This is a genomic window from Paenibacillus naphthalenovorans (assembly GCF_900099895.1).
Taxonomy (GTDB): Bacteria; Bacillota; Bacilli; order Paenibacillales; family NBRC-103111; genus Paenibacillus_G; species Paenibacillus_G naphthalenovorans.
Genome location: NZ_FNDY01000008.1, coordinates 113,032 through 169,260, shown reverse-complemented (window position 1 = coordinate 169,260; position 56,229 = coordinate 113,032). Strand labels below are relative to the sequence as shown.

The following is a 56,229-nucleotide window of genomic DNA, read 5'->3' as shown; positions in this document are numbered from 1 at the left end:
TATACACCATCTTATGTTCAAAAGTTGTCAGGGAACATATATTCTGATTAGATTCGACTCAGCGCGGGATCAGCCAGCATTATAAAGATACCTTGTCACTCAGTCCAAACCAAGGTCCGCGCAGCACAGTAAATTTATTTTTGGATAAGGAATGAAAAAAATAAGGCCGGCCCATAAGTCATGAAAATGACTGAGGGCTAGCCGATTATTGTTTAAGGCTACACGCAGAAATGGTACCCCTCCCGCAAAATCGCCAAGGCATTACAGTAAAACCTCCATTCCCGCGAAAAGAGAAGAAGGCGGATAACTACTTAGCTTTACTTCATTTCGCCTGTGAAGCAGGAAAATTTCTCCTCTTATCCTTCCTCGCTTTGTAATACATTTTTGCCTTTCATCTTTAAAACAACCGGGATGATAAGCCATAAGGCCGCAGCCAGCAAAAAGACGGCCGAAACCGGCTTTTGTACGAAAATGATAAAATCTCCATTCGAAATCGTTAGCGCCCGGCGCAAATTATTTTCGATCATCGGTCCCAGAACAAGGCCAAGAACCAGAGGCGCCAGCGGATAATCATTGCGCGTCCAGTAAATCCCCGCAACGCCGCACAACATCAGCAGCATTAAATCGAAAATACTCGCCTGTACCGCATAAACACCGAATATGGAAATGACCACGATCATGGGCAGCAAAAACTTTTTTGGCGTCTGAATAATTTTGGCAAACACTCTAACCATAGGCATATTCAAAATGAGCAGCATCACGTTTCCGATAAACATACTTGCGATCAAACCCCATACCACTTGGGGATGCTCCTTGAACAAAAGCGGACCCGGTTGAATGTTGTACATGATGAGCGCCCCCATCAAGATGGCCGTTGTACCCGATCCAGGGATACCCATGGTCAGCATCGGGATTAACGCTCCTCCCGAGGCCGCATTGTTGGCCGATTCAGGGGAGGCTACGCCCGCAATCGCTCCTTGTCCGAACTTCTCGGGATGTTTACTGAGCTTCTTTTCCATGATGTAAGCAAAAAAAGAAGCAATCGTTGCTCCGGCGCCCGGCAGTACGCCAATGAAAAATCCCAGCAACGAACCGCGGAGAATCGGTGCCGCACTCTCCTTAAGATCCTGTTTAGTCGGTATCACTCGATTAATTTTGGAGATCGGACCGTCATCCGTATCTTTTTCCAAAATGGTTTTAAACACTTCACCCAGAGCAAATAAACCGACCGCCACCGTCAAAAATTCAAATCCCTGATAAAGAGAAGGGTTATCAAAAGTAAAGCGGGCCACACCGGAAACCGCATCCATTCCTACGGTTGCCAGCAGCAGTCCGAGAATGGTCATAATCAGCGCTTTGGTAACCGATTTGCCGGCAAGCCCGCTCACCGCACACAGCCCTAAAGCCATAAGCGAAAAATATTCAGCGGGTCCGAAGGTCAGCGCTAAATCCGACAGGGGCCCCGCAAGACAGACCAGAAATAAAAGGGAAACGATGCCTGCGACAAAGGAGCCGATCGCCGCTATAGATAAAGCAGAGCCGGCCCGGCCTTGCTTGGCCATTTGATGACCGTCGAGCGTAGTCACTACCGAGGACGCCTCACCGGGGGTATTCAGCAAAATGGACGTCGTAGAACCGCCGTACATTGCGCCGTAATAGACTCCCGCCAACAAAATAATCGAGCTTGTGGCCGCTTCTGCGGGACTTAAACCCGATGTCATGGAAGCCGTAATCGGAATTAATAAGGCCACGCCGCTGATAGGACCAATGCCCGGCAGAACGCCTACCGCGGTTCCGATCAACACACCGAAAAATGCAAACACAAGATTATGCCACTGCAAAGCCGTAATAAAACCGCTGCCTAAAAACTGAAGAACTTCCACGGTTAAACCCCCTTATTCCCATCCGAGCCAAACAGGAAAGCCTGGTAAAGATCCCTGCAAGATTTCAACGAATACATAATAAATGCCGATCGATAAAAGAGCCGATACGGCAATGGAAATCAGCCACTTCCCTTTTTCCAACGTTTGAAAGCCGATCAACAAAAACAAAAACGTTCCGATGACATATCCGAGGTCTTCCAGGAAATAGGCATAAAGTACAGCCGACACAAACAGAATGCCGAACTTTTTATAATCCAGAGATTTTTTTACTTTTGCAGCATCAGGGTAGCGGAACGTTTCATATAACAAACGCAAGCTTAAAAGAACAAGGATCAAGCCCAGTCCAAACGGGAAAATATTGGGCCCCACCTCGCTTCCATAAGCGCTTGTGGAAATATTTTGGCTTAACAGCATGAACGCCGCGCCTGTAACCAAATAAACGATACTGGAACATCTGTCAAATGATTTATTCAAATCTGCCCTCTCCCCGATTCCGGTTCCACTAAAAAGCAGGCGAAGGACAAGGGCTTCTCCTGCTTTTTACGGATGGATCCCGATTAATTCTTCGACATGCCAAGCACGTCTAAAATCTCTTTAATCAGCTTTTCCTGCTCATCCAGGAACGGTTTGAAATCTGCAGCGCTTTTATATTCGCTTTCTACGCCGTCTTCTGCCAGCAGCTTTTTCCATTCTTCTTTTTCACTGAGCTCTTTGAACACTTTATCCCAGTAAGCGATTTCATCTTTGCCCATTTCCTTAGGGCCTAACACGCCTCTCCAAATGGTAAAGTCTGCGTCTAATCCAAGCTCTCTTAAGGTTGGGACATCTTTAAGCAGGTCGGTATGAATTCTTTCCGGAGAAGTGACGGCCAGTACACGCACATGTCCGGATTTCACGTAAGGAAGAATCAGCGACACCGGCTTAGCGGCAGCGGTCGCATGGTTACCGAGCAGCGCCGTGATCGCTTCTCCTCCGCCGTCGTAAGCGACATATTTGATGGCTTTCGGATCGAGACCGTATTTATACACCGGGAGCATGGCAAACAAGTGATCCATACCGCCCGGCGAAGAGCCGCCGGCAATAATCACTTTGGCAGGATCCGCTTTGATATCCTCCAACAGCGCTTTCAAATCCTTGTACTTCGAATCGGCAGGAACCGTAATCGCACCGTAATCCTTGGTCAATTGAGCTAATGGCGTCGTATCCTTATAGCCGAAGGGACTATTTCCTTCTTTCTTTAAGTTGTTGATGATCACAGGCGGTGAATTGACCAGAAGCTTGTAAGGGTTTTTGGTTTCTTTTGTTGCATACTCAGCCATATAGACCGATCCGCCGCCGCCCGGTTTGTTTTCGACGGTCATCGTCTCGGTGACCAGCTTGGTCTCGGAAAGCCCTTTGACAATCAGTCTCGCTGTTTTGTCCAAACCGCCTCCCGCACCGTTAGGAGCCACGAAAGTGATAGGCTTCACCGGATAATTTGATTTGGCCGCCGTTTTGGTTGCGGTTTCATTTGCATTCGCAGTACCTGCTTCTTTGGCCGTTCCGCATCCCGTTAAGCTGATTAACAATACGGCAGACAGAGCCCCTAACTTCCAATTTGATTTTCTCATCATCTGTACCTCCAAGCTATTCATTTTTAGCCAAACGGAGGAAAGTGCGAAAAGATCCCCTGTATCTCATCGCCTCTTCCTGTTTGTCGGCTCTCTTCTGACTGCATCAGATAGTAAGCTTAGTGTAATTCAGATTTTGAGATAAATTAAATACCGTTTTTCTATTATTATTAATAGATTTCTTTTATGTCTATTTCAATTGGCCGAATTCCATGTTCCTTACAAAATCAACAAACACTTTGATCAGCTGAAGATCCAACGACTCCTTCTTATAAATCATCCACGATTTTCGGTTGATAGGTTCCCCATATTTAGAGGTCAGCTTGATTTTATGCAGATCCTCCTGCTCTCCCAGCACAATCGTAGGCAGAATAGCATAGCCCAGTCCATTCAGAACCATTTCTTTTCCCGTCTCCATTTTATCCACTTCCATAGCAATGCTCGGAGGCTGGGAAAAGCGTTCCTTCCACCAATGATCTACGGTATTTCTTAAGGACTGGTCTGTTTTGTAGTTGATTCGGGGAAGATTGGGAAGATCGCTCAGCTCGATTTTCTTTTTGGAAACGACGCAAATGCTTTCCTCCAGCAATAAATGCTTTTCATCGGGCCAATCATAATCCCCACGAATCATGCCGATATGAACGTTTTGCTTATATACGGAATGAACGAGCTCAGAGCTCCAGTCCGTCACCACCCTTACTTCCACGTCGGGGTACTGCTCCAGAAACTGTTTCAAAATCGATGGAAGCCTGTAGGATGCAATGCTGCTGGAAGCCCCCAAACGCAGAATGCCGGTTACCTTGCTGTCCAGATTCCATAAATATTCTTTGGTTTTGCGCAGCTCAAGAAGCATTTCACGGGCATACTTCACCAGATACTCGCCTTGTGCGGTAAATTGAATGCCTCTTCTTCCCCGATTGACGATCTTGATTCCGAACTCCTTCTCAAGCTGCTGTAATCGATAGGTCAAAGCAGGCTGTGAAATATACAGCTGCTCCGCCGTCTTTGTGATGTTTTGCTCCCGATGCAGCGTTTCCAGGATCAGCCAGTCTTTATCTTCCATCATTACAAACCTCCGTTAGAAATCAACTTTTTCTATTATAATATATAGAATTTTAATATTATATTTATTTCTTCTCGTAAGTTACATTTAAAAATACAAAAACTAACTTTCTCCAATAAATCAAGGAGTGACGCGCATGTTCGATTTCGGAAAATTAGTAAAAGTACCGACAACTATCATGCGGGGAGGAACCAGCAAAGGGCTTATATTGCGCAAGGTTGACCTTCCTTCCGATCCGCAATTGCGGGATCACATGATACTCCGGTTGTTCGGCAGCCCGGACAGCAATCAAATCGACGGCCTGGGAGGCGGCACCAGCTTGACCAGCAAGCTGGCATTGGTAGGCCCGCCTTCAAGATCAGGCGCCCATATCGATTATACCTTCGGTCAAGTCAGTCTGGAGAAAAACGTCATCGATTATAAGGTAACCTGCGGTAATCTGATCACCGCCGTAGGACTTTATGCGGCAGAAGAAGGCTATGTGGCATTAACGGAGCCCGTTACCGAGGTCCGCATTTATAACACCAACATCAATAAGATCATCGTAGCTGAAATTCCGGTTGAGAATGGACAAATAAAGTATGAAGGGGATTTTTCCATTGCAGGCGTACCGGGCGTCGCTTCGAAAATCATGCTGAATTTTCTTGATTCCGGGGGAACGTTCACGGGAAAGACTTTGCCAACCGGTTCTCCGGTCGATACAGTTTGGCTTCAGGATGGACGACGATTTGAAATCAGTTTCGTCGACTGCTCCAATCCGGTGGTATTCGTCAGAGCGCACGATGTAGGGGCAAAAGGGACTGAACTTCACCAAGAAATCAACGGCAACAAGGAATTGCTGGATACATTGGAGCAAATTCGGGTACAGGCAGGAATCAAGACAGGTTTAATTCGACCGGATGAAATCGTCCATCCATCGACACACGCCTTGCCCAAGATAGCCATGGTCGCTGCCCCTGCAGATTATATCACTTCATCGAACCAAATGGTTCCGGCTGGAGATACGGATATTCTTTCCCGGTATCTTGCCATGGGTACGCTTCATAAAGCCCATGCGGTAAGCGGCGCCATGGCTTTGGCAGCGGCTTGTCAAATCCCGGGGAGTATTCCTAATCAATTAACGACTTCCAGCGGCGCCGGAGTACGGGTAGGTCATCCCTCCGGAATCCTGTATGTAGAAGCCAGAGTTGAACAACATAAATCCTCCTGGAGCGTAGAACGGGCGGCATGCGGAAGAACCGCGAGAAGATTAATGGACGGATATGCCTATATCCCTTATTCCGTGCTTGCAGCGCATGATAGATGAGTCCACGAGCAATATATTTCTTATTACAGGGCTTCCAGGCCCCGTTATTTCATGCAAAAAAATCAAGGGCTTGAACCCCAGAGGCTCAAACCCTTGATTATTCGTTTCTTTTGATGCGGACGAGAGGACTCGAACCTCCACGGTTGTTACACCACTAGAACCTGAATCTAGCGCGTCTGCCAATTCCGCCACGACCGCAAATTTATTTCTCCGGGAAAGTCTATCAAAGCACTTCTCCAAGGAGACAAGAAGTATAATACCATCGTTCAAAAGGGAAGTCAAGCATTTGTGTCCCCTTTTCTTCTAAATCTATATGATGCCATTCGTATGTTTACCGAGGCCATTAAAGCCGAAACTTCTTCCAACCCCCTGTGCCGTCAAGTGAAGTCGTTCTGATCGCAACACCCGGTTTGCTGCTGCTCACCGCGTTACCTATACTGCGCTGTCGGCTAGCCCTCCCTGTATGCGCGGAGCGCCTGCTGTGCCCAAGCTTCAAGCGCTTCCGGCGTCTCCTGCCGGGGAGCTGCGAACAAATGGGCCGCGTGGCCGGGACTCGTGAAATCCCGCATCAGGACCTCTCCCTCGACCCCTTCACCGCTCTTGCGAATTTTGAGAACATAATGCTCCTCCAACAAAATATACTCCTCCTGCATCCTCCCGCTTTCCTGCATTGGTTATCACTCCTTGATCTGCGCCGGTTCTTTATAACCTAAGGTGCCCCAAGCGCGGTCGCCTCATACGTCGGTTGTTGTACCCGTCACCGTCATATCGCTTTCTTCCAGCCGAATATTCAACTCCTGGAATGCAGCCGCCTTTGCTTTTGCAGCTTAACCGCGTTTACCCAAGCGGCTGCGCAATCCGGAACGAAAGCCGGCCAGCGGGAACGAAGGTACCGCATATTGGGCTTTTTTCGGCCATTATTCTTCCTCTATCGAGAACAAGGAAACTCTGGGTTCGGAAAACGGCTGATAGTGATAGCGCCGGTCCAGCTTGACCAACCGGCGGTTCGGTTTACGAATCATCACCGTGTTGTCGTCCCATGCGACTACAATGCCTTTGACATCGTTTGCGCTGTCCGCATCACGGACAACTCTCAACAGGGTACTCTCTAATCTATAAATATCCAGCTGTTCATCCGAAATCACGGATAACCCTCCTTTGGTTTAAGATTACCCCATCCAGGGGCTGCCATAAACCTGCTCAATCAGACTACGCGGGAGACACCGGCTTCAGGCCGGCAGTCGCTCTTCTTCCCACAATCGTGCGATGATAAATCGCGACAATGACAATAGCCGGCCCATCTTCCGCCATACTGGCGCGGCGCGATGTCCAACGCTTGGCGGTGGTCCGCAAGTTCGGCGTCTCCCTTTGGAGCAGTCGGAATGTTGTCTTGATTGTACCGCGCACTGCCCGCACCTGACAACCTTCGGGAGGGGTATGGCGCGAATTTCCATTTTGTCGATTCCGAACTGACAAGTCCGATTCGCGGTCGCGCTTGGCGATTCCGATATTAGCTCCCTTCAGACACGCCGGCGGGACAAGCGATCATTGCCAAAGCGGAGGAGGCTCTCGGTCACATCGAAGACCTGAAGCGCTTGTCGCAAGGCAGCCATTCGACGCTTCACCAAGAGCTCAGAGTGGCGGCGCTGTCCGGATTCATGCCCATCCTTGTGAAAACCATCGTTGAATTAAAAAAGGTGGCGCCGAACATCCAAACGAGTATTATCGAGATGGCTTCGCAGGATGTCGTCAACGAAATTCAAAACGATCGTCTGGATATCGGGTTAATCGTTTATTCCGGACGCGTGATGAACGCAGCCAAGGGACTTCTGTTTGAACCTATGCTTCCGGGGGAATTCGTATTGGTAACCGGCATGACGTCTCCGCTTGCGTCATTACGGAGCATCAAGCCGGATGTCCTGCTGCAGCATCCCATGGTTCTTTATCACGATAATTACCTGTTACAGTTCAAGGATCGCCTGATGGCCGAATACGGCCGAATAAATTTGCTGTTCGTTTCCAATAATTTGGATGCGCTCGATCAGGCCATGATCGAGGAGCATGCGTTTGCGATCGGACTCGATTTTTCCCTTGGGCAGGACCCGCTGGGTTGATAACGGCGATCTTGTCGTGCTAGAGTTGGATATGAACAAGCCTTCGCTTCAAATTGGCTGGGTATAACCTCAGAAGATCAGCCGCAATGAGACGATGAAACGGTTCATGGCATTGGTGAAACATAAATTGAACCCTGAAGCAAGGCCGTACTTGATGAATAGCTGAGCGACGTTCCATACTTTTGCATAATGCGGCAGCGAGGTGTCGGGAAATGAATGAGAATTTAAAAAAGCTGGCGGCCGAAAAAGCGGTGGAAACGCTGGAAAGCGGCATGATCGTCGGACTGGGCACCGGATCGACCGCTTATTGGGCGATCAAACGCATCGCGGAGCGCGTGTGGGAGGGGCTTGACATCAAGGGGGTCCCAAGCTCCGAACGTTCCGAACAATTTGCAGCGGAGTGGGAAATCCCGCTGATCGGCATCGAGGAGATCGACCGGATCGATGTGACGATCGACGGGGCGGACGAAATCGATCCTTTTCTTCGCTTGATCAAAGGCGGGGGCGGCGCGCTTCTGCGGGAAAAGGTGCTGGCGGCAAACAGCGACAAGCTTCTGATCATAGCCGACGAATCAAAGTGTGTGGAGACGCTGGGGCGGTTCCCGCTGCCGGTGGAGATCGTTCCGTTTGCGGTACGGCTGACGCTGAACCGCCTGCGGGAACTGGGCTGCACGCCCACCGTCCGTCTTGACGGCGACCGGCCTTACTGGACAGACAACGGGAACTTCATTGCCGACTGCCAGTTCGGTTCCATCGCGGACCCGGAATGGCTGGCCGTGCAGCTCAATCAAATTCCGGGCGTCGTAGAGAACGGCCTGTTCGTACGGATGGCCTCGGCGGCCTATATCGGCCGCAGCGACGGCACGGTCGAAATCATAAAATGAACGCCATTCAACGACAGGCAGCCCCGTGATTCAAAAAAAAACCTGTGCCGCCGTTTATGCTTCGGCGGACAGGTTCTTATGGAAGACTGCATTATCAGCAATCGATCATTTATTTAACTAACTGACATGTTCTCTTGAATCATTCGTTTCGAACCAGTAGTCGAGTACTCTGCTGGACATAACCCGCTTGTTGATGTAATCGACCTGCTGCTGCGAAAATTGCTCCTCCCATGAAATCTGGAGCTCGTTGCAAAGCTTTACGATCGTCAACAGCTCAGACCAAGCCACATACCGTTTGTACCAAAAAAATTGAGGATGCTCAATCATATAGGGATACAGATCGTCAAAATCCGTATGTTTACAATCAAGGGCACGTTCAAAGTGTAATTTCGCCTCTCTTAATTTGGTTACGAAAAAATCGGACGGAACTTCTTTCCCCATGCAAGTGGCACCTCCCCATGTTAGTCAGTTGCAGATGAACTGGCTTTAAGCATTGCTCATTTAATTCGCTTACTCATCATTATATAGTAAAATGCGCTTGGATGGAAGGCTTTCTGTCGCACGAAAATAAGTTCCGATACGGTTACTCGAATTGAATCTGCCCGTTGGCCAACGATGAGATTTTCACCAAAGACTCTACACGAACGCCGGATTCGCGGATCGTCCGGCCGCCGGCCTGGAATGATTTTTCAACCGCGATTCCCACACCGAGCAATGTGGCTCCAGAGCGTCGGATAATGCGAATAAGTCCTCGTGCGGCATCCCCGTTTGCAATAAAATCGTCTATAAGCACAACCCGGTCCGTTTCATTCAAAAATTCTTTAGATACCATGATATCCGTCACCATCCCTTTGGTAAAAGACGGTACACGTTCGCAGTAGGTTTCCGTATCCGTATTCAGTGTTTTCTTCCTCCGCGCAAATACAAGCGGGACGTTCAACTCTTGTGCGGCCGCAAAAGCGATCGGAATGCCGGACGACTCGATCGTAACAATCTTCGTCACGCCTTCTTCCCGAAACAGCTTGGCGAATTCCTGTCCCATCGCTGTTGTCAGGGCCGGATCGACCGCATGATTCAGAATGGCATCCAGCTTAATGACCTCATCGGATAAAACAACGCCCACTTCCCTTATTTTTTGCTTCAATAATTCCATTCTCCACGCCTCCGTCTCTGAACCTCTATTTGGATAACTTATCATAACGGCAAACTAGGTTTCAAGTATCTTCTTTAAGCGGATTCCATAAATTTATGCAACCTTTTATCTTGTTCCTTCGTCTATAACATTATAAGGAAGAAAGATCGTCTGCCGGAGTAAAAATGAAGCTTTGTAAATGGTAACCCTGTTTTTCATGCCATTTGACCGGATTCGGCGTTTTTTGGTCTTTGTGAAGCCGGCTGTGAAAGAGTATCATGAAGTAGGCTCAATGGTGTAATGTTACACGGAAAGGAAGTTCGTGATGAATAAAAGGCAAAGTTTCATCGGATTCTTATCCGTTATGATGGTGATAGCGCTCATCGCTGCAGGATGCACAAAGGAGCAAGCGGGACCGGGCGAGACTCCGGATGGAAGCGCACAAGCGGTCGTCTCTGGAACACTGGCACCCGGCGATGAAGCATGGTCACCTCAGACACCTGCAACGGACCCGTCTGCCGACGCTCCGCCGGACTCGGCTTCCCCTGCCGATACGAATGAACAAGTCTCTCTTGCCAGCGCACGTACAGAAGACAATGAAAAGAACGGCAGTGCTCCGAAAACCGGAGGCGGCACCAAGCCCAAAATCAAAATCGAATCGCCTTACACCGAAGCCAACCCGACTCTGCTCGGCTTCACGCTGAAGACCAGTGCGGAGGAAGTGGTGAGCAGGATCGGCAAACCGAGGGAGCAGTTCGTCATGGTAGACGATACCGATCCGATTACCGTATACGACTATACCGATTTCCTGATGGGCTTTAACCAAAAGAACGAACTGCTTTTTATCGATGTCAGAAGCGCGGATATCAATCCCGGACTGGGAGGCCTGAAGCTGGGCGATCCTGTCGCAAACGTGACAAAGGCGCTCGGCAAGCCGGATGTCAACACCACCTATGTACTCTCTTATAAAGCCAATGGCGCCATGCTGAAGCTGGATATCGATCCCAAAACACAAACCGTGAATTCGATCAAATTGTTTGCAGAATAAAATAACCCGCCCGGTTCGGTTAAAAACGGGCGGGTTATTTCGTGTTTAACGCGTTTTGTGCGAAAGGAATTGAAATGGTTTTCATCGATGCGCAGATGACCGCAGATGAAAGACTTATTTCGAGCCATACAGCGCCCGCTTGCGGTACCTCCAATAGATATAGGCCCCGACACAGGCGACGGCGACAATAACAAACACAGGCATACACAAATAATGATGCGCCGCCTCCAGGATTCGCGGAGCGTTCATACCAATCACATGTCCGAGCGTCAAGAAGGTAGTCACCCAGATCAATCCGCCGATCCCCGCAAAAAGCAAATAACGCCAAATCCCCACATTGCTGACGCCTGCCCAATAACAGGTAAAATGGCGCACCCCGGGAACGTAATACCCGAAAGCAACTGCCCACATGCCGTATTTTTTGAACCAGTTCTCCGCCACATGCAGCCGTTCAGGCGTAAGCTTGACCCATTTTCCATATTTATATAGAAAAGGCTTTCCGACCTTCCTTCCAAGAATATAGCTTACCACCATACCCGTCATCGCTCCGCAGAAGCTGACCGCCAATGTAACGCCGAACGATAGCAGCGGTTCCTCGGCTGCGGTAAGAGAACCGACAGTCGTCATTAAAATTTCATCAGGAACGGGAATACCGACGATTCCCAGTGCCAATAAACCATATAGAGCAAAATAACCGTAGTGATCTATCAATTGCAAGAGATGCTCCACCTTGACACGCTCCAGCGAAAAAGTTGTCGAAACTCAAGCTAGTCTCATTGTACCAGATGTTTGATATTTACCCAAGAACAACTTTCCTGACGGTCTTCCGGGCAATAAAAAGTCATGAGGCTTGACCGAATTTCATACGTTATATAGTAGCCAAGCCGTTAAAGGGGAGGATCGCATAAATGAGAAGATGGGGAAGCATCCTGCAGGTCAGCTTCACCTATGTAGGTACCGTCGTCGGTGCAGGATTTGCCACCGGGCAGGAAATATTGCAGTTTTTTACCCGCTACGGCTGGATGGCCACGCTGACCATCGGGATCGCGAGCGTGCTGTTCGTATGGCTCGGGATCAAGCTGATGCTGCTCGCCAACGTTGCAGGAGCCAAATCATATGAAGATCTGAACAAACTGTTGTTTGGGGAGCGCATCGGCAGCCTGATCAGCCTTTTTACCCTGATTTCTTTGTTCGGTGTATCCACCGTGATGCTGGCAGGCGCCGGTTCCGTCTTTTCCGAGCATCTGAATCTGCCTTACCAGGCAGGATTGGCCGTTACGCTGCTGTTGTCCTATGTGCTCCTGATCAAAGGAATGAACGCCATTATGACCGTCAATTCCATCGTCGTACCGTTAATGATGATATTCAGCTGCATCGTGGTTTGGAACGCTGTGAACTCACCGGGGTCCGCCAACTGGCTGCTGCTCGAAACCGGTTACTCCTTGCAGCGCATTTGGTTTGCCCCTTTTTTGTACGTGGCCTTTAACCTGACGATGGCCCAGGCCGTATTAGTCCCCCTTGGCGCCCAAATCGATGACCGTTCGGTACTGTTCTGGGGCGGATTATGGGGTGGAGTCGGCATCGGCCTGATGCTTATCGCAGGACATTTTGCCCTCTCCGCGCAAATGCCGGGCATTATGAATTACGATATTCCCATGGGCCAGCTGGTCTTGGGCCTTGGCTCGCTGCTGCCCTTGTTGTTTGTGCTCGTCATTTACGGCGAAATCTTCACTACCCTGTTGGCCGATGTGTACGGCTTATCCCTTCAGCTCGAACAACGGACACGCTTATCTTACAAGACCATCGTCCCCGTTGTTCTCCTGCTCAGCTATGGCATCAGTCAGATCGGCTTTAAAGCGCTGATCTCATCGCTTTATCCTTTACTCGGCATGCTCAGCATGGCCTGGATGGTCATGATGATGTGGCGCAGGACTCCTTCGATCCGTCCGAACTAACGATAAGGTCAGCGCTAAACGGACGATCAGCATCAGCATACCGGACAGGGTAAAAACGAATCCGCACAGCAAGTACCCGAAATGGTAAGGGGGATATTGATCCGCATCCCGCAATACGGCGACCAGATCTGTGAATAAGAACATGCTGCCGACCATAAACAAAACGAGCAGCGCATAATCGAAATAAGTCCATTTCAGCAAATGCGGGGCACTTTTTTGAAGCCAGCCGGAAGGGTTTCCCGGAGGTCCGTTCTCCTCCCCGTCCGGCTCCCCCTTACGGGCTTGAGCCCCGGCAAAGACCGACCAGGCCAGAAGCACGGCCGAGCCCGTCACGGCAAGTCCCAACGCACCGCCGAACAGAGCTAACAGCGTCATCATGGTTGCAGCACCTCACAAGCGATTATTGGATATTAAAAGGTATATCGGCTCAATTCATAGGCCATCCACACAAAAAGAGCAAACAACACAGCGGGAAGAATCGCTATGGACGCTTTTAAGATGCCTGCGGGTACGGGCGCTTCACGCCAAAGCAGACCCCATCGGCGCCAAGCGGATTCCGGCAGGGACAACGTTCCCGCCTCGTCCGATGAGAGGGCGGCGGCCTGTCCTGTTCCCGTGATGGTTTTTCGCTTTCGGCCGTCACGATACGTCATCTCGCGGGAGACACGCTGCTTGTTAGGCGATTCAGATGGTTCCGAATTCATGAACGGTCTCTCCCCTCGTCTTCACATTATTCTTGTACTACCCCTATAGTATTCGATATACTCAAAAAAAAGCAATGTTTCGATGCCAATCAGGAGGTAGTTCAATGCGTAAAGTAGCTGCCGTCACAGGCGGAGCGCAAGGGATCGGTAAAGCGGTTGCCCTTGAATTCATCAAAGCGGGCTATGAGGTGTCCGTGGCGGATACGGACCAGGAAGCAGGAGACGAGCTAGTCGCGGAAATCCGCGAGCTGGGCGGCAAAATCCTGTTCTTTCCCGCCGATGTGTCCAGGGAAACGGATATTGAACAATGGTTCAAGGCTATGCTCGAAGAGCTTGGCCGGGTCGACGTGCTCGTCAACAATGCCGGGATCGGCATTCACGGGTCCATGCTGGACCTGCCGCTGGCGTCATTCGATCGGGTCATCGGCGTCAATTTGCGCGGAGCGTTCGCATGCTCGCAGCATGCCGCCAGAGCTATGAAATGCCAGGGCTCCGGTGTTATTATTCATATGGCTTCTACCCGAGGACTGATGTCGGAAGCCGATACGGAAAGCTATGCTGCCTCCAAAGGCGGCTTACTGGCGCTCACCCATGCCATGGCCGTCAGTCTCGGCCCTTACGGGATCCGTGTGAACGCCATCAGTCCCGGCTGGATCGAGGTTGGTGATTGGCAGAAGGCATCCAAACGCCGGAATCCGGTCCATACCGAGCGTGACCGGCTGCAGCACCCGGTGGGACGCGTCGGAACGCCTGAAGACATCGCAGCCGCCTGTCTCTATTTGGCCGATGACCGGGCTGGCTTTATTACCGGGCAGAACCTCGTGATCGACGGGGGCATGACGGTCAAAATGATTTACGAAGAATAAGCACCTTATCCGTCTGACAATAAGGAGATTAGCATTATGTGGTTCGTATTTGCGGCTGCCTCATCGATCTGCTTCGGATTGAGAGGCATCCTGTATCAATGGACGTCGCAGCGGCCGATCCACCGTGATCCGCTTCTGTTCGGCGTTTTTCTGATGGGCGCGCTGGCCGCGCTGGCCGCCAGCCTGGTGACCGGACAAGCCTGGACCAGGCCTGTATGGATCGGAGTGCTCATGGGGCTGTTTTCATTTGCCTCCAACGCGTCGATGTATAAAGGCTTCGCCGTCGGTAAAACATCGCTTGTGGCGATGTTTACCGGCCTTCCGCCCGTAGTAGTCGTAGTGCTCGCTTATTTATTCTGGGGCGAAAAGCTGAACGGCTGGCAGCTGGTTTCGTTTCTGGTTATCATCGCCGGGATTATCCTGATCCGTTATTCCAGCGATCTGTCTCTGAACAATCTGCAAGGCGCCCAGTGGGGAGCGCTCGCCATGCTGTTCTTCGCCTTGAACGATCTCACCGGAAAGCAATCCGCCCTGCTTGAAGCGGCGGCAATGCCGACGCTCACACTCATGTTTACGACCGGCGCGATTTTGTTCGGGGTCGTATGGCTGCTGAATATGAGGCGGCAGGCTGCCGCAGGACTTGACCGTGCCGTGAAGGAAATCGCGGCGGCCGCGGAGGAGGCGGGAAGTCCTCCTGCCGCCGCCGCGGATTCGACAAAGCTGTGGTCACCCGGCAGAACGGTGCTGTGGGGGATGGTGGTCGGCAGCACGAACGCCATCGGCATGATGCTGCTCATGCAGGCGTTCAAGCTCGGAGTAACCGGACTTGTCAGCGCCGTCGTTTCGATGAATGTCGCACTCATCCTGATATATGCCCGTTTCGTGCTCAAAGAAAAATTCAGCCGCCTCGAATTGGGCGGCTTGTTATGCGTATTGACAGGCATGATTCTTTTGAGGCTGTCAGCTTAAAAGCATCATGCCGGCGTTCCATGGGAGAAAGCTGACGCCAACCGGCAGCTGAAACGATTATGGCGTAAGACGACTGACGGATGCCGCCGGAAAACGGGATGCATAAGCGTCCAGCACGTGCCTGTGGCAGGTGAACAGCAGCAGCTGATGCCGTTCCGCAACGGACCGCAGCAGGTCCAGCCCGTATCCCAGCCGCTCATCGTCAAAATTGACGAACAAGTCATCGATGACAAGCGGCAGTTGGATACCGGATGCGGCATATTCGTCCGCAAGCGCGAAGCGGATGCACAAATACATTTGCTCCGCCGTTCCCCGGCTCAAATGAACCGTATCCAGCTGCTCCCCGTTTTCTTTTTCCGCGAGCACTTTCTGCTCGCCCAGCGGGGCGAGCATCCGGACGTAGCGTCCGGCGGTCACACGCTCAAAGTAAACCGAAGCTCTCTGCATGACGGAGGGCTGTTTCTCGTGCTCGTACATCTTCTTTGTCCTTACGAACAGCGAGCTGCACATCGCATGGACGGCCCAGCGCCTGATCAAGCGCTGCAGCTCGGCCCGACGCTCCTCCACCGTCTGCAGCTTGTCCGCATGGTCCCCGCCGGATATCAGCCGATCAAGCTCATAACGCCGGCGGGTCTTCTCCTCCCGGACATGTTCCAGCAATCCGCGGCTTGACTCCAGGTTTTCCTGCAAAGCCTGAAGCGTTTCTTCCAAATCTGCGGCCTGCCGCCGCTCCAATTCTTCATTCAACCGTTCCAGCTGTTCATCGCCGGCCAGGGTTCTGAGCGCAAGCTCCTCCTGCCTCAGCTCGGCGAGCAGTTCCAGCCGCCGCCGGTACTCCACATAGCGCCTGCGCAGCGCTTCTTCCCCTTCCGCCTCCGCCGCCTGGAGCAGCTCCAGACGGCGGGCTTCGCACCGTTCCAGCTGCTGCTGCAAAAGCGCGGCCTGCTGCTGCAGTTCAGCAAGCTGCCGGCGGCCGTGCTCCAGCTGCTGCAGCCGGGCAAGCTCTCGGTCGCGGGCGGCCTGCCACGCCCTCAGCGCGGGCCCCGGGTCGCGCCCGGCCGCGTCGCCGAGCAGCGCCGCCGTCTCCGCCGCGAAGCCGGCGATCGTGCGCCGCATCGCCTCGCAGCGCGCTGCCTGCCGGCGCAGCCGCTGCAGCTGCTCGAGCGCCTGCTCCGCCAGCTGCAGCAGCTCCAGCGCCGCCTCGGCGCTCGCGCTCTCGGGCAGCGCGTGCGCCTGCAGCCAGGCTTGCCAGCGCTGGCGCAGCGGCTCGCCCGCCCGGGCGTGGCGCTCGCGCTGCGCGCGCAGCGCCAGCAGCCGCTCGCCGGCGGCCGCGCGCGCCGCAAGCTGCGCCTGCCGCGTGCGGAGCTGCTGGTCGAGGGCATCGAGCCACGGCTCGATGCCCTCCGGCTGCAGCGGCAGCGCGGCAGGCGCCGGGTCCGGGGCGCCGAGCCAGTCGGCAGGCTCGGCTGCGGCGGCCGTCTCCGCGGCGGCTCCCGCATCCGCGAGACGCCGCAGCCGGCGCAGCTCCGCAGCCAGCGCCGCCTCCAGCGCGGCCGCCTGCGCCGGAGCATCCGCGGCCAACCCGCCTGCGTAGGGGCGGCGCTGCCGTGACGCGCCCTTCGACGCCGATCGGCGCGTGACGGTCCAAACCAGGCTAACGCCAAGCAAAATGACAAGAGTAACGCCTGCGGCCACAAACTCCTGCATGATCGCCAGCGCGCCCGGAATCAACAGCGTAAGGGTATAGACTCCGTATAAAGGGGCGCCGGAACCGCCCCCTGAGGAGCCTGAGCGGTGATACTGCTCCCAATCCTTCTCCCGCTGCCGGGCAAATTGGATTTCCTTCAGCGCATCCTTCCAGTCGGACAGCAGGCGGCGGGCCGATTTGATCCGCTCCAGCCCTTCGCGGACGGCTTCTTCATCAGCAGCGTAGAACGGCTCGTCCTCCGAAAGCCGTCCATCCGAATCGCCGAGCTCCTGCCGGATCCGCTCCAGCTCCGCCGTCAGCAGCGCATCCTCCTGCCGCCAGACACGCCACTCCTCCCTGAAGGCGGACGCTTGCTCCCGCAGCATGACGGGCGACGGGAGCCCTTCCACATGCTCCGCCGTCCACTGCGGGTCAATCCTCCGCAGCAGCCGCTCCAGCTCAGAGGCAAGCTGCTCTTCCTCCGCCTCCGCTTCGGCAAGCAGCCGCTTCGCCTCCTCATAGGCCGGGCGGCGCTCGAGCAGGTCTTCAAGCTCGGTTTGCCGGTCCAGGACATTCCGGTCCGAACCCTCCATTGAAAGCAAATCCTCTATCCCCCGGCGCAGCTCGGACTGCGCCAGCTCCAGACGGTCCTTTTCCGCAGCAAGCCGCTCCCGTTCGGTTAAGATTGCGTCAAGCCGACTGACCGCGTCTTCAGGAAACCGCTCCAGTCCGTCCGGAAGCGCGCCGAGCTCCTGCTTCAGTTCCTTGGCGCGAACCCAGTGCGGTCTCGCCCGAAGGCAGCGCTCCAACCAGTCCGCCTGCATGGCGAGCTCCGTCTGCAGCGCTTCCAGCCTTTCCTGCTCGGCGGCCAGCTGCCCCGCTTCCGCTTCCATGGCATTATACCGCTCCGCCTGAGCCCGGCTTTCGGCCAGCTCCGCTTCTGCCGCATCCAGATCCTGCAGCGCGCGGTTGATCAGCGGCGTCCGGCCGCGCGGCCGAAACAGCTGCTCAAGCTCCTGAGCGAGCTTCTTCTCCGCTGTGCGAAGCTCCGTTCCGCTTGCGCCAAGCCCCGCGCTGTACAAAAAGCCGCTGATCTCATCGCTTTGCAGCGTCCCCAGCTCCTGCAGCTCCGTCAGGCCGAAAGCGAACAAGCTGCGAAACAGTTCGGGCGTAATGCCGCCAAGCAGTGCCGACAGCTCCGGTTCCCCGCCTGTCGTCCCGTCCGGAAACGTCACGCGGACCCGGCCAGCTGCCGGCGTTCTTCCGCGGCCGCCCTGAGGGCTGGACCAACGCTCCACGCGAATGCGTCTGCCCTGCTCGTCCGAAAGCGTAATCGCACCGCCTTGGCCGCCTCCCTGCCGCGGGCTGTAGCGGTCCGCCGCTCCTCTCGTCCCAAAGCCGAACAGCACCGCACGGATGAAATTCAAGATCGTGCTTTTACCAGCTTCATTCGGCCCGTACACAAGAGATACGGGGCCTTCAAAAGATAAACTCAGGTCCCGGATCCCTCCGAACGCTCCGATATCCAGCCGCTCGATTCTCATCCGCTCCACCTCGTTTCCGTCCCTGCCAGCATGTCGATGGCAAGCTCCTCCGCCTCATGCAGCCATTGCCCAAGCTCCTCCTCGCCCAATTCCGCCAGCAGCGCCGCAAGACGGGGCTGCGCAGAAAGCGGCGAGAGCGCTTCGGCCGCAAACGCAGCCAACCGGGCAGGGTCAGCGCCTGCCGCTTCCGCAAGCCGCAGCAGATCCCCGAGAAATCCCGGGCGGCCTTCAAGTTCTCCGCGGTCTATCGGCGCGCCGGTCCGGTCTTCTACCGACTCCACCCAGACGGTATGCCTGGCCAGGCTTTCCTTCAGGGCCGATCCAAGTTCGGCCAGCACCCCGCCGCGTTTGAGCACGGTATGCATCGGACCCCGGCCTGTCAGCGTCACCCTCAAGATCGCGGCCCGTCCTTCGCCTGCCTCGGCGGCTGCCCAGACGGCTTCCTCCAACGCTTCCATCAGCTGCTGTTCCGTTTCCAGGCCGTCTATAGCCGCTTCCGCTTCCTGCCATCTCACATCATCCAGCGCGTGAAACGTAAGCTCCGTCTCTCCTGAAGCCGAGACATCGACGAGATAACATCCCCTGGGCCCGGTCTCGCGAATATGCCGGCCCTGCACGTTGCCCGGATAAACAACCCACGGCTTCTCGTGCAGGATGCGCCGCGTATGTATATGCCCGAGCGCCCAGTAATCGACGCCGCGGGCAAGCAAATCGCCCAGACGGCACGGAGCATAGTTGTCGTGCTTTGCGTCGCCGTCCACGTTGGTGTGAAGCATTCCGATATGATACAAACCGTCACCCCAACCGCGAAACCCCGGCGTCAAATTGTCCGTCACCGAAGATTTTCCGAAGGAAATGCCCGAGACCCTTGCCAAAGCCTCCCCGTCCGCAGCCCGGACGATTTCGCTTTCCACCCCGCCTGCGCCGAACACTTTGACTTCATCGGGCCATGTGAGCTTCGCGCTGTATCCGTCATGCAGAGGATCGTGGTTTCCATGGATGACAAAGGCGGGTATCCGATGACCCGCCAGCGTCTCCAAAGCTTGCCGGAACCGCAGCTGAGCGCGCAGCGAACGGTCTTTGGCATCATATATATCGCCGCTGAACACGACGAAATCAGCCCTCTGGCTGACCGCCAGATCCGTGAGCCGCAAAAGCGCGGTGAAGCTCGCCTCCTTCACCCGCTCCCGCCATGCTTCGGGAAGTCCGGCCAAACCGCGAAACGGACTGTCCAAGTGCAGATCCGCCGCGTGAATAAAACGAAAAGACCTCATGCTTCTCACGACCTTTCATAAGAAATCTAGGCGTCTTTCCGGTAGCTGCGGTACACACTGCGCAGCTGCTGAACAATCCGTGTCATCGAATACGATTTGAGCGCCTTCTCCAGCGCGACCCTCGACAGCTGATACCGGTACATCGGGTCGCCGGCCACTTTCTCCAGCGCCGCCGCGAGCGCAGCCACATCGTCTACGGGAACCAGAAGACCGTTGACGCCGTGCTCAATCTGCTCGGCGATTCCTCCGACCCGCGTCCCTACGAGGGCAAGACCGCAAAGCGCAGCCTCGGCGAACACCGACCCGAAAGCTTCTGCGCGGGAAGGCAGTACAAACACATCGAAAAACGGCATAAAATCTTCCGGGTGAAGCATATAGCCGTAAAAAATCGTATCGTCATAAATGCCCAGCTTTTGCGCCAGCGCCTCCAGCTCCGGACGAATCGGTCCGTCTCCGATCAAATGAAGCACGAACGGCAGCCCCTTGCGTTTCAGCTCCGCGCAAGCGTACAGCAGCGTATCCAGCCCTTTGGCCGGAACCAGGCGGCAGACGCTGATCAGCTGAGGCACCTGATTCTCATGATGTACCGGGCGAAACCTTTTCTCGTCGAATCCGTTGGGAATGACTCCGATTTTCTCGGGCTCCTGCACATAATCGGATAAATACTGCTTGAATGAGTTGGATACGGTGATCAGCTGGTCCGCCTTCTCCTCAAGCTCCCTGTAGAGCGAGGTAAGAAACTGGTATTCCGGGCCGTCTTCACTAATTTTTCCGTTTAGCTTCAATTCGCGCTCGTAGCTGGAATGGATCGTCATAATGAGCGGCGTATCCGGAAAAAGCCGTTTCATGACGAGACCGGCAATCGGATGATGGGCATGAATCAGATCGTAAGAAGATTTGATGCGAAGCTTTGTCCACCATATATAGTCCTTTATCGTCTGAATATATTTATCGACTACCGGATTTCCGGCGTACGGCTCCCAATCGAACGTAGAGAAATGAACCTCTTCGCCGCCTTTGCCTCGCACCCTCTTGGGCAAGGAAAACAGTTCCATTTCCCAGCCCCGTTTGTTGAAGCGCTCCAGCATGAAGGGAACCATGGAGGAAACCCCGCCCGGCTGCTCCGGGGGAAAAAACAAAGCTTGCAATATGCGCATTAGCAGACCTACCTCCGGTCTTCCCGTTGTTGTTGCGGCTGTCCCGCATGTCTCTTCATCCTAATCCTATCAGGTATGGAAAAGGACTACAAGACTTCCCTGCTCGAATATATGTTTGGTATAATGGGTCATATGTAACCGTTTGATAATGGGGGCCTGCCACTTTTCATGGACAACTTCACGATATCGGATATGTTTTTCGGACCTGCAGGGCCGGTTTTCCTGCACTCCATGCTGATTGTAATTATAGGGATGACGATGTTCGTTTCGATCCGCCTTCTGATCACCCGCCGCAAAATCGGCTACCTCTCCATGGTCGTGGCACTTGGTATTTTTCTCCTGCAGTACGGCCAATTAGTTCACCAGACGTTATCGCACAATACGGGCGATGTGCAGACATTTACGGCGCTTGTGCTTAAAGTGCTCGCCTTTGTTATGATGAATATCGGAATGTATCAGCTGTATAATGTCACGCGCAAAAGAGATATTGTCGTTTTTTTCTTGTCCGGCGCTTTAAGCGTTGCGGCAGCACTAACCTATTGGTATGCTCCAATCTGGCTTCAGAGCAGCGAGGAACATCATGCGCTTCTGCGCCCGCTCGGCATGGAGCTGTATTTGTTTATTCTTATTTTTGTAAGCTTTATGCTGGTGAATCCGAGAATCGGACAAAACGCCAAATACCAGCTGATGCTAACTGTTTATTTCGTGATGCATACCGTGCATATGGCCAATCTTTATCTCTTTAACGGAAGTCAGCGTGCGCTGGATCTGTTGGAACGAACCATCCCTTTTGCATTCCATATCGTGCTGTTTCTGTTTATCTTCGAACGCGTCATCGAGCTGATGCAAGCCATTTATATATCGTCCATTACCGACGGACTGACCCGGCTGTATAACCGCAAATATTTTGAAAACCGGGTGAAGCAATACGTACAGCAACGTGTGCCGGTAGCCGTACTTTTCAGCGATATTGACAATTTCAAAAAATTAAACGATACGAAAGGCCATCAGATGGGGGATCTGGCATTAAAAAAGGTCGCCCAAATCGTGAAGGAGGAAACAGAGGATGCCGGCATTTGCGGGCGCTACGGCGGTGAGGAAATCGTCGTGCTGATCACGGATCCGGATACGAAGGCGGAAAGTCTGGCAGAGCGGATACGTTCAAGGGTCGAAGAGGAAACGAACGTTACCGTCAGTGTGGGCTACAGCTATTATTCCAAAGGGGTAACAGCGGAGGAACTGATCAAGCAGGCAGATGAAGCGATGTACCAAGCCAAAACGACCGGAAAAAACAAAGTCGTAGGCTTTTAGACTCAGCGAGCGCAGTGACGGCAGTCCGGAGACAGAGACAGAAAGCTTCCGACTGCCGTAATTATATGAACAAAGTCCGGATGCGGCTATGCTGCACTCCATGTCGGCAATCGGCATCCGTCCGGCGCAGGTTTACTCGATGTTAAACAGCTCCTCCATCGGCTGTTCCAACAGCTCGCTGAGCTTCTTGGCGGTGGCGGGCCCGACAGGTTTGACCGAACGCTCCAGCAGGCTGATGTATGCATAGCTTAAGCCCGATAATTTTGCAAGCTCCCGCTGTGTCATCCCTTTGACAATCCGCGCTCTTACGATGGCGTTCGTTTTGGCTTTAATTTTCATTTTCAGCCCCCCAAACTTTCACAAACCTACTTTTTTATTATACCACTTACAATTATACCACTTTAATTTACTAATGCAACCAAATAAGTTCACTATTGTATATTTTTATGTCTTTTCTTCGACAAAAAAAGCGCCTGGAGAACAAGTGTTGTTCACCTTTGGCGCCTGCATTTGGCCTTGCCTCTTTTTCTAAGCTGATCTCCGGGTTCTTCTTTTTATAAAAAGCACGATCAGTGCCATCGCCGCCAGCCCTCCGAGAAAGCCTCCCAGATGGGCATAAATATCGATATCCGGAACAACGATGGAGTAGATAAATCCGACTCCGATAATCGTAAGCACGACTTGCTTCGTCTGGTGGTCGATGATATCTTTGCGGAACACGGCCAAATATAAATATGCGGCATAAATGCCATAAATCGCGCCCGATGCGCCGGCCGAGACAAAATAGTCTTGATGAAACCAGGCGCTGACGAGGTTCCCGGCCAAGCCGCACACCAGATAAAACAGCGCATACCTCCATTTTCCAAGCATTCGCTCCAGCGGCGGCGCAAACACGTATAAAGCAAAGCAATTAAAGAGCAGATGAGCGAATCCGATATGCAAAAACATCGCCGTAAAATACCGCCACGCTTCCGGTTCCAGATTCGGCAGGTCATATAATGCTCCGAATTGAATCAATGTAACGGTATCCTGGGATGAACCGAACCATTCCATCAGACCCACCAGAATGATATGAATACAGATCAAAACCGCAGTGACGGGGTACCACTTGATATATTGTTTTAAGCTCTCTGTCCGGCTGAACACCGTTATCCACACCCTCTCCCGCGATTTATTCTTCTATCTAATTGTAATGAAAAATGTACCGGAACAGCAAATCGATCTAAAAATTAGATAACGTCCGGATAGATCGGACCGGAGGTCTAGTCGTTGTGTTGTTGTTAACCATTTACTCCTGTTCCAAAAGATCTCTAGGAGGAAAAAATGAAGAACACTATTCATTTGCATGGCCGCACTTACACTCTTGTCCGCACAAGCACCAGCTGGTACTCAAACAGCAACCGCTGCACTCGCCGATGATATTAAATAAGGTCATCCGAAATAGCTTCAAAGACATTGCAGGCCACTGGGCGGAATCCAGCATCGTTCAAGCCGTTAAGCGCGGTTATGTTGATGGTTATCCTGACGGAAACTTTCTCCCTAACAACAAGGTTTCTCGAGCAGAATTCGTTAAAATGCTAGCTTCCGCATTGGCACTGGATGTCGGTACAGCATCAGGTAATTGGGATACACCGTATGTGAATGCCGCACAAACAGCAGGGATATACAAGGCCGGTGATTTTAACGATGCACTCGTTTCAAATACGACGAGATCTCCGTGGGTCAAATGAATTGGTCCGTAGATGGTTTAATGGGGGATGGGGCATGATCCGTGCAGATCATCGAGGTGCTGAGAAATTCGATGGATTACAAGGAATTCCGACATCTGAGTCTCTTACCAAACTAAAACTTCGGGACCCGTAAGGGTCCCTTGGTCTTTTTTCACCGAAAACGGTCCTTAGGCAGGAATATCGCGTTGCAACCAAGATCGGGAGAACCCTTTGCCGCAGGCCAAACGGCCGGCCGCTGTAAAGCCGGTTCAGGAGATCCCGACGAGATGTCAACCGGCCTTAGGCTGAAGCCGAATGCTCCTCTTCCAGATGGCAGTACTCACACTGGCACATGCCTGCATTGTAAAGGGTAAGATTATAGTAATGGAATCCGGATGAAAAAACGGTTTCACATTCGGAATATTTCAACGTATGGATCTCTTCGCATAAAATACAATAGTACATAATGCCCGACTCCTTTTTGACTTATACGACAATTATATACAATTTGTATCCAAAACTCTACAGAAAGTTACGAAATTTCGCAAAAAAACTTAAATATCATCCATCGGCCAATGATTCGTTGGTCCGACATTGTATTTGCTATTGTATACTGATATTATAATATTGTTAACCTTTGTTTACCTGTTCGTTTTTTATCCTTTTAATGAGAGGTTGCCTATGGATTTCTATGATCAGTTAAAAGATATGCGCAAAATGAAAGGGTTCACGATACGCGAGCTGGCGGACCGGTCCGGCGTCTCGGCGGCCTACATCTCCCAATTGGAGAACGGGAACCGCGGCGTTCCCTCACCCGACGTGCTGATGAAGCTGTCGGAAGGGCTGAATATCCCTTACACCGAGCTGATGCAGATCGCCGGCTACCTGGACAAATCATCCGTAGAGCATGAAAACCGCAACTATAAAAAGACCCACATTAACTTGCGGAGGTTTCTTCGCGAGAATGATCTTGTTTTTGACGGCATTGAGCTTACCCCTACGGATAAGGAATGGATTGAACGGATGCTTACCGTCCTCTTCTGGAAACAAAAAAAGCTGCAAGGCCAGGAACGGCACTCTCCGGAGCACGATCCGGAGGTTGGAACCACGTTTACATATGATCACGAAAAATAAATTCCGATGGCGATATTCGGCATCACATCCCCCTTTTGTTGACGAGGCTCGGGTACATCGATATAATTACAACCGTCGTGAAGTTCTCTAAGCTGATTCCCGGATAAGGATGTGCTGTCATTGAGATCCGTCTTTATAGAATATTGCAGCAATAATCTGCGGCTGAAGAATACACAAACCTATGAACATATGGAAGATAACCATCCTCATCTTATCCAAAAAGTAAGAGGCTGTCTGGACCACTGCGAACGATGCAAGCTTAACCCGTTTGTCATTGTTAACCGCCCTAAGAAATGGTTCGGTTACGAATCGGAATATATGGAAGCCGCCAGTTCGGAACAACTGATCGAAAAGATCGAAAAGGAATTGAAGCATTAACGTAAAAAAATCCGGCACTTGAGGCTCATTTGAACCTGGAGTGCCGGATTTTTTATTCCTTTCCGGTCCGATACGGAACAGGATCCGTTGCTTGCGCATCGGCAAAGCCTTTCAGCCGGAGACGGCAGCTGTCGCATACGCCGCAGGCCTCCTCCTGCCCGTTATAGCAAGAGGTCGTAAGCTGATACGGCACGCCAAGCCGCATCCCTTCCCGGATAATCTCCGCTTTGGTCCAATGGATCAGCGGCGTCTCAATCCGGATCGGCCCCCCTTCAACACCTACGCGGGTAGCAAGAGCCATGACCTCCTGCACCTTGCGGATAAACTCCGGACGGCAGTCTGGATAGCCGCTGTAATCTAGGGCATTGACACCGATATAGATCGCTTCTGCTCCGCTCACCTCGGCATAAGACGTGGCGATCGAAAGGAACAGCAGATTGCGCCCCGGTACATAAGTAATCGGAATCTCGGAGTCTACCGCGCCACTTTCCCCGGCCGGCGGCACCTCGATCGATTCATCGGTCAGCGCGCTGCCGCCGAATTCTTTAAGGAATCCGAGCGAAATCACCCGATGCCTGTCCGACACGCCGTAAAATTCGGCCACCTGCCGGGCGTTCTCAATTTCTCTTCTTTGACGCTGCCCGTAATCGAAGGTAATCGGATACAGTTCGTAACCGGCCTCTTGTGCAATTCCCATGCACGTTGTACTGTCCAAACCGCCGCTTAAAATGACAACTGCCTTTTTCATATGCAATACTATCCCTGCCTTTACTCTCGTATCGTTGGTTGGTCCTTTCAAACCGAAAAGCCCGGCCGCACTCATACGCCGCGCATCGCCGGGTCCCAAATGATTTTGTGCATCTGCATATTCAGCTTGACCTGGGACAACCCGTGTTCCAGCATGAGACGGACCAGCTTGTCAGGGGGCATCGTTTCCCATACAGGACTGAACAGCGGCAGCGCAGCCGTCGGGAACGTTTCGAGCACCGTTTTGGCCGCCAGAAAATCGCGGTCGCTGCCGATCACGAATTTCAGCTCGTCCTGGGGACGCAGCTTGGACAGGTTCGCTGTAATCATTTTGTCCTCTTCACCGGAATCGGGCAGCTTGTAATCCATAATATACCTTACAATCGGAGATTTGATCCTTTCCAGGTACGGGGTAAGGTCAATGGCTCCGTTGGTCTCGATATGCAGATCCGTATATCTCCCGGTGGCAGCCAGGGCTTCAATCAGAGCCGTCGATCTGTCCCCGTAGAGCAGCGGCTCGCCGCCCGTCAGACACACATGCTTTGATGAATAACGGCTTGCCTCCGCCACGATATCGCCTATGGTCATCACGAATTCCGCTTCCGCTGGCGGATAGCTGTATTTGGTATCACACCAGGTGCAGCGCAGGTTGCATCCGAACAAACGTATAAATACCGTCGGGAAGCCCGCTCGCGACCCTTCTCCCTCCACCGTCTCGAAAATTTCAACCATGGGCAGTTTAATCTCGTTTATGTCTACACGTTCGGCAGCTTGACTCAAGAGAGTTCATCTCCCATCAACCTAGCCGTCACCGAAGCGTAGCTGGTAGGTGTCTCCCATAAACGGACTTCCTCTACCCGCACCGCAGGGTACAGCCCTTCGCTTGCCAAAGCGTCCCGCAGCTGCTCATACATCCAGACGACCATGTTTTCGGCCGTGGTGTTCATCGGCGGCAGGACTTCATTCAAATAACGGTGATCCAGCCTGTCGACGATGCGGGCTTTCGCTATTCGTTTGATGTCGGCAAAATCAATCGTAATGCCCCGCTCGTCCACCTTGCCCCGCATGATCACCTGGAGCTTATACGTATGTCCGTGGAGGCTTTTGCACTTGCCCTCATAACAATGCAGATGGTGCGCGCTGTCAAATGTGAATTCCTTCGATACGAGCACTTCTCTGTCATGATACTTGAGCTGGCTCTTCTGTATGTCTTCCCCTAACGTTTGCACTTTTTTGGGGATTTCGTATTCCATTGGTCATTCACCTCTTTACCCAAGGATAAACGCGATGCCGGCCCCTCGGGACGGAGCGTCAGTCAAGGTGATTCAGATACGGGTATAGAATCTTGGCGACAACCTTACTGAATCAACGAACTATTATATCACGCGGGGTAGACTTCTCACAATATGGCGAAGCTTGTATAATGAAGAATAGTTTGCAGACAAAGGAGAGAAACGCATCCTATGATGCAATTACCCGAAGCATTTATCGAACAAATGAAACGGCAGCTCGGCGACGGCGCGGAAGCGTTCCTCTTGAGCTATACTTTTCCCCGGGTCCTGGGTTTGCGTTTGAACCCGGTCAAAATCAGCAGGAGTAACGGACTCGCCTTAGAGCCGCTGGTAAAGATGTTCGGTCTTGAATCGGTGCCCTGGTGCGACACCGGATTTTATTACCGGGAGGAAACAAAAACGGGAAAGCATCCTTACCATGCGGCCGGCGTGTATTACATACAAGAGCCTTCGGCCATGTCCGCCGTCGAGCTGCTGGATCCGCGTCCCGGTGAGATCGTATTGGATCTTGCCGCCGCTCCGGGAGGCAAGTCGACACAGATTGCAGGCAAGCTTGCGGGCCGGGGGCTCCTGATTTCGAATGAAATCCATCCTGCGCGGGCCAAAATCTTGTCGGAAAACATCGAACGGATGGGTGTGCCTAACGCCGTTGTGGTCAGCGCGGCGCCTCGGCAGCTGGCCGAACGGTTTCCCCGCTTTTTCGATAAAATCATGGTGGACGCCCCCTGCTCCGGCGAAGGCATGTTCCGGAAGGATCCGGACACGATCAAGGAATGGTCGCCTGAACATGTGGAGATGTGCGCGGCGCGGCAGAAGGACATCCTGGATGCCGCCGTCACGATGCTGAAGCCGGGCGGACGGCTGGCCTATTCCACCTGCACATTCAATGAGCTGGAGAATGAACGGACGGTCGAAGCGCTGCTGCAGCGGTACCCGAAGCTTCAGCTCGAGCGGATGGAGCGCATTTGGCCGCATCTTGAGGCCGGGGAAGGTCACTTTGTAGCCGTCCTGCAGCTCTCGGAAGCATCGGGGAGCCTAACGGCGGCAGCCTCCCAATCTCGCAAAAGGGCACAACGGGGCGGGCGAAAACAGCGTCCCGAAGAGGACGCCATGCGGCTGTTTAAAGACTTCGCCGCGGAGGCATTGAGCCCCGGCCGTTTCGAGCTTCCGCCGGGTGAACCGCTGCTCTTCGGCGGGCAGCTGTACTGGCTGCCGACCGTGATGGACTGCCCGTTTGACGGCGCATGGCTACAGGGCATGAAGGTGCTGCGACCGGGTCTGCATCTTGGGGAAGTGAAGAAGGGACGGCTTGAGCCTGCCCATGCCCTCGCTCTTGCCCTGCCCTCGGCTTTGACTGTCAGCCATGCGGCGGACTTCGCAGCGGACAGTTCGCAAGTACAGCGCTATCTTCAAGGAGAAGTCATCGAACGTCCCGCGGCAGGCAGCGGCTGGACCCTGGTTACCGTCGACGGTTACCCCCTCGGCTGGGGCAAGCAAACGGGGCACCAGCTTAAGAATCACTACCCCAAAGGGCTCAGGCGCTAAAGGCAAGCGACCGGCGTCTTGCCGGTAATATAATGAAGGCTGTCCCGCTGGATGAGCTCATCTTGCGGAACAGCCTTTCTCATTAATGCACGTGCTCCGTCTCGAACAATACTTCTTCGATCAGCCGGTTTTTGTGCATCATCGTCAGATTTATGGTATCATAGTCCTTCTCTTTATCCAGCTCTTCCATCAATAAGGTAGCGATCAGCTCGCGATCGTCCGTGCTTCCCGGCTCCCGGAAATCGATAAAGCCCGTAAGCTGCCGCTGACTGATATCCACCGTAGCCGTCCCGATCGGCAAGCCGCCGCGAGATTGCTGATAGATCTCATACGTAAGCACACCCCCGTCATCGCGTGCCAGGACAATCGTATACTCATTCCGCAAAGGGCTTGGATAAACGTCCGGATCATCGTCTGCATCGTCTTTCGGCAGCAGATCCTCATGCATCAGTTCGATGGTTTCGATGAGTTCATCGAGGTGCTGCATATGAATGACAAAGCCGTCCACTTCATCCTCGTTAAAATCAAGAATGATCAAATCGGCGATGGTATTCAGCTCTTCTTCCGACGGCTCGAACAGCCAATCGACCGTTCCTGTCACGATACGGTCTTCTATGGTGAGGAAAACTTCAGCTACCACATCGTCCTCATTGTCATAAATATGATACTCGATCGAATCGTCGTCCTCACCAACAACGACCATTTCATAATCGGCCATCGTATACTCTTCCCGTTCGTCCGGATTCTCATCCTCCAGGCGTGTACTGTAGTCCACCCAATCGGGACCGTATTCCGGCTCCTCCTCCGCATCGGAACTGCGGTTTTGCGGCGATGGCGCGTCTTCTGTCGCAATGACGTGATCATAACTGCTGTAAGTGACCATTACCTCGCAATCACGTGCACGCAAAGCGTCCACAAGCGCCCAGACATAAGTGTGCACGTGATCGGATACCTCGTCTTTTTCGGTCTCGGACAACACTTCTTTCTCCAACTGGAGCGTGCCCGCGATTCGATCGGATTCCCGGTAGACTAACGCCAGCGTTCCAACAAAACGATTTTTGTACAAAATGTCGCAAACCTCTCCGCCGGCCGTTTTCAAATCCGGTCTAAGCATGACATGATTCATTCGGGTCCCCTCCAAGCTGGCATAGTATGGTTACACGATTAGCATGTCCTCTCCCGGCCAAAATTTATGCGCCCCGGGTCATCCGCCCAAACCAATACGGTCATATGTCATATCCTATAGCAGACAGTTGCCCTATAAAAGATTTCAATGCGGCATTGGATGAAAACAATCACGTTAAGGAGGTATTTCCATGTCTCATTCTCACGGTTATTTCACATCGACGGGTGTCATTCTGGTTTTGTTTATTCTGCTGGTGGTCTTGCTTAGGGCAGGCATTTATTGATTTGCTGCGGTAATCCATGAAAGAGCATGCCGGCAAAAGAAGGCCGGAGCATTCTCCAAGCCTTCTTTTGCCGGCCGCGGCAGCTCATACATACGCTTATTGGCCCGCCAACTCCGGGCACACATGACGCATAAGCGCTTCTGCCACGCCTTCCTCATTATTTGAAAGTGCAACCTCATCCGCAGCCAGCTTGACCTCCTCCGGAGAATTGCCCATGGCTATGCCAAGCCCGGCAAAGCGGAGCATGTCGATATCGTTATAATAATTGCCCATGGCCAGAATAGAGGACGGTTCAATCCCCCACATCCCGGAAAGGTTGCTCAGCGCACGTCCCTTGGATACGGATTTGAGCATGACGTCGATAAAATGCGCTCCGCTCCGGATCGCTTGAAGCGAGGACGGCAGGTCGAATGAAGCCAATTGCCGTTCTACCCGATCCATCGCTTCCTGCGAACCGAACATCGTAAATTTCACGATAGGTACCGTCAAGGCAAGCACATCATCGACCCGTTCCGGAACCGCCATATATTTTTCGTACATCGCCGCTTCCGCTTCGCCTACGTGTTCCACATACATTTTCCATGAGGTGTTCAAGTCAAAATGCACATGCTCCGCGCGGCAGTATTGGACAAGCCCCGCAATATGCCCGATCGGAAAAGAAAATTCATGCAGCAGCCGGGAGCCCGGCGTCTCGACCGTAGCGGCCCCGTTATGCGCAATCAGCACCCCCTCAAATCCCATTTGCTCCATAATCGGAACCGAGCTTTCCGGTGCTCTCCCGGTACACAGCACGATACGGCTCCCCGCCTCATGAACCCGCCGGAGTGTGGATACCGTACGCTCTGTCAGCTCGTAATTGTCGTTCAACAGCGTTCCGTCCACATCAAGCGCAATTAATTGGTATTGCATTTCCTGCCCACTTCCTTCTCTAGCTCTTATGATATTCACCATGCTCCTTTAAAGACAGCCGTTCTTTTTCCGTCAACTCCCGGTACTTCCCTGCAGGAAGATTCGGGTCAAGCTTCAGCGGTCCCATGGCGATCCGTTTGAGAAAAACGACGCGTTTCCCAACCGATTGGAACATGCGTTTTACCTGATGAAACTTCCCTTCCATAATGGTGAGCTCAATACGGGACAGCTCGGATTGCGCCGGGTTTCCCCTGTGCAGAATGACAAGCTCCGCCGGCATCGTGACGTACCCGTCATCCAACGTGACGCCGCGGGCAAACGCAGCCTTATCGCTTTCGTCTACGGCTCCCTCTACCTCGGCATAATACGTTTTGGGCACATGCTTGCGGGGAGACAGCAATTGATGAGCCAGCTTGCCGTCATTGGTCAGCAGCAGCAGCCCTTCCGTATCTTTATCCAGCCGTCCGACGGGAAACAAATCAAAATGGGCGTACCTACTATCGATCAGATCCAGAACAGTACGGTCCCGGGTGTCTTCCGTGGCCGAAACAACACCCTGCGGCTTGTTCAGCATCAGGTAAACGAATTCCCGGTACACGACCGGCTCTCCGTCCACATGGATTTCATCGCGCTCCGGATGCACCTGCTGCCCGCTGTCTTTGACCGTCCTGCCATTCACACTGACGGCTCCGCGTTTTACCAGCTGTTTGATCTCGCTGCGCGTACCGAAGCCCGTATGAGCGAGAAGCTTGTCTAAACGAAGCGTTGCTTTCATCTCTATGTCCACCTCCAGCCGGGAGGATATTCGTTCTTGAGCAGGCCGTCCTGCCATTTGGCCCAGCCGGCGGGAAAACCGTCGATGCAGACGAGGCAGTAGCCCTTGGCCGGCACACCTTCTCCGGCCGTACGCAGCTCGTCGGGGGCGTGCATCAGCGTCTCGCCCTTCAAGTAGCGCACGGCCCGCGGATCGTCGGCCGTGAAGGTCACCGTACGCAGCGCCTCCTCCGCGCGCAGCCCCATCGCCAGCGCGTGCGACGGCACAAAGCGCTGGCCCGCGGCGCTGCCGAGGTACCAGCCGGGCCGGATGACCCGGACTCCGTCCAGCGGCGGCAGCCCCATTGGCGCAGCGTACACATGCTCGCCGCGGCACACAAGGCCCGCGGCGTCGTACGGCGCCGCCGCCAGCTGTTCCGCCGCAAAGCGCGCAAGCGCCTCGCGCGGGTCGGCCGCCGCGGCCTTCGCGGGCCGCTTGCCTTCCCGGCGTGGCGCCTTAGCGGCGGCCTGCGTCACGAAGGGCCGCGCGCCCGCCTCCTCCGGCGCAGCCTGCCCGCGATGGCGCAGCACCGCGACAAAGTGGCCTTCGCCCTCAAGGCGATGGGGCCACAGCTTTGCCGTGCCGGCAACCTCGGCCGCGCGGCCGCCTTGTTCGCCCAGCCAGTCAGGACGTCCCGGCATCCAGCCGCTGCGTTCCGGAATCGGCTCCACCTCGAATAAAGGATGCGCTTCAAGAAACTCCGCGATGATCGCTTCATTCTCCTCCGGCGAGAACGTGCAGGTCGAATACACCAGCCGACCGCCGGAACGCAGCATACGAGCCGCCTGCCGCAGCAAGATCCGCTGTATCGCAGCGTACTTCCCGGGCCAATCCGGACGCCAGGCTTTCGCCATGTCCTCTTCCTTGCGGAACATCCCCTCCCCCGAGCAGGGGGCATCGACCAGGATTTTATCGAAATATCCGGCGAAAGGCTCCACCAGCTTGTCCGGATTTTCATTGAGCACAACCGCGTTTCGAACTCCGCTGAGCTCGATATTTTTCACCAGCGCCTTGACCCGGTCCGGATGCACGTCATTGGCGACAAGCACGCCGGTCCCCTGCAGCTTCCCGGCGAGCTGGGTGGTTTTGCCCCCGGGCGCGGCGCACAAATCAAGCACCCGGTCGCCGGGACGTACGTCGAGCAGCTCCGCAGGCGCCATAGCGCTTGGCTCCTGGATGTAGTATAGTCCGGCATGGTAATGCGGATGCTTCCCCGGACGATCCTCTTCACGGTAATAGAACCCGGTTTCCGTCCAGGGCACCGGCTCCAGCCGGAATTTCGTCAGCTCCTGAAACCGGGACGGCTTGAGCTTCAATGAATTGACACGCAGCCCGTACAGCCGCTCCTTATGGTAGGAAGCCAGAAAATCCGCAGACTCCGCCCCCAGCAAACGTTCCATTTTATCCAAAAATGCTTCAGGCAGCATCAGCACCGTCATCAGTTCTCAACTCACTTTAATTGTTCTACAGGCATTAGTCCAATTGTACTTATTATCGTCCGGCTCCGCAACGAGCGGGTCCCCGCATCCGCTTCAACCGCTCATGTCATCCGCAAGTTCGAAATTCCTTCATTTTTAGGGTACAATCGTAGAAGGAACCGAAAGAGTAAGTAACGAATATTTTGAAAGAACGTTACATCACTAAGAAGAAAAGAGGAGCACTATGAAAAAGCTTGGCATTTATTTATCCATCATCGTCGTTCTCTTCGGCGCGCTTTATTTTGTAAATCAGCAGGCCAATCAAGCCAAATACGGCAAGTATGCCGATAATGTATACGGCATTGACCCGAGCAAGCTTCATCCCGAAACGCTGAAGCTGCTTGACGATCCTAACTACCAGAACATTATTTTACCTGACGCACTGGACAAGAAAATCGCCGCACAGGAAGATTTTTTCCTCTACTATTTTGCATCCACCTGCTCCCACTGCAAAGCGACGACTCCGGTGCTGATGCCTGTCGCCAAAGAACTGAACGTGGATGTCAAACAATTTAACCTGGAGGAATACCGTGACGCCTGGCAGCGGTATAATATTCAATTCACGCCTACTTTCGTATATTATAAAGACGGCAAAGAAGTAGAACGTCTGGAAGGCGAACAAACCGCCGATACGTTCCGCAGCTTTATCGCCAAACATAAACAATAGCCCTTCACATAGAAGCAGAGGAGCCGCTGTCCTCTGCTTTTTTCAGCCCGTTGTCCCTATGATCCCGGGGCCTTCACGGCGCATCCTCTTCATGAGCCTCCGGCGGATGCAGGCGAAGCTCTTCCACCAGCGCTTCCAGCTGCGGATCCGTGACCCGAATATCCAAATCGTAAAAAGCAAACGGTTCTTCCTCCAAACGAAGAAGCTTCGCCAGATACGTTTTGCTGTCCTCGCGAAGCTGGTGCAGATCGATCCCGAGACGATCGCCCGGATATCCCTCCAGCTTTTCTATCGCAGCGGTAAACAACTTTATCGCCCCGTTCACATTCCCGTTCCTATAATGGTAAAGGCCTACCGCTACCTGCAGCAGGCCTTGATAAAGAGGATTTCGGCCTTCTTCCAGCCACAATTCCTCCATCACCTCGTGACATTCGAAGTAATCCCTTGCTTCATTAAAATAGTATACAAACTGTACATACAGAGGATCATAGGTATTCAAAGGGCAACCCTCCCCCATTTTATCCGGAGCCGGTTTACGGCGTAGAACCTTTTTTGGCCCGGATGATGGCATCTTCGATTTCGCTGGAAAGACGCTTCAAATGCCAGACGTCATCCGTATCCCAAAGCTCGTTGAAGCGCAGCTGAAACTGCGCCGCCTCGCGAACCCGGTGGTAAAAATACAGCTCCTGGATGCCGTTTAGAACCCGGTTGACGATGTTCGATTTATCCTCGAACAGCTTCTGAGCTTCCATAATTTCCTCGCGGATGTTGCTCATTTCCTGGTCGAGCAGAAACGCCGCTTCCGCCGCCTTGCTGAGCCGGTTCAGCACCTTCTCCGGCAGGCTTTCCCGATATTTATAGTTCAACGAATGCTCAATCGTAGCCCAAAAATTCATCGCCAGCGTGCGGAGCTGGATTTCGGCCAATACCCGCTTCATACCGAGCGCCGTTTGTACCGGGTATTCTACGATCATATGGTAGCTGCGGTAGCCGCTTGGCTTTTTATTGAGAATGTAATCCTTCTCGTAGATCAGCTTCATATCCTCGCGTTTGCGGATCAGTTCGGCCAGCCGTTCAATGTCCTCGACGAATTGGCACATGATCCGGATCCCGGCAATATCCTCGATACCTGTCTCCAGCTTTTCCATAGGCACATTGAGCCGCTTGGATTTTTCCAGAATGCTCGAAATCCGTTTGACCCGGCCCGTGACGAATTCAACCGGAGAATATTCCTCCCAGATTTTCAGTTCTGCGCGCATGGTTTTGAACTTTACTTTCAATTCCTCAACCGCTTGTTCATAGGGCATAAGGAATTTTTTCCAATCGCGTCCGTCCACTCGCTACTCCTCCATTCTCCTAGCCTCGATGCTCTGAACCGATCGCTTCGGAAATATGCTTGAAACCGTCCTTTCGAAGTAAAGCCCGAAGTCCCTCGTTAATGCGTCCGATAAGAGCAGGACCTTCATAGATCAATCCCGTATAGACTTCAACCAGACTGGCCCCGGCCCGTATTTTTTCATAGGCGTCTTGCGCGGAGAAAATCCCCCCCGAACCGATAATCGGAAGCTGCCCGCCTGTTGCTTTGTAAACAGCGCGAATGAGCTGCGTGGATCGCTTAGTGAGCGGACGGCCGCTCAATCCCCCGGCCTCGCTGCGGTGCACACTCTGCAGCCCGTCGCGGGAGATGGTCGTGTTCGAGACGATGATGCCGGAAATATTGCTCCGCAAGATCGTATCCACCATATATTCCACTTCTTGCGGCTGCAGGTCCGGAGCGATTTTCACCAGCACGGGCTTTTCCCTTCCGCCAAAGCGCGCATGCTGCTTGCGTACCTCGTCCTTTACGGCAGCAAGCAGCCTGGACAAGTCGTCTCCATGCTGAAGATTGCGCAAATCCGGCGTATTCGGAGAGCTGATATTCACAACGAAAAAGTCGCCGTAACCATACAGCGCCTGGATGCATGCACGGTAATCTTCCTCCGCCTGCTCGTTTGGCGTCGATTTATTTTTGCCGATATTAATCGCCAGCGGGATCGTTCGCTTCCCCTGATTCCGCAAATTACGCTTCATTCCTTCAATGCCTACATTATTAAAGCCCATTCGGTTGATCAGCGCAGCGTCCTCCGGCAGTCTGAACAAGCGGGGCAGCTCATTGCCCGCCTGGGGCTTGGGCGTTACCGTTCCAACCTCCATAAACCCGAAGCCGATGTTTGAAAATGCGGGGACCGCCTTCGCATTCTTATCCAGTCCCGCTGCTAATCCGACAGGATTGGCAAACGTAATTCCCCAAAGCTGCATCTCCAGCTCAGGAGCCGGCCGAACCCCCCATACCCAACGGAGCAGCATTCGCCCCCCTGGCAGCTTACCGACCGTATGCATTCCGTCAATGATAACATGATGCGCTTTTTCCGGGTCCATCCCAAATAGAACCGGTTTGGCGATTTTTTTGTAAAGCATACTTCTGTCCTCTCCCCGCACGTTCTCTCGTCTTTTACTCTCTTTTGACAGTGTATCGTTTTGCGGGACAAAAATAAAGAGGACAAGCTGCAAAATCCCCCTGCCAATCCGGCTGCATTATGTTAATATTATGTTTAAACTCACTCTTTCGGAAGGGCCGATTGTCATGCCAAAGAAAAAAAACTCCTCCTATTTGCAGCGCAAAGCGAAGGAGCAGCCGAACAAAAAGCTGATCATCTGGATCAGCTCCATATTTGCAGCGATTGTCATCATCATGGCCGTACTCCTCATCCTCGGCAGCTAGCCATCCTCCAGGGAAGCCCGAAGCCTCTGTCCGGCCAAGCCGACCTTTCAGTTCAGCCATCGGTACACTTTCCCCGGGTTCGTTTCCCCGGTCTGCAGCGGCAGCCTGAACGGGCTCCCGCTGCGTGATTCTTCCGCCGGCAGCAGCCCTCTGCCGATCGTTACCGGTGTACCGAGCGGCGTCATGTCGAACAGTTCTTCCACATCCTCTTTGCGCATCCGGATACAGCCCAGGGACTCGTCCTTGCCGATGCTCGACGGCCGGTTCGTTCCGTGAATGGCATAAAGGGTATCCGAAAGCGTCATGCCCCGGCTGCCGAACTCTCCGTTCGACTTCCCGTTCGGGTTGCGGACCTTTTCCGTGATCGCAAAGGTCCCTTCGGGCGTACGGTCGCCTCCCAGCCCGACGGCGTAGCTGCGCACGATCAGATTGCCGCTGACTAGAGCCAAACGGTGGGCGGACTTGTCGACCACAATCCGCAGCGGCTCCTTCATCGGCCTCGTCAAGCCTTCCGCGCCCGGCATGGCCTCTGACGCTTTTGGCGACCCGTTTTGCTTTACCCATTCGGCCGTTTCGGCAGCGATTTCATCTTTCTGCCGGTCGAACAGCTCCTGCATGTCCGCGGTAACGCCGGGCAGCACATTACCGGGATAAGGCGCGGTTAATTCCGTCAACTGCTCCGGTGCCCGGCCATTCGCTTTGGTATAATACGCTATGGCTGATTTCAGCACGAGCTCCTGCTCCTTTTTGGACATCCATGCGGCTACGATCTGCTCCGCCTTGCCAGGATCGGCCGGCTGACAGCCGCAGCTCTCGGCATCATGGTAATTGATTTGCTGCTGCGAAGCATCCTGCTTCGCTTCGACGGAAAGCAGCACCTCCGGCTTTCTCAGCCAGCTGATCCACGAGGTTTGTCCCATCGGAATCCCCCTGGCCAAAATCGCGAAGCTGCTGATTCTCTCCTCCAGCAGCATGCTCTGTAAAGCGGCTCCGATCCTTTCCTGGGTCTTCCCTCCGGTAATATAATAGACTTTTGTCTCCTGCAGCTGTGCGGGGGTTACGCCTTCCGGGAGCGGCACTTCCTTCTCCGTTACGTATACAGGCAATGAAGGAGCGCCTGGCGCGAATAATACCGCAGCCGCCAACATCAGGAGCGCCAAGCCTAATCGGAGACGGCCCATACGGCGGCGGCGCTTGCGGGTCGAGCCCCAACCCCGGATCTGCTCCAATGCTTCGGGGGGCAGATTGACCTTCTGATTCTCATAAGCCTCGTATATTTCGCCTGCCTGGGCGTAACAATACAGCGCCTTGCCTTGTTTGCCCTGCGCTTCGTATTCGCGTCCAAGCAAGTACCACGCCATCTTATTGTTCGGATGCTCTTTGACATATGTTTTTAAATACTGCGGGTCCTGCTTAAAAAAGAGTTGAAGCTGATCTTTTGGATCCTTCGATTTCAAGAGCATTCCCCTCTTTCCGCCTCGTCCACTAAATTATCGGCGTTTGCCGTGCGGTTTTTGAGAGTATGGGGAACAAAAACGCCTTCCGCAGGCCGAACGATCGGCCGGGAAGGCGAATTTCATTGAAAGTCGGAAGATAGCCCTCTTCCCGGCTTTGAACGTTTAACGCGCAGTGTCGATGGTCTTATGACGGAGGATGGCCGTACGGGAAGCGTTATCCCATTGGACGTCCAGGCCGATTGCTTCTGCAACGAAACGTATAGGAACGAACATGCGGTCCTGCTTGATATAAGGCGCCGCATCCGTTTCCGAGCTCCATTCCCTGCCTTTTGCCGTCCGCTTTAATCCATTCCTGTCCATGCCCATTTCAATGATTGTACCGTCCTTGCTGAGCCGTACGGTGCGGGTCCCGGCGTCGAACGTCACTTCATAGCCAAGCGCTTCCGCCAGGGTGCGGACCGGTACCATCGTGCGGCCGTTTGTCAAATCCGGATGGACTTCGAATGGAATCCATTGATCGTCTACTACGACCTTGACGTTGTTGTCCTTGGGCAAATCCGCCGGAAGGCTGTACAAACGAATTTGACGCAGCTTGTTGTTATAGGCATCCGCCACCAGAATGCTGCCGTCAGCTTGTACGGCTACACCGGTAGGCCTATGCATCCGCGCGTGTCCTTCAATGCCGTCCAGCTCGCCCGTGGTGCTGCCTGGTACGCCTGCAAGCGTAGTAACCCGGCCGTTCCATAAATAACGAACCGCGTGGTTTTGACTGTCCGCAATAATCAGCCCGCCTTCCCTTGTCCGTGCCAGGCCGAGCGGGAAGTTGAATCTGGCATGGCCCGCTTCTCCGTCCGCATAATCCCCCGGAGCATACAAGTCTTTGGTCGCGGAGGCGGTCCCTCCTCCGGCTACGGTGGTTACCGTACCCGCCTGCAAATCGATATAGCGAATGCGTTGATTGCCCGAGTCGCTGACATATAAATTGCCTTTGTCGTCCATCACGAGCCCGCCCGGCTCGTTAAATTTCGCCTGTTTCAAGTCGCCGTCGGCGTAATCGCCGGCCGGTGAAGCCTGGCCCGGAGACACTTCCACGGCCCGGGTTGAAGGGGCATTCAGCGTCTTTACCTCACCGGACGGAGTAATGCGGCGGATGACATGATTGAGCGTATCCGCTACATACAGCGTTCCGTCAGGCGCGGCAACCACATCCGTCGGGCGGTAGAAGGAGGCGTCTTTTCCCCTGCCGTCCTTTAATCCGATCAAACCGTTTCCGGCTACGGTAGAGACTCTGCCGGAAGCGTCGATTTTCCGGATCGCGTGATTCCCCGCATCGGCTACATAGACATTGCCTCCGGCATCTACGGCCATCCCGTGCGGCTCCTGGAATAGAGCCATGTCGCCCGGTCCGTCCAAAAGACCTCCGACCGGAAACCCTTTACCGTCCATTTCATACAGGATGCCCGCGTAGGTGCCGACCCTTCCTTGAGCCAGCATGCGAATCATATGATTCCTTGAATCCGAAATCAGTACCGTGCTGTCCGGCAGCACGGTAAGCCGGGACGGAATACGAAACGTCGCATTCTTCTCCGCCCCGTTCATGCTGCCCATATCCCCGGAGCCTGCCTGACTGGTGACATTGACCATGATCTGCTGCTCCGGGCCCCGGAGACTATCCGTTTCCCAAGAGGCGGCTAAGGCGCCCTGACCGCCGATCATGACGGAAGCCAGGACGGCTAAAGCGGCCCGTAGTACAGCTTTATTCATTGGTTTCTCCTTCCGTACGCACAAACCTTTACCTCGTTATAACCGTGATCGATTGCGGGCTTGTCAGCTCGTAAACGGTCCTGCCTTCTTTATCGACGACCTTCACGTATACCAGCTCGACATTCGCCGTATTGGCGGCCGAATCCAACACTTGCAGCGGAATGCGCGCCAACAGTCCGGATCCGTTCAACCGGATGTGATCCACAGGCTGATCTGGACCGGTTTCATATTGCGATGCTGCGTATATCAGCTCATTTTGCGTCTCACCCTTGTGCTGGGTCAATGTCTCTGCAGCTTGCCGGTCCTTGAATACAGCACTGGCCGCATTCGTAAATTTCGCTGTTTGCCTATAGTTCAATTCGCTCTGATTGTAGACGAGGTGAGCCTCCACGGCGTAGAACGGCTCCTTGTCCGTAAAATGCCGCATTTCCAGATCAAGATGAATAAAGCCGTTTACAGGCGATCCATGCTGCTTGACCGTTACGGCCGGCTTAACAGGACCCGGCACTTGTATGGCAGGTTCTCCGCCGCCGGATGGACCGCCGCCAGCTGGCGGTGCCGGGGTATTGGAATTCATCAGCTCCCCGAGCTTGAGCCGATTCTCCAAGAACTTCCGGCGTTCCGAATCGGACAATTGATTCATCAAGGCTTCCGAGGCTCTCTGATTGGCAGCGTCCTCCGTCTTTCGGTTCTCCTCCGCCAACCTGTTCCTTTCGCCTGCCAGCTCCGCCAAATAAGGCCCCAGCTTCCGCATAGCCTGCTCCATCCGGAGCCGTTCCAGTCTTGCAGGGCTTGCTTCCGTATTCCTGTTGACCTGCTTCAGCCTTTCAATGGCCGGGTCCAGCCCTGCCGTCCTGTCGACTGCCGGGGGCTGCGTCAAGTCGATTCTCTTGCCCGGATCCGTAATCCGGGCATTCACTTCATCTACCTTTCGCGGATCCAGCTTGTTTGCTCTCACGGCCTCTTGAACCAGTTCCGTCACGAGAGCGTCGAAGTTGCGCAAGACGTTGTCCAATTCATCCTGCGTAAGGTACCTCAGAATCGACCGGTCGTCCGGCTGCCGGATGCCTTGATTGAATTGTTCCTGCATCCGGTTTTTTATTCCTTCATTCTCCGCCTGAATCTCCGGTATGGCGGTCAGGAATGCTTCCAGCACTCGCGGCGATGCAGACTCGACGATGGCTTTGGGTTCCGCATAATATACCAGAATCCTTAAATCCTCGGCCTGCGCCCGCAAATCCATGTCGATTTGCTGCGCCGGGTATACGGCAGCAGATCCCGACGGATGGCCTTCCGAACCGGTGGAAAGCGTCGACGTCGCCTCTACGATACCCGCCGCCACGTACATGGTCGTTCTGCCGGTAACCGGATCGACAAGCGTCATATATTGCGTCCCCCGAACACCCATGACGGCCGTAGGCGTCTCCACCTCGAACTCATCCTCCGGGCTCACCAGCGATTTCACCTTTGCCCATAACGAACCGGCCCATGCTTTCACTTTGGACTTTTTGCCGCCGTTCTCCTCCAGCAAATCCGCGATATACACTTCCGCGTTCGAACCGATCGTCAGTTCATCCTCACGGTCAACGATGCGTATGACGACGGAAGAAGAAGACCCTGTCGATATGGCGTCGCCTCGGTTCAGGCTCAAATTCACATAGGCGCGGTGCGACTTTGAACCCCCGGATTTGGTGTAAGTCACATTCCCTTTGACCTCAACCACTACTGCAGCGCGCACGCTTTTAGCCTGAACGGGCGGGGCCGGTACGAATGACAGCATAGAGAAGAGCAGGGCGAACATCATCAACCACATGAACACTGCTGCCCGTTTTTTCCTTTTCAACCGATTTGCTTTCTCCACCTGAAAACCCCTTTCTTTAACGCAGAAGCAGGAATCCCGTCCTTCCCGGAAGCCGGAGCCCCTTTGACGCCCGCCACCTCGAACAGCTTCAAGGGAAGGCTTTTGCCTTTCATCCGCTTTTCCCCGGCATAGCGGTATTCGAAGTATGCTTTGGTCAGCTCATACGTCGCTTCGGATACGAGAATCTGGTTTGGCTCCGTATGGGATTCGATTCGTGCCGCCGTGTTGACGTGATCTCCGATCGCCGTATAATCCACGCGGAGGTAGGAACCGATGTTGCCGACAACGGCTTCGCCGGTGTTAATCCCTATGCCGACACTGAGGGTTACGCCGTATTTCTCACATATTTCTGCCCTGACCTTCTCCATTCCCTTTTGAATTTCATAGGCCGTTTTGACCGCGTAATAAGGATGGTCAGGTACGTCGAGCGGCGCATTGTACAAGATCATCGCGGCATCGCCGATGAATTTGTCAATTGTGCCATGATTGTGCAGCGCCCGTTCGGTGATCAGGTTAAACAACCTATTGAGACAATCGACCACTTCCTCCGGCTTCAGCTTCTCTGAAAGCGGAGTGAATCCGCGCACATCCAGGAACAGGATCGAAAGCTCCTTGCTGATGCCCCCCAGCTGAATTTCCCGCTTGCTGTCGGCGATGGATTTGACCAGGTCGGGTGAAAGGTAGCGGCCGAATTGCCTGGTGATATAATTTTTTTGTCTGGTCTCAAAATAAGCTTTCATGGCCAGATTGCCCAGATAGGTTATCACGCCGCATACGGCTGCAGCCATAACATCCAAATATTGCGAGCTGAAGGCAAACAGCGCGAACTGGCCGCCGAACAGCATAAGAATGACGCCTGACGCCGCGATGATGCCCGCATTAGCCTTCAGTCTCCAGGTGCTGAAGCCGAGCAGCAGCATGGTAAGTAAAGCCAGCGCCATCCCAAATGCCTTATGCACCGGGGTAATCACTTGGCCCGTTAAAATCTGATTCAGTATATTGGCATGCGCGTAAACCATATGCATGTGCTTCTCTACGGGCGTAATCCCTTGATCGGACCCGGGGGCGGTGTAGCCCACAAGCACCAGACGGTCGCGGAACGTCTCGGCAGGCACCGTTCCATTCCATGCGTCAATGAAAGAAACGGTTTCGAAATCGTTCTCCTTGCCATCCCAACGGATCAGCATTTCGGATTGGGGACGTTTGTCTATCAAGGGCAAATCCAGAAACCGGCTTACATCCAACCCGGCCAACTGCGCCATAGCAAGGCTCAGCGTCGGGTATACTCCCCGCGGAGTATCAATTTGCATCCAATGGGAGCGGACTACCCCATCGCTGTCCAGCGTCATGTTGATATGTGTTCTGTATACAGAACGGCTGAACATCGGAATCGGATCCGTCACAGACCGGGCCTTGATCAGCTCGCCCGCTTTGACCGTGGTCGTTCGCTGAAACTCTCCTTCCACATGGGCATGAGAGGGGATAAGGATATTGCGGTGTTTGGCAAGCTCTTCGGCCAGCGCCTTGTCGCTCTCCGGGTTATTGCTGTCCGTATACAGCTCGATATCGAAAGCGATGACTTTCGCTCCCGCTTCCTCCAGGCGGGAAATCAGTTCCGCATAAATCCTTCGATCCCAGGGGTATGGACCGGCTTCCTTGATCGACCGCTCATCTATCCCGATGACGAGAATGTCTTCATGCGGTGCTTGCAACATGGTTTGCCTGATATTAAAATCATATAATGAATTGGACAGCACCTGTAACGGGCCGGTCGCCAGAAGCAGTACGCACAGCAGTGCGATGAAACCATTGCCTATAAGGGTAACCCCGGCTTCGCTCATTCCTTTTTTCATAGATTACCCCCTACGCCAACTCGCAAATTACCAATTTTTATATTACCATATAATCCTATACATCCGGCGAAAAAAATGTAGAAAAACAGAAAAAAGGCCTGTTCCCCGCATCAGGAACAAGCCTTGTTATAATTCTGAAGTCTTACTTATTGAAAGGAGCGTCCGCCACTTTAATGGAATCCGTAGGGCAGCCGTCTTGCGCATCCTGCAGATCATCGTACAGATCTTCCGGAATTTCAGTTACGCCTTTGTTGCCGTCGTTATCGTAGATTACCTCAGCAAGACCCTCATCGTCGTAATCGTAAATGTCAGGTGCCGTTGCGCCGCAAGCACCACAGGCGATACAGGTTTCTTTGTCCACCCATGTGTATTTAGCCATGTCTAATCTTCCTCCCTTATTGTTTACCTCATCCTAAAATATAATATAAATGCCTATAAAGTTCAAATAGAAAGTAGCGAACATAATGATAACGTATCGTTATAGGTTTTCGATAAAGCACGCTATCGATTCAATATCGTCCGGCTGAAAAACAGGGCAGTCCGGAACACGGTGTTCGGCCAAAGCAACATCGGTTGTAACCCAAGCGACGGGCGGAACCGGGAGGGAGCTAACGATATCCGCCTGCTCTTCGGTACGGAAGACGGCGATTTTCGCGTGCGGCTCGCGCTTGAATCCTTCCACGAAAATATACTGGTAGCGCTCCTGCAGCGTTTCGATCATATCGGATAGCGGCATTATCCGACGTTCATAGGTCCGGACGGAATCCGGCGATATGACAATGGAAGCCGAGGCCCCCGATTGAATAAACCGGGCCGAGTCCGTATCGGCCGCTTCTTTATAATGCCCGTGCCCGTCGTGTTTTATGACGGCCACGTTTATGCCTTTGGCCTCATAGTGCTCCGTCAATCTCCGGATTAACGTGGTCTTGCCGCTGTTCGCATAGCCGGTAAAGCCGATCACCTTCGTTTTCACTCCTCTTCCTCCAGTCCCTTTAATCTGAGGTGATCCATTTGCAGGGAGGTGCCGCGGATTTTTGCGTTGCGGATCAGCGTCGAAGGGTCGTTGCCGAGCATTCCCGCGGTAAGAACGGCTCCCTCGCCGAATTTGTCGCGCAGCGCATCCAGTGTTTGGGTCAATTTCTCTTTCGCAGGCTGCTTCTGATAGCTGAATAAATCCAGCTGAACGGCGGCTTCCCGTTTGGGAGACAGACTTTGCAGCGTGATCCCCAGCAGCCTTACCGGATCTCCCGCCTTCCAATGCGTGTCGAACAGGCGGCAAGCAAGGCGGTAAAAGTCCGAGGCGTCCTCCGTCGGTTCATTGAGCTTCGCCGCACGCGTGATGGTTTTCATATCGGGATCCCTGATGGTGATTTGCACGGTCTGAGCCAATAGCCCTTGCTTCCTCAGCCTCCGGCCCACCTGATCGGCCAAATTAAGGAATACCCGGTGAATATCGGCATACTCCGTATAATTGACCGGCAGGGTCGTCGTATGCCCGATCGACTTGCTTTGTTCCCGCTCCGGATTGACCGGCGAATCGTCCTCTCCGTTCGCAGCATGCTTCAAGACCGGCCCCAGCACGCCAAAATGATGCATTAAAACCGCCTCATCGGCATGCGCCAGCTGACCAAGCGTATGAATCTGCAGCCTTTTGAGCTTTTCGGCGGTTTTCTTCCCGATCCCGTATAAATAGGAGCATGGATGCGGCCAGAGCATGGCCGGCACGTCCCTTTTGCGCAGCACGGAAATGCCGTTGGGCTTCTTCATATCCGACGCCATCTTGGCGAGCAGTCTGTTGGGAGCTATGCCGATCGAACAAGGAAGGTGCAGCTCTTTGCGAATTCGTTCCTGAATGGCCGAAGCAATCTCAAGCGGTGTCCCGAACGTCTTGGAGCCTGTAATATCCACGTAGCATTCGTCAATAGACATGGCTTCGACCAGCGGCGAATATTCGTAAGCGATTTTCATAAACCGTCTGGAGAAGCTCCGGTAGAGTTCAAAATCCGGCTGGATGACAATCAGTTCGGGACAAAGCTTCAGCGCTTGCCCGACAAGCATCCCCGTCTTCACTCCCTTGCTGCGGGCCTTGTAGGAGCAAGTGACAATTATCCCTTTCCGCAGTTCCACGCTGCCGGCGACGGCCAGCGGCTTGTCTTTGTATTTGTCAGGTTCCACCGCCTCATGCACGGAACAATAAAATGCATTCATATCGATATGGAGTATGACTCTACCGTTCACGGGATAACCATCCCCGGTCCCCGGCTTTCTTTCCGGCATGTTCAAGGTCACCTCGCCCTGATGTCAGTATACTCGTCATTAAAAAGATAGGTGTTATTTTTATTTTAATAATATCCTTTACAAGAAACAATGTGCTATAATTATGAAATCTATTTTTCATTCATTTGATGGTGTATACAGGTTAATGGAACAGGAGGACTTTACCATGGGAGCCAAAATTAAAATATTCGATACGACCTTGAGAGATGGAACTCAAGGGGAAGGCATCAGCCTGTCTGTCGAAGACAAACTCAAAATCGCCCAGAAGCTGGATGAACTGGGCGTTTCCTATATTGAAGGCGGATGGCCGGGAAGCAACAATAAAGATATTGAATTTTTCATTCGTGTCAAGGAGCTTGGTCTTAAGCAGGCCAAAGTAACCGCTTTTGGCAGCACGCGCCGCAAGGACACTTTGCCTGAGAACGATGCCAACCTGAACCGCATTCTGGAAGTCGGTGTACAAGCCGCCGCGATTTTCGGCAAATCTTGGGATTTCCAGGTGCACACGGCTATTCAAACGACGCTTGAAGAAAACTTGGCGATGATTTATGATTCCGTCCGCTACTTGAAGAGCCGCGGTTTGGAAATCATCTATGACGCGGAGCATTTTTTCGACGGGTACAAAAGCAATCCGGAATACGCCCTGGCAACCATCAAGAAAGCGGAAGAAGCCGGAGCCGATTGGATTGCCCTCTGCGATACCAATGGAGGGACGCTTCCTCATGAGATATCGGAAATCGTTGCCGCCGTACGCCGGGCGGTGAAATGTCCGATCGGCATTCATGCCCACAATGACTGTGAGGTCGGGGTCGCTAACAGTATCGCCGCAGTTATGGCCGGAGCCACCCAGGTTCAGGGGACGATTAACGGATACGGAGAACGCTGCGGGAACGCGAATCTCGTCTCGATTATTCCGAACCTCCAATTAAAGTTGAAATATGATGTCATCAGCGACGAGCAGCTGGCAAACTTAACGAATGTCGCCCGTTACGTCAGCGAGATCGCCAACATGCACATGCCGATGAACCAGCCGTACGTCGGCACCGCTGCGTTCGCCCATAAAGGGGGCATCCACGTGTCCGCCATTTTGCGGAATTCCAGCACATACGAGCATATTACGCCGGAGCTGGTAGGCAACAAGCAGCGTGTTCTTGTTTCCGAGCTGGCGGGTCAAAGCAATCTGGTGTTCAAGGCGCAGGAGCTGGGACTCGATTTCAATACCAATAACCAGCAGACGAAGCAATTGATCGCCCAAATTAAAGAGATGGAGCATCAAGGCTATCAATTCGAAGGGGCCGACGCTACATTGGAACTGCTTATCCGCGGCGCATACGGACATCTGGAAGAAGTCTTCACGTTGGAATCCTTTAAAATCATGGTTGCCAAATCCGAGGACCAACCGGTTGTTTCCGAAGCCATCGTTAAAGTCAAGGTACACGGCGAGACTGTTTATAACGCTGCCGAGGGCAACGGCCCGGTCAATGCGTTGGATAATGCGCTGCGCAAATGCCTGATGCAGTATTATCCGGGGCTGCAAAATATGCACTTGACGGACTACAAGGTTCGCGTATTGGACGAGAAGGATACGACAGCCGCAAAAGTTCGGGTGCTGATTGAATCGTCCGATTTCCAATCCACATGGAGTACAGTCGGCGTATCCGAAAATGTCATTGAAGCAAGCTGGCAGGCGCTGGTCGACAGCATGCGCTACGCCTTGCTGAGCCAAACCCGGGCCGCCCGCCAACTTAAAGAACAGCAGCGGGAACAGGTCGGGCTCATCAATCATTAAAACCTATAGTAAAAGCCGCAGACTGTTTAATTCTTAAACAGGACTGCGGCTTTTTTTCAGGCCGCCGATTCGACGAGCCTTCTGATTTTTTTATCCAGTTCCTCTTTAGGGAGGACATGAATAACCTCCAGCAGCCTCCCCTGACGGTCGATCAGAAAGCTGGTCGGCACAAATAAAATCCGGTAAGCGGACGCCGCTTCTCCTTTCGAATCCAGAAGGACAGGAAACGTATAGCGATACTGCTGCACAAAGCTTTGCACCAGGTTTATACTGTCATCTTTTGTTACATTAACTGCATACAAATCGATTTTGCCTTGATACCGCTCGTATACCTGACTTAAATCAGGCGCTTCTTCATGGCAGGGCCTGCACCAGGATGCCCAAAAGTTTATCACCAACGGTTTATCCCGGGCTCCGCCAAGCCGATAATCCGAGCCGTCCAGCCCCTGTAATATGATTTGGGGCACAGGCTGACCTACAGCCAGCCGGTTCATTGCCGATGCAGCTTGTGTAGAGGACTCAGGCCCCCTGACATGTTGGTAAAAGGCAATGCCTGCCAAAAGCAACGCGACCAGCAGCAGTATTGCGTTTTTTTTCATGAGTGGTTCCTCCAGTCCGACCCGCTGTGCTTCTCCTCCTAAGTATTCCCCTCATTTACAGAAAGATTTCAGGCTGTGCCTTTGTTTCTGCTGGAATAAGCCGGAAGGCATGATCCCGCTAGGGTACGGGAACATTAGAGCTACATTCTTTTGTCTTCAGAGGGGCAGGTTCGACATGGAAAAAAGCAAAAGGAAAAAGCTTCAAATTTTTTTCGACAGCGATATTGAACCGCAATACAAATCGGAGGAATCAGGCCGGAACAATGAGGCGTCCAAAGGGCAGGTCTGGGAATTTATCGCTATTGCCACCGTACCTCTGGTGCTTGTGCTCGGGAATTCCATGCTCGTTCCCATCCTGCCGGATATGCAGGAACGGCTGGGGATCAGCCAGTTTCAGAGCAGCCTCGTCATCACCCTGTTCTCCGTCACGGCGGGCCTGGTCATTCCGCTTTCCGGCTATTTGTCCGACCGCTTCTCCAGAAAGGCCATTATGATCCCTTCATTAATTATATATGGGGCTGCGGGGGTATTGGCAGGCTTCGGGGCCGTGTGGAACTCCTACACGGTGATCATTATCGCAAGAGCCATCCAAGGACTTGGAGCGGCAGGTACGGCTCCCATCGCTATGGCCTTGGCGGGCGATATGTATAAGGAAGCAACGGAAAGCAAGGCGCTCGGCTTGACCGAAGCTTCGAATGGAGCCGGAAAGGTCATCAGCCCGATCCTGGGCGCGCTGCTCGCCTTGTGGGTATGGTACGCCCCCTTTTTCGCTTTCCCTTTCTTTTGTCTCATGTCCTTACTGGCCGTTATGTTTCTGCTTAAAGAACCGAAAAAAGAAAAAAAAGCTCCCGAACCGGGGCCATACATGAAAAATATCGGGAAGGTGCTGAAAGAAAAAGGCCGTTGGCTAATCACGTCCTTCTTTGCAGGATCCCTGGCGTTGTTCGTCTTATTCGGCGTCCTGTTTTATTTATCCGACATTCTTGAGCTCGAGCCTTACTATATTGACGGCGTCAAAAAGGGATTTGTGCTGGCTATTCCCCTCCTCGGCCTGGTGGTTACCTCTTACACAACCGGCTCCGTCATCAAGAAGAACGGAATACTGATGCGGTGGCTTATGAATATCGGACTTGCTTTGATGACCGTGTCTTTGGGCTTATGCATTTTCTTCTTTAACCAAAATCTAACCTTGTTCATCGGCTTGCTGACGCTCAGCAGCATCGGTACGGGACTCCTCCTGCCTTGTCTGAATACGATGATTACCGGCTCTGTCGAACGCGAACAGAGAGGCATGATTACTTCCATATACAGCAGCCTGAGATTTTTGGGTGTTGCGGCCGGACCGCCCTTATTTGGCTGGATGATGGAAAAATCGCATCAGATTGTATTTATTTCCGTTACGGCATTGGCCTTATTGGCGCTTGGCCTCGTATTTTTCTTCATTAAACCGGAGGGGAAGGTCGGAGGCTAAAAGGGAGGCGTGCAGGCGCCGGATCCTGTATAATGGTGCTAACCATCCTGTTTGGAATGAGGTCGCCGTTATACGATGAGCATACTGAAAAGCTTATGTATCCGCCGTGAGGCATGGACTGCCATGCTTCGGCACTGCATCGAGCAAAAGCCGCAGGAGGCCTGCGGTTTTCTGTTTGGGAGCAATGAAAGAGAGATGGATTATTTTGTACCGGTAGCCAACGTCCACAACGAGCCGGAGCGGCATTTTTTGATGGATCCGGAAGAAATGATTCGGGCTTTATTTGCTGGGCGCCATGGGAATCAGAAACCTGCGGGGATCGTGCATTCGCATCCGCGCACCCCTCCCGTTCCTTCGGCAGAGGACATACGGTCATCCTGGCGGGGAGCAGCATGGCATTGGATTGTCTCTTTGGAAGATCCCCAAATCCCCTTGGTGAAGGCTTATCAATATGTCCAGCAAGGAGACGGAACCTGGCACTATACTTCCTACCCCTTTGAAATCCTGGAATCAGACTGTAAATAAAAAAATCCCGGTTCACGAATCCGCCAATCCGCTCGCCGGAGAAGAGTCAATGATAACTTAATTGCGTATACAGGTCGCCCAGTGTCTGGATATCTCTGGCTTGCACTTCCAGCATCAGTTTGGACCACAGCCTCGCCGTCATCAAAGCATCCTCAAGGGCGTGATGGCGCTTGGTCACTTCAACTCCGTACAGATCAAGCAGCGTATCCAGATCATAGGCTTTCAGCCTGGGATTCAGCCACTTGGCGATCATCATAGTGTCGAGCAACCGGTGGGACAGGCTCACTCTGGAGGTTTTCCACAGCGCGGAATTGAGGAAATGCTTATCATGCCCGGAACCGTGGGCGACAAGCACCTTCCGCTGCACAAACTCAAGAAACCCTCTGAGCGCATGCAGCAGGTCCGGCGCTTCTGCCACCATTTCATTCGTGATCCCGGTCAGCTTCTCAATTTCGTCCGGAATCGAACGTTTCGGATGGACCAGGCTGTAGAAGGTTTGGCTTTCGGCAATCTGGCTTCCGTTAACCGAGACCGCACCGAAAGCAATGATTTCATCCCCGTTATAAGGAGAGAATCCGGTGGTTTCCAAATCGAATACCACCAGTTCCACCGAATGTAAAGGAATGTCGTACAATGAATTTTTCCGTTGCTCCTTCATGATGGATCGAATGAAGGCCATCTGCTGGGCGCTCTGCACATCGAACATCGAGGTAAGAGCAGAAGTGAACCCGCCCGTTTTGTACAGATGCCACATCCTTCCGGCCGGCTTCATATCCTTCATTGAAGATCTCTCCTAACCCTTTTCTATCTTTTAGCAAATTTGCTTTTCACATACTTCTGCAGATCGATTCCGATACGCAGACAACGTTTAAGCTCCGTTATTCGTTCCTTGGTCAACTGTTCCGGTGTAAGCTTCCCGCGGGTAGTGTAGTGGCTGCCTTCTATTTGATAAGGCGTCATGGAACGCAGCTTCAGGGCGATGGTCAACGCCTCCAGCCAATCGCGGCCGATTTCTTGATCTACGTGACCGTTTGCCATCAACTCCTGTATACGCCTTTCGGTCGATGAGACGCGAATCCCCGCTTCCAAAGCGAGCAGCCTTATTCCGTTAACCATTGGAATATAGGCCCCGTATTTGACATCCACGCCTCCCGCATCCTCGCCATAGCGCTCTTTAATGAGCTGACCGAATAACCCGATCGAAACTTTATGATGCAGTGTATTATGAAGCATATGCTCCAGCATTGCGGGGTTCGATTTGATGAACCCGATGATTTCGCCGGAGATCGCGCCGTCTAAACCGGGATCGCCATATATCGTTCGGACATCGGCCGAGATAAGCAAATACCTTACATGCTCCCAATGCGGGTTTTCCAGCCATTCCCGCAGCATCCGCCGATATCCGGCCGCCGACTTGCGCCACTGGTCATTGGTGCAGATCACGCCGCCGCTGCAAGGCGGATATCCCGCCTCCTCCAAATTGGCTGAAATGCGCTGCGCCAGTCCGGCAAAATAACGTTCCGCCCCGGCTTTCGCCTCTTCACTGTCCGGTTCGGCATAGATAAGCCCGTTATCCTGATCGCTCCACAGCGTTTGCTCGCCGCGCCCCCCGCTGCCGAACAGCAGGAATGCGTAAGGAACCGGCGGGGCTTCGCCCGACTCGCGAACCAGCTGCGCTTCCGACAGTTGAATGACCCGACGGATGATCGCATCATGCAATGTATTCACTTTTCTATTCCAATCCAATGGACGGGCAAAAAGGAGATGCCGCTGAAGCTCCTCATGCGCCTGATCCCGAAAGATCCTTAGCTCCTGCAAGCTGTGAGCTTTGGCTGCTTCCTGTTGAATCATTTCCAATGAGAGGCGTTCCATACCGACATCCCCTTTAAAAACGAAGGCGTTTTGTTTACTTATGCATTCACCGTGCCGCCTTGAGCCGCTTTCTTCATTTGCTCAGGGTAGCCATACGTACCGTGCTCGGACAGGTCAAGACCGATGATTTCTTCTTCCTCCGTCACACGAAGACCGATGGTCGCTTTCAAGATCGACAGGATGATCCAGGACAGGACAAGTACGAAGAAGAATGCGCTGAATACCCCCATCGCCTGCACGCCCAATTGCTCAAAGCCTCCGCCATAGAGAAGCCCCGGTTTACCTACGCCTACTTTCTCGACAAGCTCCGGCGTGGCGAAAATACCATTGGCCAGCGTTCCCCATATTCCGGCAATACCATGTACGGAGAAGGCGTAAATCGGATCGTCAATCCCTGCTTTTTCAAACCATTGTGCCGTAAAGAAAGTAATGACGCCGGCAACTACGCCAATAATGATGGCGTCTCTGACCGTAACGAATGCGCAAGAAGCTGTAATAGCAACCAGTGCAGCAAGCACACCGTTCAACATGCTGGGAATATCCGCCTTGCCAAAATACATCCATGCTACGATAATCGCTGCAACGCCTCCGGCAGCAGCCGCCAAATTCGTCGTCATGGCGATATATCCAAAGAAGCCGTCACCCATAGCACTTAAAGTGGAGCCCGGATTAAAGCCGAACCAGCCGATCCAGAGAATAATGACGCCAAGCACGGACAGGACCTGGTTATGGCCTGGAATCAAATTCGGCGTTTTATCCTTATTATATTTACCGATACGCGGCTTAAGCATCAGCGTCGCTACGAGAGCAGCCGTTGCGCCCTGCAGGTGAACGACCGTAGAGCCGGCAAAATCCTGTTTACCGTGACCTGCAAGCCATCCGCCGCCCCATACCCAGTGAGCAACAATCGGATAAATGACAATAACATACAGTACGCTAAAGATAAAGTATACCGATAACTTGGCGCGTTCGGCAAATCCGCCGAATGCAATGGCCAGCGATACCCCTGCGAAAGCCAACTGGAACAAAAACTTGATTCCGATCGGAACGTCCGAGAAGCTCAATGCTCCGAATGCGGCCGCCGCTTGGGTTTCCGTTCCGTCTACGAAGAAACCTGTCATTCCAATAAACCCGTTGCCGTCACCGAAAGCTAAGCCGAAACCTATAGCCCAGAACGCGATGGCGCAAATACCGAACGTAAGAATCGTTTTACCTGCAACGTGGCCAGCATTCTTCATTCGGGTGGAGCCGGCTTCCAGCAAAGCAAAGCCTGCCTGCATGAAGATGACAAGAATGGCAGCCAGCATGACCCATACAGCATCGACTGCCCCTTGCAGCTGCGCCGGCGTCGCATCCTCAGCAAAGGCTGCCGCAGGAATCAAAACTGACATAAGGCCCGTGGATAATAGTAACTTCTTTAACATCATGACCACTTCCTTTTTAATGTTAGTTTATATAACATCAATTGAAATTCATATTGTCATTATATACACGTACTTTTCATTTGGCAATAGGTTTTTTTCTATAAATCATGTAAAAAACGAAAAATAACCTTACATAAAATGTACATTATTCGGTTTTACAAGCTGTAAAAAAATCGAATATTCGTAATATGGCAAACATATACTAACCTCTTAATACAGATTTGTTTCTTTTCTGATCTTCCTCTCCGTTCATTCGTCGAAAAGCTCAAAGTATAACGTTTGACTGTATGGTTCGGTTTCAGTATTATTAGTTCTATAGACCTTGAAAATACCATCATATGGCGAAAATGGAGGGAGCATATCATGGGGATATGAAGCTTTACAAAATCGGCGAACTGGCTCAGTTATCGAATGTCAGTCCCAGAACAGTCGACTATTATACGAAGCTCGGATTGATCCAACCTGAGAAAAGATCAAATACCAATTACCGGTTATACAGCGATGAAACCTTAATGCGGCTCAAACGTATTGAAAGTATGAAGCGGGAGAAATATACCTTAGAGGAAATCAAGGCTACGCTGCAGCAGTGGAACAAGGTTAGCCATGATGAATTAGTGACAGATAAATTGACGTCTTTACAGGTATTATTGCATCAGCTGGAGAAAGAGGCGAAAGAGGTTGAACCGCTGCTTGAGAAGCTGAAGCCGTCCCAGCTAAAAACGCTTCACAAGTCACTGACGCCGTCTGCGGCTGCATGTATCGAAGCCTTGTTGTTGCTGTTGGGTAAAGGTCCCCTTTAATCATAAAAAATATAACGGAGGAATGAAGCCATGTTTTTTCACCCTATGGACTACCTTATCATTGTTGCGTTCGGTCTTTCCTTATGGGCGCAGTTTCGGGTCAAGGGAACTTTCAATAAATGGTCCGAGGTTCCGATTCATTCAGGTATGACCGGTTACGAAGCCGCCCGCCGATTGCTTGATGCAAACGGACTTTACGACGTCCCGGTTGAACCGGTACCGGGAGCGCTGACGGACCACTACGACCCTATAGCCCGCGCCGTACGGCTGTCGGAGCCGGTGTATTACGAGAATTCCATCTCCGCCGTATCGGTTGCCTGCCACGAAGTTGGACACGCGATTCAGCACCAACAGTCTTATCCGATGCTGGTGCTTCGCCACCGGATGTTTCCGGTGGTCAACCTGACCTCGGGCGTCGCTCCGTTGCTGATCTTGGCGGGTCTCTTCTTCCAGCAGTTTAACTTCCTGCTCGGCGTCGGAATCATCTTCTTCTCCGCTGCCGTAGCTTTCCAGCTTGTTACGCTGCCGGTCGAATTCAACGCCAGCAACCGCGCACGTGACCTGATGGTCGCTGAGGGCTTTATCACCAACGATGAAGAACGGGGAGTAGCAAAGGTATTGAACGCGGCTGCCCTTACCTATGTCGCCGCGGCGCTGATCTCCCTGCTGGAGCTGGTCAAATATATTATGATCTTCACCAACCGCAACGAATAACAGATGGTACAAAGATGCCGCCCGATGCTTCATTAAACAAGCACCGGGCGGCATTTTATGCTTCTGGCGGACTCCATATCGTGATTATTTGTACCTGATGAAGAAGTCGATCAAGAATTCACGGAACACCTCGGCAACCAGCGGGAGCTTCTCCCCTGTACGATGAATCAGCCCTATGCTGCGGGTGACCTGCGGCTCAATAACGCGTACCTTGACCGGTTGAAGCTCGCTGATTTCCGTAAGCGCCATTTCCGGCAGCAGGCTGACCCCCATGCCCGCTGCCACTAACCCCCGAATGGTATCCGTTTCTTCTCCCTCAAACCCGATGCGCGGTGAGAAACCGGCCTTTCTGCACGCCTCCAGCACAATCGCACGCAGCGAATATTCCTCGCTAAACATCACAAATGAATCTTCCTTCAATTGCTCAAGCCGAATCGTTTGATATTCACACAGGACATGCCCCTGCGGTACGA

General features: G+C 53.0%; 59 protein-coding genes and 1 tRNA gene (1 of these 60 only partly in view). 20 read left to right on the top strand and 40 right to left on the bottom strand.

The window, feature by feature from the left end; translation table 11 throughout:
- Positions 1-356: 356 nt before the first annotated feature.
- The 4 genes from BLT35_RS10835 to BLT35_RS10820 form a co-directional block, all read right to left on the bottom strand.
- Positions 357-1,883, bottom strand: a complete 1,527-nt coding sequence (locus BLT35_RS10835) for a tripartite tricarboxylate transporter permease (protein WP_074727910.1) — start codon at positions 1,881-1,883, stop codon at positions 357-359.
- Between the two features lie 12 nt (positions 1,884-1,895).
- Positions 1,896-2,357 carry a tripartite tricarboxylate transporter TctB family protein gene (locus BLT35_RS10830; RefSeq protein ID WP_054820097.1) on the bottom strand — a complete coding sequence of 154 codons (462 nt, stop codon included), beginning with the start codon at positions 2,355-2,357 and terminating at the stop codon, positions 1,896-1,898.
- A gap of 83 nt (positions 2,358-2,440) precedes the next feature.
- The gene (locus BLT35_RS10825; protein ID WP_062407224.1) at positions 2,441-3,493 is read right to left on the bottom strand and encodes a Bug family tripartite tricarboxylate transporter substrate binding protein; all 1,053 of its coding nucleotides are present in this window, start codon (positions 3,491-3,493) and stop codon (positions 2,441-2,443) included.
- Positions 3,494-3,683: 190 nt separating this feature from the next.
- On the bottom strand, positions 3,684-4,556 hold the full coding sequence (locus tag BLT35_RS10820) for a LysR family transcriptional regulator (RefSeq protein WP_074727946.1): 873 nt from the start codon (positions 4,554-4,556) through the stop codon (positions 3,684-3,686).
- A gap of 136 nt (positions 4,557-4,692) precedes the next feature.
- On the opposite strand from BLT35_RS10820, the gene BLT35_RS10815 reads away from it, so the two are divergent.
- Positions 4,693-5,862 (top strand): 2-methylaconitate cis-trans isomerase PrpF family protein, encoded by a 1,170-nt coding sequence (locus tag BLT35_RS10815; RefSeq protein WP_054820159.1) that lies wholly within the window; start codon positions 4,693-4,695, stop codon positions 5,860-5,862.
- Positions 5,863-5,976: 114 nt separating this feature from the next.
- On the opposite strand, the gene BLT35_RS10810 is transcribed toward BLT35_RS10815, so the two are convergent.
- The 4 genes from BLT35_RS10810 to BLT35_RS26915 form a co-directional block, all read right to left on the bottom strand.
- Positions 5,977-6,060, bottom strand: a tRNA-Leu gene (locus tag BLT35_RS10810).
- Between the two features lie 251 nt (positions 6,061-6,311).
- Positions 6,312-6,533 carry a hypothetical protein gene (locus tag BLT35_RS10805; protein ID WP_074727907.1) on the bottom strand — a complete coding sequence of 74 codons (222 nt, stop codon included), beginning with the start codon at positions 6,531-6,533 and terminating at the stop codon, positions 6,312-6,314.
- Positions 6,534-6,779: 246 nt separating this feature from the next.
- Positions 6,780-7,007, bottom strand: a complete 228-nt coding sequence (locus BLT35_RS10800) for a hypothetical protein (protein WP_054820161.1) — start codon at positions 7,005-7,007, stop codon at positions 6,780-6,782.
- Between the two features lie 64 nt (positions 7,008-7,071).
- On the bottom strand, positions 7,072-7,215 hold the full coding sequence (locus BLT35_RS26915) for a hypothetical protein (protein ID WP_217634712.1): 144 nt from the start codon (positions 7,213-7,215) through the stop codon (positions 7,072-7,074).
- 242 nt (positions 7,216-7,457) lie between these two features.
- Between BLT35_RS26915 and BLT35_RS10795 the strand changes: the two genes are divergently transcribed.
- Together BLT35_RS10795 and rpiA are read left to right on the top strand one after the other, a co-directional pair.
- The gene (locus tag BLT35_RS10795; protein ID WP_074727905.1) at positions 7,458-7,976 is read left to right on the top strand and encodes a substrate-binding domain-containing protein; all 519 of its coding nucleotides are present in this window, start codon (positions 7,458-7,460) and stop codon (positions 7,974-7,976) included.
- Positions 7,977-8,188: 212 nt separating this feature from the next.
- Positions 8,189-8,860, top strand: coding sequence for a ribose-5-phosphate isomerase RpiA (rpiA, locus tag BLT35_RS10790; protein WP_074727903.1), 672 nt, complete (start codon positions 8,189-8,191; stop codon positions 8,858-8,860).
- Between the two features lie 117 nt (positions 8,861-8,977).
- On the opposite strand, the gene BLT35_RS10785 is transcribed toward rpiA, so the two are convergent.
- Both BLT35_RS10785 and BLT35_RS10780 read right to left on the bottom strand, forming a co-directional pair.
- Positions 8,978-9,301, bottom strand: coding sequence for a hypothetical protein (locus BLT35_RS10785; protein ID WP_074727901.1), 324 nt, complete (start codon positions 9,299-9,301; stop codon positions 8,978-8,980).
- A 142-nt stretch (positions 9,302-9,443) separates the two neighbouring features.
- Complete coding sequence (locus BLT35_RS10780) at positions 9,444-10,013, bottom strand: xanthine phosphoribosyltransferase (protein ID WP_062407212.1); 570 nt, start codon at positions 10,011-10,013, stop codon at positions 9,444-9,446.
- 304 nt (positions 10,014-10,317) lie between these two features.
- Between BLT35_RS10780 and BLT35_RS10775 the strand changes: the two genes are divergently transcribed.
- Positions 10,318-11,040 carry a DUF4309 domain-containing protein gene (locus BLT35_RS10775; RefSeq protein ID WP_054820165.1) on the top strand — a complete coding sequence of 241 codons (723 nt, stop codon included), beginning with the start codon at positions 10,318-10,320 and terminating at the stop codon, positions 11,038-11,040.
- A gap of 114 nt (positions 11,041-11,154) precedes the next feature.
- Here BLT35_RS10775 and BLT35_RS10770 read toward each other — a convergent pair whose 3' ends face one another.
- On the bottom strand, positions 11,155-11,757 hold the full coding sequence (locus BLT35_RS10770; protein ID WP_249929510.1) for a DedA family protein: 603 nt from the start codon (positions 11,755-11,757) through the stop codon (positions 11,155-11,157).
- 191 nt (positions 11,758-11,948) lie between these two features.
- On the opposite strand from BLT35_RS10770, the gene BLT35_RS10765 reads away from it, so the two are divergent.
- Positions 11,949-12,995, top strand: a complete 1,047-nt coding sequence (locus BLT35_RS10765; protein ID WP_062407205.1) for a YkvI family membrane protein — start codon at positions 11,949-11,951, stop codon at positions 12,993-12,995.
- Here the strand turns inward: BLT35_RS10765 and BLT35_RS10760 are convergent.
- Together BLT35_RS10760 and BLT35_RS10755 are read right to left on the bottom strand one after the other, a co-directional pair.
- The gene (locus BLT35_RS10760; RefSeq protein ID WP_062407203.1) at positions 12,921-13,373 is read right to left on the bottom strand and encodes a hypothetical protein; all 453 of its coding nucleotides are present in this window, start codon (positions 13,371-13,373) and stop codon (positions 12,921-12,923) included. The genes BLT35_RS10765 and BLT35_RS10760 overlap by 75 nt on opposite strands.
- 32 nt (positions 13,374-13,405) lie before the next feature.
- Positions 13,406-13,699 carry a hypothetical protein gene (locus tag BLT35_RS10755; RefSeq protein WP_062407201.1) on the bottom strand — a complete coding sequence of 98 codons (294 nt, stop codon included), beginning with the start codon at positions 13,697-13,699 and terminating at the stop codon, positions 13,406-13,408.
- A 104-nt stretch (positions 13,700-13,803) separates the two neighbouring features.
- Between BLT35_RS10755 and BLT35_RS10750 the strand changes: the two genes are divergently transcribed.
- Positions 13,804-14,565, top strand: a complete 762-nt coding sequence (locus tag BLT35_RS10750; protein ID WP_054820168.1) for an SDR family NAD(P)-dependent oxidoreductase — start codon at positions 13,804-13,806, stop codon at positions 14,563-14,565.
- Between the two features lie 36 nt (positions 14,566-14,601).
- Positions 14,602-15,534: an EamA family transporter gene (locus BLT35_RS10745; protein WP_054820169.1), complete on the top strand. Its 933-nt coding sequence runs from the start codon at positions 14,602-14,604 to the stop codon at positions 15,532-15,534.
- 57 nt (positions 15,535-15,591) lie between these two features.
- Here the strand turns inward: BLT35_RS10745 and BLT35_RS10740 are convergent, their stop codons facing one another.
- From BLT35_RS10740 to BLT35_RS10730, 3 genes are read right to left on the bottom strand one after another with little or no spacing between them, the layout of a single operon-like run.
- Complete coding sequence (locus BLT35_RS10740) at positions 15,592-18,765, bottom strand: ATP-binding protein (protein WP_074727899.1); 3,174 nt, start codon at positions 18,763-18,765, stop codon at positions 15,592-15,594.
- On the bottom strand, positions 18,762-20,039 hold the full coding sequence (locus tag BLT35_RS10735) for a metallophosphoesterase family protein (protein WP_074727897.1): 1,278 nt from the start codon (positions 20,037-20,039) through the stop codon (positions 18,762-18,764). The genes BLT35_RS10740 and BLT35_RS10735 overlap by 4 nt, the downstream gene beginning before the upstream one ends.
- Positions 20,040-20,065: 26 nt before the next feature.
- The gene (locus tag BLT35_RS10730) at positions 20,066-21,196 is read right to left on the bottom strand and encodes a glycosyltransferase family 4 protein (protein WP_062407190.1); all 1,131 of its coding nucleotides are present in this window, start codon (positions 21,194-21,196) and stop codon (positions 20,066-20,068) included.
- Between the two features lie 168 nt (positions 21,197-21,364).
- Between BLT35_RS10730 and BLT35_RS10725 the strand changes: the two genes are divergently transcribed.
- Positions 21,365-22,507 carry a GGDEF domain-containing protein gene (locus tag BLT35_RS10725; protein WP_139170805.1) on the top strand — a complete coding sequence of 381 codons (1,143 nt, stop codon included), beginning with the start codon at positions 21,365-21,367 and terminating at the stop codon, positions 22,505-22,507.
- Positions 22,508-22,639: 132 nt separating this feature from the next.
- On the opposite strand, the gene BLT35_RS10720 is transcribed toward BLT35_RS10725, so the two are convergent.
- Positions 22,640-22,846, bottom strand: coding sequence for a helix-turn-helix domain-containing protein (locus BLT35_RS10720; RefSeq protein WP_054820134.1), 207 nt, complete (start codon positions 22,844-22,846; stop codon positions 22,640-22,642).
- A 189-nt stretch (positions 22,847-23,035) separates the two neighbouring features.
- Positions 23,036-23,653: a rhomboid family intramembrane serine protease gene (locus tag BLT35_RS10715; RefSeq protein ID WP_062407187.1), complete on the bottom strand. Its 618-nt coding sequence runs from the start codon at positions 23,651-23,653 to the stop codon at positions 23,036-23,038.
- Between the two features lie 125 nt (positions 23,654-23,778).
- On the opposite strand from BLT35_RS10715, the gene BLT35_RS10710 reads away from it, so the two are divergent.
- The 3 genes from BLT35_RS10710 (at position 23,779) to BLT35_RS10700 (ending at position 25,728) form a co-directional block, all read left to right on the top strand.
- The gene (locus BLT35_RS10710; RefSeq protein WP_074727895.1) at positions 23,779-24,237 is read left to right on the top strand and encodes an S-layer homology domain-containing protein; all 459 of its coding nucleotides are present in this window, start codon (positions 23,779-23,781) and stop codon (positions 24,235-24,237) included.
- A gap of 660 nt (positions 24,238-24,897) precedes the next feature.
- On the top strand, positions 24,898-25,350 hold the full coding sequence (locus BLT35_RS10705) for a helix-turn-helix domain-containing protein (protein ID WP_074727893.1): 453 nt from the start codon (positions 24,898-24,900) through the stop codon (positions 25,348-25,350).
- A 120-nt stretch (positions 25,351-25,470) separates the two neighbouring features.
- A complete protein-coding gene (locus BLT35_RS10700) occupies positions 25,471-25,728 on the top strand; it encodes a DUF1450 domain-containing protein (RefSeq protein WP_074727892.1) in 258 nt (85 codons plus the stop codon).
- A gap of 52 nt (positions 25,729-25,780) precedes the next feature.
- Here the strand turns inward: BLT35_RS10700 and queC are convergent, their stop codons facing one another.
- The 3 genes from queC to queD form a co-directional block, all read right to left on the bottom strand.
- Complete coding sequence (queC, locus tag BLT35_RS10695; protein ID WP_062410839.1) at positions 25,781-26,476, bottom strand: 7-cyano-7-deazaguanine synthase QueC; 696 nt, start codon at positions 26,474-26,476, stop codon at positions 25,781-25,783.
- A gap of 71 nt (positions 26,477-26,547) precedes the next feature.
- Positions 26,548-27,207, bottom strand: coding sequence for a 7-carboxy-7-deazaguanine synthase QueE (locus BLT35_RS10690; protein ID WP_082660972.1), 660 nt, complete (start codon positions 27,205-27,207; stop codon positions 26,548-26,550).
- 44 nt (positions 27,208-27,251) lie between these two features.
- Positions 27,252-27,728, bottom strand: coding sequence for a 6-carboxytetrahydropterin synthase QueD (gene queD, locus BLT35_RS10685; RefSeq protein ID WP_074727891.1), 477 nt, complete (start codon positions 27,726-27,728; stop codon positions 27,252-27,254).
- Between the two features lie 210 nt (positions 27,729-27,938).
- On the opposite strand from queD, the gene BLT35_RS10680 reads away from it, so the two are divergent.
- Positions 27,939-29,312, top strand: coding sequence for an RsmB/NOP family class I SAM-dependent RNA methyltransferase (locus tag BLT35_RS10680; RefSeq protein WP_074727889.1), 1,374 nt, complete (start codon positions 27,939-27,941; stop codon positions 29,310-29,312).
- An 82-nt stretch (positions 29,313-29,394) separates the two neighbouring features.
- On the opposite strand, the gene BLT35_RS10675 is transcribed toward BLT35_RS10680, so the two are convergent.
- Positions 29,395-30,438 (bottom strand): hypothetical protein, encoded by a 1,044-nt coding sequence (locus BLT35_RS10675; protein ID WP_074727888.1) that lies wholly within the window; start codon positions 30,436-30,438, stop codon positions 29,395-29,397.
- Positions 30,439-30,628: 190 nt separating this feature from the next.
- Between BLT35_RS10675 and BLT35_RS26215 the strand changes: the two genes are divergently transcribed.
- Entirely contained in the window at positions 30,629-30,721 is a 93-nt protein-coding gene (locus BLT35_RS26215; RefSeq protein ID WP_082660651.1) for a sporulation protein YjcZ, read from the top strand.
- A 96-nt stretch (positions 30,722-30,817) separates the two neighbouring features.
- Here BLT35_RS26215 and BLT35_RS10670 read toward each other — a convergent pair whose 3' ends face one another.
- The 3 genes from BLT35_RS10670 to BLT35_RS10660 are packed head-to-tail and all read right to left on the bottom strand — an operon-like array spanning position 30,818 to position 33,883.
- Positions 30,818-31,630: a Cof-type HAD-IIB family hydrolase gene (locus BLT35_RS10670; RefSeq protein WP_054820140.1), complete on the bottom strand. Its 813-nt coding sequence runs from the start codon at positions 31,628-31,630 to the stop codon at positions 30,818-30,820.
- A 19-nt stretch (positions 31,631-31,649) separates the two neighbouring features.
- Positions 31,650-32,405, bottom strand: a complete 756-nt coding sequence (locus BLT35_RS10665; RefSeq protein ID WP_074727887.1) for a pseudouridine synthase — start codon at positions 32,403-32,405, stop codon at positions 31,650-31,652.
- 2 nt (positions 32,406-32,407) lie between these two features.
- Entirely contained in the window at positions 32,408-33,883 is a 1,476-nt protein-coding gene (locus BLT35_RS10660; RefSeq protein WP_074727886.1) for an RsmB/NOP family class I SAM-dependent RNA methyltransferase, read from the bottom strand.
- Between the two features lie 223 nt (positions 33,884-34,106).
- Here BLT35_RS10660 and BLT35_RS10655 point away from each other — a divergent pair, with 223 nt between their 5' ends.
- Complete coding sequence (locus BLT35_RS10655; RefSeq protein WP_074727884.1) at positions 34,107-34,589, top strand: thioredoxin family protein; 483 nt, start codon at positions 34,107-34,109, stop codon at positions 34,587-34,589.
- 73 nt (positions 34,590-34,662) lie between these two features.
- On the opposite strand, the gene BLT35_RS10650 is transcribed toward BLT35_RS10655, so the two are convergent.
- The 3 genes from BLT35_RS10650 to BLT35_RS10640 are packed head-to-tail and all read right to left on the bottom strand — an operon-like array spanning position 34,663 to position 37,046.
- Positions 34,663-35,088 (bottom strand): DUF309 domain-containing protein, encoded by a 426-nt coding sequence (locus BLT35_RS10650; protein ID WP_235594243.1) that lies wholly within the window; start codon positions 35,086-35,088, stop codon positions 34,663-34,665.
- Positions 35,089-35,122: 34 nt separating this feature from the next.
- On the bottom strand, positions 35,123-35,926 hold the full coding sequence (gene yjbM / locus BLT35_RS10645; RefSeq protein ID WP_062407171.1) for a GTP diphosphokinase: 804 nt from the start codon (positions 35,924-35,926) through the stop codon (positions 35,123-35,125).
- 19 nt (positions 35,927-35,945) lie between these two features.
- The gene (locus BLT35_RS10640; RefSeq protein ID WP_074727882.1) at positions 35,946-37,046 is read right to left on the bottom strand and encodes a quinone-dependent dihydroorotate dehydrogenase; all 1,101 of its coding nucleotides are present in this window, start codon (positions 37,044-37,046) and stop codon (positions 35,946-35,948) included.
- Between the two features lie 166 nt (positions 37,047-37,212).
- Here BLT35_RS10640 and BLT35_RS26905 point away from each other — a divergent pair, with 166 nt between their 5' ends.
- On the top strand, positions 37,213-37,350 hold the full coding sequence (locus BLT35_RS26905; RefSeq protein ID WP_171005842.1) for a hypothetical protein: 138 nt from the start codon (positions 37,213-37,215) through the stop codon (positions 37,348-37,350).
- Positions 37,351-37,397: 47 nt separating this feature from the next.
- Here BLT35_RS26905 and BLT35_RS10635 read toward each other — a convergent pair whose 3' ends face one another.
- From BLT35_RS10635 to BLT35_RS10605, 7 genes are all read right to left on the bottom strand, one after another.
- Entirely contained in the window at positions 37,398-38,813 is a 1,416-nt protein-coding gene (locus tag BLT35_RS10635; RefSeq protein ID WP_074727880.1) for a L,D-transpeptidase family protein, read from the bottom strand.
- A 156-nt stretch (positions 38,814-38,969) separates the two neighbouring features.
- Positions 38,970-40,571 (bottom strand): stalk domain-containing protein, encoded by a 1,602-nt coding sequence (locus BLT35_RS10630; protein ID WP_074727877.1) that lies wholly within the window; start codon positions 40,569-40,571, stop codon positions 38,970-38,972.
- A gap of 28 nt (positions 40,572-40,599) precedes the next feature.
- Complete coding sequence (locus tag BLT35_RS10625; RefSeq protein WP_139170804.1) at positions 40,600-42,432, bottom strand: FecR family protein; 1,833 nt, start codon at positions 42,430-42,432, stop codon at positions 40,600-40,602.
- Positions 42,411-44,285, bottom strand: a complete 1,875-nt coding sequence (locus BLT35_RS10620) for a CHASE2 domain-containing protein (RefSeq protein ID WP_083351267.1) — start codon at positions 44,283-44,285, stop codon at positions 42,411-42,413. Before BLT35_RS10620 ends, BLT35_RS10625 begins: the two co-directional genes overlap by 22 nt.
- Positions 44,286-44,427: 142 nt before the next feature.
- Complete coding sequence (locus BLT35_RS10615) at positions 44,428-44,664, bottom strand: ferredoxin (RefSeq protein WP_054819035.1); 237 nt, start codon at positions 44,662-44,664, stop codon at positions 44,428-44,430.
- A 99-nt stretch (positions 44,665-44,763) separates the two neighbouring features.
- On the bottom strand, positions 44,764-45,258 hold the full coding sequence (mobB, locus tag BLT35_RS10610; protein ID WP_074727875.1) for a molybdopterin-guanine dinucleotide biosynthesis protein B: 495 nt from the start codon (positions 45,256-45,258) through the stop codon (positions 44,764-44,766).
- Positions 45,255-46,562: a DNA polymerase IV gene (locus BLT35_RS10605; protein ID WP_074727873.1), complete on the bottom strand. Its 1,308-nt coding sequence runs from the start codon at positions 46,560-46,562 to the stop codon at positions 45,255-45,257. Before BLT35_RS10605 ends, mobB begins: the two co-directional genes overlap by 4 nt.
- Before the next feature lie 166 nt (positions 46,563-46,728).
- On the opposite strand from BLT35_RS10605, the gene cimA reads away from it, so the two are divergent.
- Positions 46,729-48,351, top strand: a complete 1,623-nt coding sequence (gene cimA, locus BLT35_RS10600; protein ID WP_062407160.1) for a citramalate synthase — start codon at positions 46,729-46,731, stop codon at positions 48,349-48,351.
- 56 nt (positions 48,352-48,407) lie between these two features.
- On the opposite strand, the gene BLT35_RS10595 is transcribed toward cimA, so the two are convergent.
- Positions 48,408-48,950: a TlpA family protein disulfide reductase gene (locus BLT35_RS10595; protein ID WP_062407158.1), complete on the bottom strand. Its 543-nt coding sequence runs from the start codon at positions 48,948-48,950 to the stop codon at positions 48,408-48,410.
- 175 nt (positions 48,951-49,125) lie between these two features.
- On the opposite strand from BLT35_RS10595, the gene BLT35_RS10590 reads away from it, so the two are divergent.
- Complete coding sequence (locus tag BLT35_RS10590) at positions 49,126-50,421, top strand: MFS transporter (RefSeq protein ID WP_062407156.1); 1,296 nt, start codon at positions 49,126-49,128, stop codon at positions 50,419-50,421.
- 75 nt (positions 50,422-50,496) lie between these two features.
- On the top strand, positions 50,497-50,946 hold the full coding sequence (locus tag BLT35_RS10585; RefSeq protein WP_062407154.1) for a M67 family metallopeptidase: 450 nt from the start codon (positions 50,497-50,499) through the stop codon (positions 50,944-50,946).
- 46 nt (positions 50,947-50,992) lie between these two features.
- On the opposite strand, the gene BLT35_RS10580 is transcribed toward BLT35_RS10585, so the two are convergent.
- From BLT35_RS10580 to BLT35_RS10570, 3 genes are read right to left on the bottom strand one after another with little or no spacing between them, the layout of a single operon-like run.
- Positions 50,993-51,727 (bottom strand): exonuclease domain-containing protein, encoded by a 735-nt coding sequence (locus tag BLT35_RS10580; protein WP_054819033.1) that lies wholly within the window; start codon positions 51,725-51,727, stop codon positions 50,993-50,995.
- Between the two features lie 23 nt (positions 51,728-51,750).
- On the bottom strand, positions 51,751-52,818 hold the full coding sequence (locus BLT35_RS10575; protein WP_062407152.1) for a DUF294 nucleotidyltransferase-like domain-containing protein: 1,068 nt from the start codon (positions 52,816-52,818) through the stop codon (positions 51,751-51,753).
- 38 nt (positions 52,819-52,856) lie between these two features.
- The gene (locus BLT35_RS10570; protein ID WP_373864965.1) at positions 52,857-54,245 is read right to left on the bottom strand and encodes an ammonium transporter; all 1,389 of its coding nucleotides are present in this window, start codon (positions 54,243-54,245) and stop codon (positions 52,857-52,859) included.
- Positions 54,246-54,613: 368 nt separating this feature from the next.
- Here BLT35_RS10570 and BLT35_RS10565 point away from each other — a divergent pair, with 368 nt between their 5' ends.
- Together BLT35_RS10565 and BLT35_RS10560 are read left to right on the top strand one after the other, a co-directional pair.
- Entirely contained in the window at positions 54,614-55,042 is a 429-nt protein-coding gene (locus BLT35_RS10565) for a helix-turn-helix domain-containing protein (RefSeq protein WP_054819031.1), read from the top strand.
- Between the two features lie 30 nt (positions 55,043-55,072).
- The gene (locus BLT35_RS10560) at positions 55,073-55,756 is read left to right on the top strand and encodes a zinc metallopeptidase (RefSeq protein WP_054819030.1); all 684 of its coding nucleotides are present in this window, start codon (positions 55,073-55,075) and stop codon (positions 55,754-55,756) included.
- A gap of 84 nt (positions 55,757-55,840) precedes the next feature.
- Here BLT35_RS10560 and gltC read toward each other — a convergent pair whose 3' ends face one another.
- A protein-coding gene (gene gltC, locus BLT35_RS10555) for a glutamate biosynthesis transcriptional regulator GltC (RefSeq protein ID WP_054819029.1) crosses the window boundary here: on the bottom strand, positions 55,841-56,229 show its 3' portion. 505 nt of this gene lie beyond the right edge of the window; only the last 389 of its 894 coding nucleotides appear in the window; its start codon lies off the right edge, out of view — the gene reads right to left on this strand; its stop codon occupies positions 55,841-55,843.

Bases quoted from the DNA above. Each gene is read 5' to 3' on its own strand.
- BLT35_RS10745 (WP_054820169.1), top strand. From the start codon at position 14,602: ATGTGGTTCGTATTTGCGGCTGCCTCATCGATCTGCTTCGGATTGAGA.
- BLT35_RS10720 (WP_054820134.1), bottom strand. From the start codon at position 22,846: ATGAAAATTAAAGCCAAAACGAACGCCATCGTAAGAGCGCGGATTGTC.
- BLT35_RS10670 (WP_054820140.1), bottom strand. From the start codon at position 31,630: ATGCAATACCAATTAATTGCGCTTGATGTGGACGGAACGCTGTTGAAC.
- queC (WP_062410839.1), bottom strand. From the start codon at position 26,476: ATGAAAAAGGCAGTTGTCATTTTAAGCGGCGGTTTGGACAGTACAACG.
- BLT35_RS10820 (WP_074727946.1), bottom strand. From the start codon at position 4,556: ATGGAAGATAAAGACTGGCTGATCCTGGAAACGCTGCATCGGGAGCAA.
- BLT35_RS10665 (WP_074727887.1), bottom strand. From the start codon at position 32,405: ATGAAAGCAACGCTTCGTTTAGACAAGCTTCTCGCTCATACGGGCTTC.
- BLT35_RS10605 (WP_074727873.1), bottom strand. From the start codon at position 46,562: ATGCCGGAAAGAAAGCCGGGGACCGGGGATGGTTATCCCGTGAACGGT.
- BLT35_RS10580 (WP_054819033.1), bottom strand. From the start codon at position 51,727: ATGAAGGATATGAAGCCGGCCGGAAGGATGTGGCATCTGTACAAAACG.
- BLT35_RS10575 (WP_062407152.1), bottom strand. From the start codon at position 52,818: ATGGAACGCCTCTCATTGGAAATGATTCAACAGGAAGCAGCCAAAGCT.
- BLT35_RS10750 (WP_054820168.1), top strand. From the start codon at position 13,804: ATGCGTAAAGTAGCTGCCGTCACAGGCGGAGCGCAAGGGATCGGTAAA.
- BLT35_RS10570 (WP_373864965.1), bottom strand. From the start codon at position 54,245: ATGATGTTAAAGAAGTTACTATTATCCACGGGCCTTATGTCAGTTTTG.
- cimA (WP_062407160.1), top strand. From the start codon at position 46,729: ATGGGAGCCAAAATTAAAATATTCGATACGACCTTGAGAGATGGAACT.
- BLT35_RS10565 (WP_054819031.1), top strand. From the start codon at position 54,614: ATGAAGCTTTACAAAATCGGCGAACTGGCTCAGTTATCGAATGTCAGT.
- BLT35_RS10780 (WP_062407212.1), bottom strand. From the start codon at position 10,013: ATGGAATTATTGAAGCAAAAAATAAGGGAAGTGGGCGTTGTTTTATCC.
- BLT35_RS10825 (WP_062407224.1), bottom strand. From the start codon at position 3,493: ATGAGAAAATCAAATTGGAAGTTAGGGGCTCTGTCTGCCGTATTGTTA.
- BLT35_RS10755 (WP_062407201.1), bottom strand. From the start codon at position 13,699: ATGAATTCGGAACCATCTGAATCGCCTAACAAGCAGCGTGTCTCCCGC.
- BLT35_RS10590 (WP_062407156.1), top strand. From the start codon at position 49,126: ATGGAAAAAAGCAAAAGGAAAAAGCTTCAAATTTTTTTCGACAGCGAT.
- BLT35_RS10730 (WP_062407190.1), bottom strand. From the start codon at position 21,196: ATGCGCATATTGCAAGCTTTGTTTTTTCCCCCGGAGCAGCCGGGCGGG.
- BLT35_RS10615 (WP_054819035.1), bottom strand. From the start codon at position 44,664: ATGGCTAAATACACATGGGTGGACAAAGAAACCTGTATCGCCTGTGGT.
- BLT35_RS10740 (WP_074727899.1), bottom strand. From the start codon at position 18,765: ATGAGAATCGAGCGGCTGGATATCGGAGCGTTCGGAGGGATCCGGGAC.
- BLT35_RS10585 (WP_062407154.1), top strand. From the start codon at position 50,497: ATGAGCATACTGAAAAGCTTATGTATCCGCCGTGAGGCATGGACTGCC.
- BLT35_RS10560 (WP_054819030.1), top strand. From the start codon at position 55,073: ATGTTTTTTCACCCTATGGACTACCTTATCATTGTTGCGTTCGGTCTT.
- BLT35_RS10655 (WP_074727884.1), top strand. From the start codon at position 34,107: ATGAAAAAGCTTGGCATTTATTTATCCATCATCGTCGTTCTCTTCGGC.
- BLT35_RS10630 (WP_074727877.1), bottom strand. From the start codon at position 40,571: ATGAATAAAGCTGTACTACGGGCCGCTTTAGCCGTCCTGGCTTCCGTC.
- BLT35_RS10705 (WP_074727893.1), top strand. From the start codon at position 24,898: ATGGATTTCTATGATCAGTTAAAAGATATGCGCAAAATGAAAGGGTTC.
- BLT35_RS10620 (WP_083351267.1), bottom strand. From the start codon at position 44,285: ATGAAAAAAGGAATGAGCGAAGCCGGGGTTACCCTTATAGGCAATGGT.
- BLT35_RS10595 (WP_062407158.1), bottom strand. From the start codon at position 48,950: ATGAAAAAAAACGCAATACTGCTGCTGGTCGCGTTGCTTTTGGCAGGC.
- queD (WP_074727891.1), bottom strand. From the start codon at position 27,728: ATGGAATACGAAATCCCCAAAAAAGTGCAAACGTTAGGGGAAGACATA.
- BLT35_RS10635 (WP_074727880.1), bottom strand. From the start codon at position 38,813: ATGCTCTTGAAATCGAAGGATCCAAAAGATCAGCTTCAACTCTTTTTT.
- BLT35_RS10775 (WP_054820165.1), top strand. From the start codon at position 10,318: ATGAATAAAAGGCAAAGTTTCATCGGATTCTTATCCGTTATGATGGTG.
- rpiA (WP_074727903.1), top strand. From the start codon at position 8,189: ATGAATGAGAATTTAAAAAAGCTGGCGGCCGAAAAAGCGGTGGAAACG.
- BLT35_RS26905 (WP_171005842.1), top strand. From the start codon at position 37,213: ATGCCAAAGAAAAAAAACTCCTCCTATTTGCAGCGCAAAGCGAAGGAG.
- BLT35_RS10660 (WP_074727886.1), bottom strand. From the start codon at position 33,883: ATGACGGTGCTGATGCTGCCTGAAGCATTTTTGGATAAAATGGAACGT.
- BLT35_RS10690 (WP_082660972.1), bottom strand. From the start codon at position 27,207: ATGGTTGAAATTTTCGAGACGGTGGAGGGAGAAGGGTCGCGAGCGGGC.
- BLT35_RS10675 (WP_074727888.1), bottom strand. From the start codon at position 30,438: ATGAATCATGTCATGCTTAGACCGGATTTGAAAACGGCCGGCGGAGAG.
- BLT35_RS10680 (WP_074727889.1), top strand. From the start codon at position 27,939: ATGATGCAATTACCCGAAGCATTTATCGAACAAATGAAACGGCAGCTC.
- BLT35_RS10765 (WP_062407205.1), top strand. From the start codon at position 11,949: ATGAGAAGATGGGGAAGCATCCTGCAGGTCAGCTTCACCTATGTAGGT.
- BLT35_RS10725 (WP_139170805.1), top strand. From the start codon at position 21,365: ATGGACAACTTCACGATATCGGATATGTTTTTCGGACCTGCAGGGCCG.
- BLT35_RS10640 (WP_074727882.1), bottom strand. From the start codon at position 37,046: ATGCTTTACAAAAAAATCGCCAAACCGGTTCTATTTGGGATGGACCCG.
- BLT35_RS10785 (WP_074727901.1), bottom strand. From the start codon at position 9,301: ATGGGGAAAGAAGTTCCGTCCGATTTTTTCGTAACCAAATTAAGAGAG.
- BLT35_RS10735 (WP_074727897.1), bottom strand. From the start codon at position 20,039: ATGAGGTCTTTTCGTTTTATTCACGCGGCGGATCTGCACTTGGACAGT.
- BLT35_RS10760 (WP_062407203.1), bottom strand. From the start codon at position 13,373: ATGATGACGCTGTTAGCTCTGTTCGGCGGTGCGTTGGGACTTGCCGTG.
- BLT35_RS10815 (WP_054820159.1), top strand. From the start codon at position 4,693: ATGTTCGATTTCGGAAAATTAGTAAAAGTACCGACAACTATCATGCGG.
- BLT35_RS26215 (WP_082660651.1), top strand. From the start codon at position 30,629: ATGTCTCATTCTCACGGTTATTTCACATCGACGGGTGTCATTCTGGTT.
- BLT35_RS10805 (WP_074727907.1), bottom strand. From the start codon at position 6,533: ATGCAGGAAAGCGGGAGGATGCAGGAGGAGTATATTTTGTTGGAGGAG.